50 protein-coding genes, 1 tRNA gene and 1 rRNA gene (1 of these 52 running past the window's edge) are annotated in these 57671 nt (G+C 42.1%); 36 read left to right on the forward strand and 16 right to left on the reverse strand.

The genetic code is table 11. The features are described 5' to 3' along the window. Nucleotides 1–182 precede the first annotated feature (182 nt). From rrf to AACS90_RS11445, 3 genes are all read left to right on the forward strand, one after another. Nucleotides 183–298: ribosomal RNA gene (rrf, locus tag AACS90_RS11435) — 5S ribosomal RNA — on the forward strand. Between the two features lie 52 nt (nt 299–350). After that, nucleotides 351–427: transfer RNA gene (locus AACS90_RS11440), tRNA-Asp, on the forward strand. A gap of 348 nt (nt 428–775) precedes the next feature. Next, nucleotides 776–1564, forward strand: coding sequence for an endonuclease/exonuclease/phosphatase family protein (locus AACS90_RS11445; RefSeq protein WP_099122836.1), 789 nt, complete (start codon nt 776–778; stop codon nt 1562–1564). 89 nt (nt 1565–1653) lie between these two features. Here the strand turns inward: AACS90_RS11445 and AACS90_RS11450 are convergent, their stop codons facing one another. After that, nucleotides 1654–3039 carry an amino acid permease gene (locus AACS90_RS11450; protein WP_099122796.1) on the reverse strand — a complete coding sequence of 462 codons (1386 nt, stop codon included), beginning with the start codon at nt 3037–3039 and terminating at the stop codon, nt 1654–1656. A 204-nt stretch (nt 3040–3243) separates the two neighbouring features. Here AACS90_RS11450 and queE point away from each other — a divergent pair, with 204 nt between their 5' ends. After that, nucleotides 3244–3915 (forward strand): 7-carboxy-7-deazaguanine synthase QueE, encoded by a 672-nt coding sequence (queE, locus tag AACS90_RS11455; RefSeq protein WP_099122797.1) that lies wholly within the window; start codon nt 3244–3246, stop codon nt 3913–3915. Nucleotides 3916–3971: 56 nt separating this feature from the next. Here the strand turns inward: queE and queD are convergent, their stop codons facing one another. After that, on the reverse strand, nt 3972–4334 hold the full coding sequence (queD, locus tag AACS90_RS11460; protein WP_099122798.1) for a 6-carboxytetrahydropterin synthase QueD: 363 nt from the start codon (nt 4332–4334) through the stop codon (nt 3972–3974). A 257-nt stretch (nt 4335–4591) separates the two neighbouring features. Here queD and cysJ point away from each other — a divergent pair, with 257 nt between their 5' ends. The 3 genes from cysJ to cysH all read left to right on the forward strand — a co-directional run bounded on the left by cysJ (nt 4592) and on the right by cysH (nt 8934). Beyond that, nucleotides 4592–6409 carry an NADPH-dependent assimilatory sulfite reductase flavoprotein subunit gene (cysJ, locus tag AACS90_RS11465; RefSeq protein ID WP_099122799.1) on the forward strand — a complete coding sequence of 606 codons (1818 nt, stop codon included), beginning with the start codon at nt 4592–4594 and terminating at the stop codon, nt 6407–6409. Between the two features lie 63 nt (nt 6410–6472). After that, on the forward strand, nt 6473–8203 hold the full coding sequence (cysI, locus tag AACS90_RS11470) for an assimilatory sulfite reductase (NADPH) hemoprotein subunit (protein WP_099122837.1): 1731 nt from the start codon (nt 6473–6475) through the stop codon (nt 8201–8203). Further along, the gene (gene cysH, locus AACS90_RS11475) at nt 8200–8934 is read left to right on the forward strand and encodes a phosphoadenosine phosphosulfate reductase (RefSeq protein ID WP_099122800.1); all 735 of its coding nucleotides are present in this window, start codon (nt 8200–8202) and stop codon (nt 8932–8934) included. Before cysI ends, cysH begins: the two co-directional genes overlap by 4 nt. Before the next feature lie 307 nt (nt 8935–9241). Here cysH and AACS90_RS11480 read toward each other — a convergent pair whose 3' ends face one another. Then, a complete protein-coding gene (locus tag AACS90_RS11480) occupies nt 9242–9667 on the reverse strand; it encodes a hypothetical protein (RefSeq protein ID WP_099122801.1) in 426 nt (141 codons plus the stop codon). Further along, the gene (locus AACS90_RS11485; RefSeq protein WP_099123874.1) at nt 9664–10017 is read right to left on the reverse strand and encodes a hypothetical protein; all 354 of its coding nucleotides are present in this window, start codon (nt 10015–10017) and stop codon (nt 9664–9666) included. The genes AACS90_RS11480 and AACS90_RS11485 overlap by 4 nt, the downstream gene beginning before the upstream one ends. Nucleotides 10018–10534: 517 nt before the next feature. Between AACS90_RS11485 and AACS90_RS11490 the strand changes: the two genes are divergently transcribed. Next, entirely contained in the window at nt 10535–10969 is a 435-nt protein-coding gene (locus AACS90_RS11490; RefSeq protein ID WP_099122803.1) for a hypothetical protein, read from the forward strand. 124 nt (nt 10970–11093) lie between these two features. Here the strand turns inward: AACS90_RS11490 and AACS90_RS11495 are convergent, their stop codons facing one another. Then, nucleotides 11094–11267 carry a hypothetical protein gene (locus AACS90_RS11495; protein WP_169926574.1) on the reverse strand — a complete coding sequence of 58 codons (174 nt, stop codon included), beginning with the start codon at nt 11265–11267 and terminating at the stop codon, nt 11094–11096. Between the two features lie 24 nt (nt 11268–11291). Here AACS90_RS11495 and AACS90_RS11500 point away from each other — a divergent pair, with 24 nt between their 5' ends. The 9 genes from AACS90_RS11500 to truD all read left to right on the forward strand — a co-directional run bounded on the left by AACS90_RS11500 (nt 11292) and on the right by truD (nt 19758). Beyond that, nucleotides 11292–11993 (forward strand): hypothetical protein, encoded by a 702-nt coding sequence (locus tag AACS90_RS11500; RefSeq protein WP_193757248.1) that lies wholly within the window; start codon nt 11292–11294, stop codon nt 11991–11993. Between the two features lie 349 nt (nt 11994–12342). Beyond that, nucleotides 12343–13806, forward strand: a complete 1464-nt coding sequence (cysG, locus tag AACS90_RS11505; RefSeq protein ID WP_099122805.1) for a siroheme synthase CysG — start codon at nt 12343–12345, stop codon at nt 13804–13806. A 21-nt stretch (nt 13807–13827) separates the two neighbouring features. After that, on the forward strand, nt 13828–14754 hold the full coding sequence (gene cysD, locus AACS90_RS11510) for a sulfate adenylyltransferase subunit CysD (RefSeq protein ID WP_256376544.1): 927 nt from the start codon (nt 13828–13830) through the stop codon (nt 14752–14754). A 34-nt stretch (nt 14755–14788) separates the two neighbouring features. Further along, nucleotides 14789–16231 carry a sulfate adenylyltransferase subunit CysN gene (gene cysN / locus AACS90_RS11515; RefSeq protein WP_099122807.1) on the forward strand — a complete coding sequence of 481 codons (1443 nt, stop codon included), beginning with the start codon at nt 14789–14791 and terminating at the stop codon, nt 16229–16231. Continuing rightward, a complete protein-coding gene (gene cysC / locus AACS90_RS11520; protein WP_099122808.1) occupies nt 16232–16876 on the forward strand; it encodes an adenylyl-sulfate kinase in 645 nt (214 codons plus the stop codon). A 181-nt stretch (nt 16877–17057) separates the two neighbouring features. Further along, on the forward strand, nt 17058–17378 hold the full coding sequence (gene ftsB / locus AACS90_RS11525) for a cell division protein FtsB (protein WP_099111070.1): 321 nt from the start codon (nt 17058–17060) through the stop codon (nt 17376–17378). Between the two features lie 72 nt (nt 17379–17450). Continuing rightward, complete coding sequence (ispD, locus tag AACS90_RS11530) at nt 17451–18236, forward strand: 2-C-methyl-D-erythritol 4-phosphate cytidylyltransferase (RefSeq protein ID WP_099122809.1); 786 nt, start codon at nt 17451–17453, stop codon at nt 18234–18236. Beyond that, complete coding sequence (gene ispF, locus AACS90_RS11535) at nt 18233–18706, forward strand: 2-C-methyl-D-erythritol 2,4-cyclodiphosphate synthase (RefSeq protein WP_086955344.1); 474 nt, start codon at nt 18233–18235, stop codon at nt 18704–18706. The genes ispD and ispF overlap by 4 nt, the downstream gene beginning before the upstream one ends. Nucleotides 18707–18708: 2 nt before the next feature. Further along, nucleotides 18709–19758, forward strand: a complete 1050-nt coding sequence (gene truD, locus AACS90_RS11540) for a tRNA pseudouridine(13) synthase TruD (protein ID WP_099122810.1) — start codon at nt 18709–18711, stop codon at nt 19756–19758. Between the two features lie 83 nt (nt 19759–19841). On the opposite strand, the gene AACS90_RS11545 is transcribed toward truD, so the two are convergent. Next, complete coding sequence (locus AACS90_RS11545) at nt 19842–20585, reverse strand: SDR family NAD(P)-dependent oxidoreductase (RefSeq protein WP_099122811.1); 744 nt, start codon at nt 20583–20585, stop codon at nt 19842–19844. A 341-nt stretch (nt 20586–20926) separates the two neighbouring features. Between AACS90_RS11545 and AACS90_RS11550 the strand changes: the two genes are divergently transcribed. From AACS90_RS11550 to rpoS, 5 genes are all read left to right on the forward strand, one after another. Then, a complete protein-coding gene (locus AACS90_RS11550) occupies nt 20927–21520 on the forward strand; it encodes an AAA family ATPase (RefSeq protein WP_241538284.1) in 594 nt (197 codons plus the stop codon). A gap of 276 nt (nt 21521–21796) precedes the next feature. Beyond that, nucleotides 21797–22561: a 5'/3'-nucleotidase SurE gene (gene surE, locus AACS90_RS11555; RefSeq protein ID WP_099122813.1), complete on the forward strand. Its 765-nt coding sequence runs from the start codon at nt 21797–21799 to the stop codon at nt 22559–22561. Continuing rightward, nucleotides 22555–23181, forward strand: a complete 627-nt coding sequence (locus AACS90_RS11560; protein WP_099122814.1) for a protein-L-isoaspartate(D-aspartate) O-methyltransferase — start codon at nt 22555–22557, stop codon at nt 23179–23181. Before surE ends, AACS90_RS11560 begins: the two co-directional genes overlap by 7 nt. A 155-nt stretch (nt 23182–23336) precedes the next feature. Continuing rightward, on the forward strand, nt 23337–24404 hold the full coding sequence (gene nlpD, locus AACS90_RS11565; protein WP_099122815.1) for a murein hydrolase activator NlpD: 1068 nt from the start codon (nt 23337–23339) through the stop codon (nt 24402–24404). Between the two features lie 53 nt (nt 24405–24457). Then, entirely contained in the window at nt 24458–25453 is a 996-nt protein-coding gene (rpoS, locus tag AACS90_RS11570; protein WP_099122816.1) for an RNA polymerase sigma factor RpoS, read from the forward strand. Between the two features lie 82 nt (nt 25454–25535). On the opposite strand, the gene miaE is transcribed toward rpoS, so the two are convergent. Together miaE and mutS are read right to left on the reverse strand one after the other, a co-directional pair. Next, a complete protein-coding gene (gene miaE, locus AACS90_RS11575) occupies nt 25536–26330 on the reverse strand; it encodes a tRNA isopentenyl-2-thiomethyl-A-37 hydroxylase MiaE (protein WP_099122838.1) in 795 nt (264 codons plus the stop codon). 18 nt (nt 26331–26348) lie between these two features. After that, entirely contained in the window at nt 26349–28910 is a 2562-nt protein-coding gene (mutS, locus tag AACS90_RS11580) for a DNA mismatch repair protein MutS (protein WP_099122817.1), read from the reverse strand. Nucleotides 28911–29360: 450 nt separating this feature from the next. Here mutS and AACS90_RS11585 point away from each other — a divergent pair, with 450 nt between their 5' ends. Beyond that, nucleotides 29361–29861, forward strand: coding sequence for an energy transducer TonB family protein (locus AACS90_RS11585; protein ID WP_099122818.1), 501 nt, complete (start codon nt 29361–29363; stop codon nt 29859–29861). A gap of 42 nt (nt 29862–29903) precedes the next feature. Beyond that, nucleotides 29904–32366 carry a TonB-dependent receptor domain-containing protein gene (locus AACS90_RS11590; RefSeq protein ID WP_193757249.1) on the forward strand — a complete coding sequence of 821 codons (2463 nt, stop codon included), beginning with the start codon at nt 29904–29906 and terminating at the stop codon, nt 32364–32366. Between the two features lie 74 nt (nt 32367–32440). Here AACS90_RS11590 and AACS90_RS11595 read toward each other — a convergent pair whose 3' ends face one another. Both AACS90_RS11595 and AACS90_RS11600 read right to left on the reverse strand, forming a co-directional pair. Beyond that, nucleotides 32441–32803, reverse strand: coding sequence for a GFA family protein (locus AACS90_RS11595; RefSeq protein ID WP_099122820.1), 363 nt, complete (start codon nt 32801–32803; stop codon nt 32441–32443). 111 nt (nt 32804–32914) lie between these two features. Further along, nucleotides 32915–33520 (reverse strand): plasmid pRiA4b ORF-3 family protein, encoded by a 606-nt coding sequence (locus AACS90_RS11600; RefSeq protein ID WP_099122821.1) that lies wholly within the window; start codon nt 33518–33520, stop codon nt 32915–32917. Nucleotides 33521–33704: 184 nt separating this feature from the next. Here AACS90_RS11600 and map point away from each other — a divergent pair, with 184 nt between their 5' ends. The 4 genes from map (at nt 33705) to AACS90_RS11620 (ending at nt 39015) form a co-directional block, all read left to right on the forward strand. Beyond that, nucleotides 33705–34499, forward strand: a complete 795-nt coding sequence (gene map, locus AACS90_RS11605) for a type I methionyl aminopeptidase (RefSeq protein WP_099122822.1) — start codon at nt 33705–33707, stop codon at nt 34497–34499. A 205-nt stretch (nt 34500–34704) separates the two neighbouring features. Next, nucleotides 34705–36264, forward strand: coding sequence for a phosphoethanolamine transferase (locus AACS90_RS11610; protein ID WP_193757250.1), 1560 nt, complete (start codon nt 34705–34707; stop codon nt 36262–36264). 247 nt (nt 36265–36511) lie between these two features. Continuing rightward, nucleotides 36512–38665 carry a carbon starvation CstA family protein gene (locus tag AACS90_RS11615; RefSeq protein WP_099111085.1) on the forward strand — a complete coding sequence of 718 codons (2154 nt, stop codon included), beginning with the start codon at nt 36512–36514 and terminating at the stop codon, nt 38663–38665. A 146-nt stretch (nt 38666–38811) separates the two neighbouring features. After that, entirely contained in the window at nt 38812–39015 is a 204-nt protein-coding gene (locus AACS90_RS11620; RefSeq protein ID WP_047678653.1) for a YbdD/YjiX family protein, read from the forward strand. A gap of 95 nt (nt 39016–39110) precedes the next feature. Here AACS90_RS11620 and AACS90_RS11625 read toward each other — a convergent pair whose 3' ends face one another. Together AACS90_RS11625 and AACS90_RS11630 are read right to left on the reverse strand one after the other, a co-directional pair. Beyond that, entirely contained in the window at nt 39111–40364 is a 1254-nt protein-coding gene (locus AACS90_RS11625) for an NAD(P)/FAD-dependent oxidoreductase (RefSeq protein ID WP_099122824.1), read from the reverse strand. A gap of 128 nt (nt 40365–40492) precedes the next feature. Further along, nucleotides 40493–42250, reverse strand: coding sequence for a flavin monoamine oxidase family protein (locus AACS90_RS11630; protein WP_206601852.1), 1758 nt, complete (start codon nt 42248–42250; stop codon nt 40493–40495). Nucleotides 42251–42456: 206 nt separating this feature from the next. Here AACS90_RS11630 and yjiA point away from each other — a divergent pair, with 206 nt between their 5' ends. Continuing rightward, the gene (yjiA, locus tag AACS90_RS11635) at nt 42457–43410 is read left to right on the forward strand and encodes a GTPase (protein ID WP_099122825.1); all 954 of its coding nucleotides are present in this window, start codon (nt 42457–42459) and stop codon (nt 43408–43410) included. A gap of 480 nt (nt 43411–43890) precedes the next feature. Here yjiA and AACS90_RS11640 read toward each other — a convergent pair whose 3' ends face one another. Both AACS90_RS11640 and AACS90_RS11645 read right to left on the reverse strand, forming a co-directional pair. Then, nucleotides 43891–44454, reverse strand: coding sequence for a tyrosine-type DNA invertase (locus AACS90_RS11640; RefSeq protein WP_086955361.1), 564 nt, complete (start codon nt 44452–44454; stop codon nt 43891–43893). 1006 nt (nt 44455–45460) lie between these two features. Then, nucleotides 45461–46786 carry an amino acid permease gene (locus AACS90_RS11645; RefSeq protein WP_099122826.1) on the reverse strand — a complete coding sequence of 442 codons (1326 nt, stop codon included), beginning with the start codon at nt 46784–46786 and terminating at the stop codon, nt 45461–45463. 1113 nt (nt 46787–47899) lie between these two features. Between AACS90_RS11645 and AACS90_RS11650 the strand changes: the two genes are divergently transcribed. From AACS90_RS11650 to AACS90_RS11660, 3 genes are read left to right on the forward strand one after another with little or no spacing between them, the layout of a single operon-like run. Continuing rightward, the gene (locus AACS90_RS11650) at nt 47900–48571 is read left to right on the forward strand and encodes a CsgG/HfaB family protein (protein WP_099111090.1); all 672 of its coding nucleotides are present in this window, start codon (nt 47900–47902) and stop codon (nt 48569–48571) included. A gap of 30 nt (nt 48572–48601) precedes the next feature. Next, nucleotides 48602–48958, forward strand: coding sequence for a DUF4810 domain-containing protein (locus tag AACS90_RS11655; RefSeq protein ID WP_099122827.1), 357 nt, complete (start codon nt 48602–48604; stop codon nt 48956–48958). Beyond that, nucleotides 48958–49626 (forward strand): DUF799 domain-containing protein, encoded by a 669-nt coding sequence (locus AACS90_RS11660; RefSeq protein WP_099122828.1) that lies wholly within the window; start codon nt 48958–48960, stop codon nt 49624–49626. The genes AACS90_RS11655 and AACS90_RS11660 overlap by 1 nt, the downstream gene beginning before the upstream one ends. An 86-nt stretch (nt 49627–49712) precedes the next feature. On the opposite strand, the gene AACS90_RS11665 is transcribed toward AACS90_RS11660, so the two are convergent. Next, the gene (locus AACS90_RS11665; RefSeq protein ID WP_099111093.1) at nt 49713–51053 is read right to left on the reverse strand and encodes an MATE family efflux transporter; all 1341 of its coding nucleotides are present in this window, start codon (nt 51051–51053) and stop codon (nt 49713–49715) included. A gap of 502 nt (nt 51054–51555) precedes the next feature. Between AACS90_RS11665 and AACS90_RS11670 the strand changes: the two genes are divergently transcribed. From AACS90_RS11670 to AACS90_RS11680, 3 genes are all read left to right on the forward strand, one after another. Then, entirely contained in the window at nt 51556–52902 is a 1347-nt protein-coding gene (locus AACS90_RS11670) for an NCS2 family permease (protein WP_099122829.1), read from the forward strand. Between the two features lie 271 nt (nt 52903–53173). Further along, nucleotides 53174–54823, forward strand: a complete 1650-nt coding sequence (locus AACS90_RS11675; protein ID WP_099122830.1) for a Na+/H+ antiporter — start codon at nt 53174–53176, stop codon at nt 54821–54823. Nucleotides 54824–54825: 2 nt separating this feature from the next. Continuing rightward, nucleotides 54826–55725, forward strand: coding sequence for a carboxylate/amino acid/amine transporter (locus tag AACS90_RS11680; protein WP_099111096.1), 900 nt, complete (start codon nt 54826–54828; stop codon nt 55723–55725). On the opposite strand, the gene metR is transcribed toward AACS90_RS11680, so the two are convergent. Then, nucleotides 55610–56566, reverse strand: coding sequence for an HTH-type transcriptional regulator MetR (metR, locus tag AACS90_RS11685; protein ID WP_153043681.1), 957 nt, complete (start codon nt 56564–56566; stop codon nt 55610–55612). The two genes, AACS90_RS11680 and metR, sit on opposite strands and share 116 nt — an antisense overlap. Nucleotides 56567–56673: 107 nt before the next feature. Between metR and metE the strand changes: the two genes are divergently transcribed. After that, nucleotides 56674–57671, forward strand: the 5' portion of a protein-coding gene (gene metE / locus AACS90_RS11690) for a 5-methyltetrahydropteroyltriglutamate--homocysteine S-methyltransferase (RefSeq protein ID WP_099122831.1). The gene runs 1282 nt beyond the window's last position; 998 of the gene's 2280 nt are visible here — the first part of the coding sequence; it begins with the start codon at nt 56674–56676; the stop codon falls past the right edge of the window.

Below are 57671 nucleotides of genomic sequence, written 5' to 3' on the forward strand. Positions count from 1 at the left end.
CGTAGATAGGCTGGGTGTGTAAGCGTTGCGAGACGTTGAGCTAACCAGTACTAATGAACCGTGCGGCTTAACCTGACAACACCGAAGGTGTTTTGCGGGGATTGAGAGTAAAGACGCAGTTTCAGAGAAAAAGGACCCAGTAAAGACGGTCACAGCTTGTTCGAGATAACAAACCGAATTTGTCTGGCGGCAATAGCGCGGTGGTCCCACCTGACCCCATGCCGAACTCAGCAGTGAAACGCCGTAGCGCCGATGGTAGTGTGGGGTCTCCCCATGTGAGAGTAGGACACTGCCAGACATCAATTTAGACGTGTTGCCAGCCCAAAAGGCAGCATGAAGCAGCATTCGGTGGTGCGGTAGTTCAGTTGGTTAGAATACCGGCCTGTCACGCCGGGGGTCGCGGGTTCGAGTCCCGTCCGCACCGCCACCGATTTAGAGAAACCTCTGAGAGAAATCTCAGGGGTTTTTTCTATTTCAGCTATTTTTATCAGTATCTGATTCGATTCTCAATCAGCACTTCTATATACTTGAGTACTGCAATATCGCCTCACCAATAACTTGCTACCAGATCTGTTACTTTTTTAATAAATGGAAAAGATTTTCTGTATAAAATCTATTCTGACATTTACTCTTACAATTCATACTTTGTTTTTAGTACTAAGGATTGCAATCAATTGTAGAGGTGTCATATTAATGAAGGCCGATGCATTAAGGTGGGTTGGGGTGCAATTTGATAAGAAATAGGTATGTGAGAAGAGCCCGTGAGAGAAAAAATCTGGCTCATAAAAATTATGCAGTAAGATATATCGCAGGGCAGCCTGTAGAGAGGGTTTTTCCTACTTCCACGCGATTACTTGAAGAAGCACTTTTGCCATGTGGAGAGCCATTTTTTGCTGATAATAATGTGTTTTCTGTTGCTATTTGGAATATCCATAAACAGCAACGCCCACGATGGCAAAGTGTTTTATCTTCCTTAATTGAAAAAAGCGATCTTATTTTACTGCAAGAAGCACAAACAACTCCTGACTTACTGAAATTCATCACAGCCAGTGGCTTGGTTGCAGATCAAGTACCTGCATTTGCTATTCCTCAACATCCATCGGGTGTGATGACATTAGCCTCTTCTTCACCCATCTATTGTTGTCCGTTAAGGGAAAAAGAGCCGATATTAAGGCTTTCTAAATCATCTCTTATTACTATGTACCCTTTAGCCGATGAACAGCAGCTGATGGTAGTGAATGTACATGCTATTAACTTCAGCCTTGGCGTTGACGTTTATAGTCGTCAGTTGGATAACATTGGTATCTATATTAAGTTACATGATGGGCCAGTGATATTTGCCGGTGATTTTAATGCGTGGAGTCGTCGGAGATTCAGAGTACTGGAGCGTTTTGCACAGCGCATGGGGCTAAAAGAAGTCTATTTTAACGACGATCATAGAACAATTGTATTTGGTAAACCCTTAGACTTTGTTTTTTATCGTGAATTAACAGTCCAGAGTGCAACCGTTTTAACAACCATTGCTTCTGATCATAATCCGCTTCTTGTCCGATTTTCGTTATAAGTTACGAAAATCTTCAATTAAGTAAGAGTGGTGAAAGGTAAAAAAGAGCAAAACGCCGGAAATTGCTCCGGCGTTTTTAGAGACCAATTTTATTGGCTAGCACGATGAGATGTGGCAAGTTTTTTCTTTATGCTGAAAAAATAGGCAATGGTTAGGATAATCACCCAGCCAGCGCCAATGTATAAAGCATCTCTCGTTTGCTCAAAATACCCGAGTAGCAGGATAATTGCACTCATAAAAACAATCGTAATTATGGGAGCAATGGGCCACATTGGTACCGGAAATTTCAAGGTTCTGATCTCTTCTGCACTCATTTTACGACGCATAGCCACATGAGAAAGCAGAATCATCAACCACACCCAGACAGTGGCAAATGTGGCGACAGATGCAATAAGAATAAAAATATTGCCGGGAAGCAGCCAATTGAGCATGACACCGAGCAGAAGAACCACAATCATGACCAGAACAGTCATCCATGGAACTCCATTTCGGGTCAGCTTTTTAAACGCCTCAGGTGCTTGTCCTTCCTGAGCCATGCCATACATCATTCGTCCGGCACCAAAAATATCGCTATTGATGGCTGAAATGGCAGCAGTAATAACAACAACATTCAGAACATGCGCAGCTGCACTGATTTTCAGATCAGAAAAAATCTGTACAAATGGGCTTCCATTCTGACCAATTTGATCCCACGGATAGATACACATTAGGATACATAAAGTCAGGACATAGAAGATTAAAATACGGAAGGGAACAGCATTAATCGCTTTAGGGATTGTTTTTGCCGGATCTTTCGCTTCACTGGCAGTAATCCCAATGACTTCTATTCCGCCGAAAGCAAACATCACAATCGCCATTGAAGCAACCACTCCGCTGATGCCATTCGGCATAAAGCCGCCATGTTCCCATAAATTAGCGATCCCGGTGGCATGCTCTGTTGTCTGACCAAAACCAAAGATCATAATTGCAAGACCGCCAATGATCATGGCAATAATGGCAGTGACCTTAACGATAGAAAGCCAGAACTCCATTTCACCGAAAATCTTCACATGGCATAAATTCAGCGCACCAATAAAACAGACGATACTCAGAACCCAAATCCATTGATCAACATCGGGAAACCAAAATTTCATGTACAAGCCGAATGCAGTGATATCAGCGAGGCAAACAAACAGCATTTCAAGAACATAGAGCCAACCCGTCAGGAAACCGGCTAATGGGCCCAGATAATGGCTGGCATACTGCGAAAAAGAACCGGAAACAGGATGGTGAACGGCCATTTCGCCGAGTGCTCTCATCACCATAAATACGGCAGCACCGCCAATTAAATATGCCAGCAATACAGCCGGTCCTGCTTGTTGTATTGCAGCTGCTGAGCCATAAAACAGCCCTGTGCCTATCGCAGAGCCTAAAGCCATGAAGCGGATATGCCTCACACTCAGACCCTGTTTAAGCTGATTTTCATTGTCTTGCATTCGTTAATCCCATCTATCTTTCATGCCAGAGAGTATTTTCAGGCATACAATGCTATTTCAGGCATATGCTATTTCAGGTATACAATGCCCTGTCTGGTGTCAGATACCAGCAAAAGCAACCTCGTACGATACCATAAAGATGGATGTCCGCGGGATAGATATCTGTAATAATAACGGGCAGTTTATTAAAACCAGAGTTTTTTTATGATTTACCCAATAAATGAGATGTTTCAGACTTTGCAGGGAGAAGGTGTGTTTACCGGAGTTCCTGCTGTTTTCATACGGTTACAGGGATGTCCGGTAGGGTGCAGCTGGTGTGATACCAAGCATACTTGGGAAAAAGAAGCTGATAAGCAGCAGGCGATGGAGAACATCCTGGTCAAATCGCAGGATAGCGATACCTGGGGCGCTGCCACACCAGAGCAAATCATTAATTTGTTCACGCGTCAGGGATATACCGCTCGTCATATCGTAATTACGGGTGGAGAGCCGTGTTTGTATGATTTACGTCCCCTGACGGAAGCACTGGAAAATGCAGGCTATCAGTGCCAGATAGAAACGAGTGGTACACACGCGATCCACTGTACGGACAAAACTTGGGTAACCGTCTCACCAAAAGTGAAAATGCGGGGCGGATACAAAGTATTGCCTGAAGCGATGAACCGCGCGAATGAAATTAAGCACCCTGTCGGGCGTGAGCGCGATATTGAATCATTGGATGATCTATTGACTATGCTTGATGAAAATAACAGACCGGTTATTGCCTTACAGCCTATCAGTCAGAAAGAAGAAGCAACCCGCTTATGTATTGAAACCTGCATTGCCCGTAACTGGCGTTTCTCGATGCAGACACACAAATACTTAAATATCGCCTGATGTGCGTTCGCGCTTGTTTATTGTGCATTCAGCACCAAAATTTGGTGCTGAATGTCTTACTTTCCACGATAGATACAACCGGCGCTACAGGTTTCTTTAACCATAACGGCGCTGAGCTGTGGCAAAGCAGGTTGTAACTCTCTCCAAATCCATTGAGCCAGTACTTCGCTGGTTGGGTTTTCCAGACCGGGGATCTCATTGAGATAATTGTGGTCCAGCCGCTCCCAAATTGGCTTGAAGATGGCTTTCACATCGGCAAAGTCCATGAGCCATCCGCTATGAGGATCAATCTCACCGGTGATTTCCAGACGAACCATAAATGAATGCCCATGCAAGCGACCACATTTATGTCCTTCAGGAACATGTGGCAGGCGATGCGCCGCTTCAAATTGAAAATCTTTAAAGATGGTAGTGCTCATAATACTTTTTCCTGAATTCAAAAGGCCGGCTATTCTACCTGAACTTTCGCGCCTAACGTGATTTTTCTGTAGAAATAAAATCCAGCGTTTAACAACTTTATCGATATATTAAATCTGTAAATAAAGTTAGGTAATTTAGTTATTAGATATTGCTAACCTTTCTTTAAGTCCGACGCCTGTTCTGGGATAACCTTATGATTACTCCATGTTTGTGACTGTTAATCATGGGTATTGGCTATAGCAAAGGGCACTGGATAATGACTGCAAAACCACCTTCAACTGCATTACTACCTGTATCTCAGGAACAATTGTCACGCCTGCAATCAGAGGTTAGTGATTTTTCTGGGCACCAACTGGCTTGGTTATCAGGCTATTTTTGGGGAATGTTGAATTCTCAACCGCAAACCAACACGGTAGCATCAGTGTCAGGCATGCCTGAACCTGAACAGGAAATTGTGACACTGATTTCGGCCTCTCAGACGGGTAATGCAAGGCGTCTGGCAGAACAGCTCAGAGACGCTTTACTGGCGCAGAATTTGAGTGTGAATTTAGTTAATGCTGGTGATTATAAATTCAAACAGATCGCAAAAGAGCGCGTCTTGATTATTATTGCTTCAACGCAGGGTGAAGGTGAACCTGCCGAAGAAGCTGTAGCACTACATAAATATCTGCATTCCAAAAAAGCAGCTTCGATGAAAGAGACTGCTTATGCTGTATTTAGTTTAGGAGATACCTCCTATGAACACTTTTGCCAGTCCGGTAAAGATTTTGACCGCCGCCTGAGTGAGTTAGGTGCGCAGCGATTACTGGATCGCGTTGATGCTGATGTGGAATATCGGGATATTGCTACGCAATGGTGTCAACAACTGACCGATATTCTGAAACAACGCTTACCAACTCCGGCAAATACTGCAATAGCCACAACAAAGGCAGCAGTGGCCGCTGGTACAGCTCTCTCCAGTCCTTATACCAAAGAAGCGCCGTTGACTGCTTCTCTACTGGTTAACCAGAAAATTACCGGACGCACATCTGATAAAGATGTCCGCCACATTGAAATTGATCTGGGGGATTCGGGTTTGCGTTATCAGCCCGGTGATTCATTGGGGGTTTGGTTTGAAAACGATCCGGTATTGGTTGATGAGTTGATAGGTTTGCTTCATCTGGAAGGAACTGAAACTGTCACAGTACATGGAAAGTCACTTGCTTTGCGTGAGGCTTTGACCAGCCATCTTGAACTGACACAAAACACGGGTGTTATTGTTGAAAAGTATGCGGCTCTGACGAAAGATGAAAGTTTGCTTGCTTTGTGTTCTGAGAAATCAACGCTGCAACAATATGCCCAAAAAACGCCTATTGTGGATATGGTCAGGCAGGCAGCTCAGCAACCTGAAGCTCAGCAATTTATCGATATGTTACGTCCATTAACTCCACGCCTATACTCCATTGCCTCTTCTCAGGATGAAGTCGAAAATGAAGTACACATTACCGTTGGTGTTGTTCGTTATGACATAGATGGTCGTGCCCGTACCGGTGGAGCATCAGGTTATCTGGCTGATAGGTTACAGGAAGATGACAACATCCGTGTCTTTATTGAGCATAACGATAACTTCCGCTTACCCGTCGATCCACAAACCCCGATGATCATGATTGGCCCCGGTACCGGAGTGGCTCCATTCCGGGCATTCCTGCAACAACGGGATAATCAGGGCGCTGAAGGTAAAAACTGGCTGTTCTTTGGCAACCCTCATTTTGTAGAAGATTTTCTGTATCAGGTGGAATTTCAGCGTTATGTCAAAGAGGGGTTACTTACCCGTATTGATTTGGCATGGTCGCGGGATCAACAGCATAAAGTGTATGTGCAGGATAGGCTGCGTGAGCAGGGCGAGGAAATCTGGCGCTGGATTAGTGAGGGAGCACATTTATACATCTGTGGAGATGCCAATCGTATGGCAAAAGATGTAGAGCAGGCATTGCTGGATATCATTTCACAACAGGGTGGGATGGATGCAGAGCAGGCCGATGAATTCCTAAGTGAACTGCGCCTCGAACATCGTTATCAGAGAGATGTTTACTAGCAAAAATAACGAAAAAACTATAAGTATAAAAACCAACGGGCAATGAAAACGATCATGAAAACAATGAGCAATGAAAAACAAGGTCCTTTGATTGTTGAAGGTAAACTCGCTGACAGTGAACGTATGAAGTCAGAAAGCAACTATTTACGCGGGACGATCAGCGAAGATTTAAAAAACGGGCTGACAGGCGGGTTTGAAGGCGATAATTTTCTCCTCATCCGTTTCCACGGTATGTATCAACAGGATGATCGTGATATCAGAGCTGAGCGTGCGGAACAGAAACTTGAACCTCGCCATGCCATGATGTTGCGCTGCCGCCTGCCGGGAGGAATTATTACTCCCCGCCAATGGCTGGGCATTGATCGGTTTGCGACAGAGAGCACGCTGTATGGCAGTATTCGGTTGACTAACCGGCAGACATTCCAGTTTCACGGCATCCTGAAAAACAACGTCAAACCGGCGCATCAATTACTGGCTCAAATGGGATTGGATTCACTGGCAACCGCCAATGATGTTAACCGTAATGTACTGTGTACCTCTAATCCAGTGCAGTCGGCTTTGCATCAGCAGGCTTATGAATGGGCGAAGAAAATATCCGAACACCTCCTGCCACGTACCAACGCGTACGCTGAGATCTGGCTGGATAAAGAAAAAATCGCTACAACCGACGAAGAGCCGATCCTCGGTAAAACGTATCTACCACGTAAATTTAAAACATCAGTTGTGATCCCACCACAAAATGATGTTGATCTGCATGCCAATGATATGAACTTCGTTGCTATTGCAGAGAATGATCAGTTGATCGGTTTTAACGTGCTGGTGGGTGGCGGATTAGCCATGACTCACGGCGATAAGAACACTTTCCCACGCCTGGCAAGTGAATTTGGCTATATCCCACTAGAGCATACACTGGCAATTGCTGAGTCCATTGTGACAACACAGCGTGACTGGGGTAACCGAACTGAACGCAAAAATGCTAAAACCAAATATACCCTTGAGCGTGTCGGCGTTGAAACTTTCAGGCAGGAAGTTGAAAAACGTGCAGGTGTGAAATTTGAGCCAGTCCGCCCTTATGAATTTACCGGACGGGGCGATCAGATTGGTTGGTTAAAAGGTATTGATGATCAATGGCATTTGACCCTGTTTATTGAAAATGGGCGCTTGCTGGATTATCCGGACAAACCACTAAAAACCGGTGTGGCAGAAATTGCCCGAATTCACAAAGGCGATTTTCGTCTTACCGCAAATCAGAACCTGATAGTAGCGGGAGTGGCGGAAAGTGAAAAAGCGCGTATTGAATCCATTGCCCGCGCGCATGGTCTTATTGATGATGGCGTGACCTCACTGCGTCACCATTCCATGGCGTGTGTTTCATTTCCGACTTGCCCATTAGCGATGGCAGAAGCGGAACGTTTCCTGCCAACCTTTGTTGATCATGTCGATGCGTTAATGGCAAAATACGGCGTTAGCCACGAACATATCGTTCTGCGTGTTACAGGTTGCCCCAATGGATGTGGCCGGGCGATGCTGGCAGAAATCGGGCTTGTGGGCAAAGCGCCTGATCGCTATAACTTGCATCTTGGTGGAAATCGCAATGGTAGCCGAATTCCTCGTATGTATCAGGAAAATATCACCTCCGCTGAGATCCTGACTATTCTGGATGAACTTATTGGTCGCTGGGCTACAGAGCGTAATGAAAATGAAGACTTTGGCGATTTCCTGATCCGAACTGACATTGTCAAACCTGTATTGAACTCCGCTATCGACTTTTACGACTGGCAGGAAGCAGTATGAGCCAGCCACATTTAGCTGAGTTACTAGCTTTGTCCCCTGAGCAGCGCACGGAAGCGCTCACTGAGACAAACCAACAACTGGAGTTACTGGATTCCCGTCAACGCGTCATATGGGCACTGGAACATCTGCCCGGTGAGTTTGTCCTTTCATCCAGTTTTGGTATTCAGGCGGCAGTCTGCCTGCATCTGGTCACGCAGGAATACCCTGATATTCCTGTTATCCTGACGGATACTGGCTACCTATTCCCAGAAACTTATCAGTTCATCGATAAACTGGCTGATAAACTAAACCTGAACCTGAAAATATTTCGTGCAGAACAAAGCTCGACTTGGCAGGAAGCGCGTTATGGCAAACTATGGGAACAGGGAGTAGACGGGATTGAACGTTATAACCAGATTAATAAAGTTGAGCCGATGAACCGTGCGCTGAAAACATTGGATGCGCAGACATGGTTCGCAGGATTACGTCGTCAGCAATCGGAAAGCCGAGCTAATTTACCAGTGTTGGCAGTGCAGCGTGGTGTTTACAAGATACTGCCGATTATCGACTGGGACAATCGCAAGGTACATCAATACCTGACAGAGCATGGTCTTGAATATCATCCTTTATGGGATCAAGGCTACCTTTCTGTAGGGGATACTCATACTACACAAAAATGGGAACCGGGTATGAGTGAAGAACAAACCCGCTTTTTTGGCCTGAAGCGGGAATGTGGCTTGCATGAAGGCTGAGTTCCTTTTGAACTTTTGGAATGGCCGAATTATTCGGCCATTCTTAAACCCAAAGATTCAGTTATAGCTAAAATCAGTTATCACAATGCCCTTCTTTAGCAAGGTGCATGTCCATCTCCATCTTAGATTCTTCTTGCTCCTTTGTTCAATATACTCAAACTGGCGTCTTAAAGTTAAATTAGTACACTCCAAATTTAGCTGGTGTGAGTATAGATGCCACTATTCCCTTGGAATAATAGAAAGCTATAATAACAATGATGGAAGGCCTGATTAATTAAATCATCATCTGAAAAAGGTATAGAAGAAACTACAAAGGTACCCCGAATTTGTGTGTGTACCATAATATTCCGAAGTATTTCTTTGTATAATCTACCCAGTCATTATCTTCAGCGTTTGTGGACTTCTCTTTGATAGACATACCACCAACCGGATCACCATGAAAAATAAACAACGGATACATGTCCTGTGTTACACACCACCCTATCCATGGTATAGGGTTCTCAAATATAGCTTTTTTATCTTGGCAATATTTTTCCAAATATTGAAAAACATCAGTGTCAGTATGAAGTGTTACAATAGCTCCTGCACTTACCATTGAGCTTGGTCTCTCTGAGTATTTACTTTCAACAGCACTTACAATCCCATTTACAGGAGGTGTTCCTACTCTCAATCTACCATTAACACAACCAACCAATAAACAAGAAACTAAAAAAGTGATTAATAGTGACTTCATCTTTCTCTCTTATTATATTCAGACCATAGATAAGGATAAAATTCTTTTGAAAATGTTGTCCATTCATTATCAGAAACAAAATTTTGTTTTTCAAATATTCCCATCGTTCCCAATTTTGCATCTATATCTGTTCTACTTATAATAAATAAAGGAATTTTATCCTTTGTTATACACCATCCTGAGTATATAGTGTATTGTTCAAAATTTGCATTTTTATTTTTACAATACTCTTTAATTCTATTAAATAATATTGGCTTAACATGGAGGTCTACACTTTTAATGAATTTAAATCGATGTGTAGAATATTGTGGGTACTCTGATTCTAAAAAACTTATAACTCCATTATCCAATGGTTCTCCTTGTTTGAAAGTTACGCATCCAGATAACAAAAACATTACAAAAATTGAGGTTATTATTGGGCGCATTGCATATTTCTCTTAAAATAATTAATTTTTTCCATTGAAGATTCCTTTTGTGATAACTATTTTTTAATAAATTCAGTTTGAATTTACCAAGTTGATTTGGATTTTATTTTATCTTGCCTATGATTTTTTTCAAGTTATAGTTGCTGTTAATAAACGGATTCTTAGCATATTATTGTTAAAAATAACTTTTGTTTACCTATATTAGGTGGTAAGGGAATGGAATTATATGTGTCATATATAGCCACCTCCGTTAATAGATTGAATGGTAAGTAATAAAACTTAGCAATCCATACATTTAATAAATGAGAATATGATCAAGAAAAAATTTAGTGAAATAGATTATTCTATTATTTTCCATAAATAATGGATAATGCATACAGACTCACTAAATTTTAATCGACAACATGAAAAGTGTAGCCTTAAGATAAATATTCGGAATAATATGAATAAAAATATTGATATTGGATGTGTTAAATTATTATGGTTATATATACTATGCCAATTTCTAATTGGATGTGATAACTCCAATGCGAATTTTGATAATAGTGAACCATCTGAAATTCAGATAATTAAGGGCATACAAAACCACTTTGATTTGAATGCAATTGACAACAGAGTTCAAGAAATGCAACTTTTTTTGAATTCAGTAAAAAAATTAGATGATTGTGAATGGCTTGAAACAGAAGCTACTAAAATACGTTGTCCTGTAGACATAATTGTTAGTATGCAACTCAGCTCCAGAACCATCTCAAGACAATTTAAAATTAGACATAAAGTGCATCTTAGAGAAGATAATGGAAAATTAATTGTGGATGAAAAATTAAAAACAAAAATACGTCAAATGATAATCACTAATGGAGTTAATGCTAAGATGTAAACATATGGAAGATAATTGGTCTAATATATAATTTGCTTTTATGACAATTGATAAAAATAATGTTAAGGAAATGATGATTATGGAATCGATTAATTTATTTGGTCTATTTTTACTATGTATAGTTTTAATTGGTTGTGATAATACCAATACCAATACCAATACCAATACCAATACCAATACCAATACCAATACCAATACCAATACCAATACCAATACCAATACCAATACCAATACCAATACCAATACCAATACCAATACCAATATTCATTTTGCCGATGATGGTCCATCGGAAAGCCAAATATATGATGCTATTCAGGCTAGATTGAGTGAGTCTGAACCAAATAAGCCTATTCAAGAAGGGCCATTCTCTGTGGAGAGTGTAAAAAAAGTGGGAAATTGTAAACTATCTAAGGATGAACCCACCAAGATGCGTTGCCCTGTTGAGATGACCTTCAATAATGATCATGGGCTAAATTCAGGGTCCAAACAAGGCTCATTTAAACGATTTAATTCTACTTTTAATTTTAAGGAGCAGATTGTTAGCCTAAAAATGTATATTTGGCAGGAAAATGGGAATTGGGTTGCGGATGATCAATTAAGATCACGAATACAAGCAGATACTTTGCTTAGCAAGGCTGGTGTTCGGGTTAGATACGCGGAAGATGTGGAACCTAATATCAGTACTCATTTTGATGATGGTGGTCCATCGGAAAGTCAGATATATAATGCTATCCAAGATCTTTATGATAAAACTGAATCAGATGGTGAAACTGAGAAAGAAGCATTTTTTTTGGGATCAGTAAAGAAAATAGGAAATTGTACACCCGTTGCGACTGAGCCGACTAAGATGAATTGTCCAGTGGATGTCACCGCAGGATGGCAAGGCGGAGCAAATTCTATTCCTCAAAAGTATACGTTTAATCAATATATATCTATCTGGCAGGAAAATGGTAATTGGGTTGCAGATAGCCGAGTAAAATCAAGAATACAGTTGGTGATGCTTTTCAGTATCAGGAAAGGTTAGTATGGGATTATTGTTGCTCCTAGTGCCCTAGTTTCGTAAGGATCCTTGATGAAAAAATGGTGTGTTAAGAGTGGATTGTTCTTTTTAATAGATAGTTAATTCTTTTAGTGTAAATCCTCGCCCAATGTGGCGGGGTATAAAAGAAAGAAGTGGGAGCCTGAAAATAAAAAAAGTAGTCATTTCCCCCTGAATATTTATCATGTCACCATTTTATAACCCATTAAAAAACCTACCTTATACGATTCAGGAACTAATAATTACTTTTTGACATTTCATAACCCCATCACAGCCTCATATATTCATCTCTTAGATAATTATTAATAAATTAAACTCTGGATGGCTTGTCATTGTGGATTACTTACCCTTATTCGTTGAGCTGAAATCGCGTGCTGTTTTGCTGGTGGGAGGTGGCGAAGTGGCTTCCCGCAAGGTCGGCCTGTTATTGCGGGCCGGTGCGGCATTAACAGTCGTGGCTCCTGAATTACACCCTGAATTGCAACAACGCCATCAAAAAGGGGAGTTTGAGTGGCGACAGGGTACATTCTGTACGGATTATCTTGATGGTGTATTTCTGGTGCTTGCAGCGACTGACGATCATGATTTAAACCAGTCTATTTTTAGCGAAGCTAATCGTCGCGCTATTTTGGTTAATGTGGTGGATGATCAGTCACTGTGTTCAGCTATTTTCCCCTCAATTATTGATCGTTCTCCGGTTATGGTGGCGATCTCATCTGCCGGAAAATCCCCTGTATTAACACGATTGCTGCGGGAAAAGCTGGAATCGTTGTTGCCTTTTCATCTTGGTGCGATGGCAGAAATTGCCGGTCGTTGGCGTGGAAAAGTAAAACAGAGCCTGAACTCCCTGCGCCAGCGTCGTTATTTCTGGGAGAAAGCCTTTAACGGGCGTTTTGCCACGCTAGTTGCTAATGGGCAGTTACAACAGGCTGAGGAGCAATTGGCTCAACAGATTGCTGATGAACAACAAAAGAAAATCAGTAAGCAAGGTGAGTTGGTATTAGTCGGAGCAGGTCCCGGTGATCCGGGTTTGTTGACGTTAAAAGGGTTGCAGGTGATCCAGCAGGCTGATGTGGTGCTTTATGATCATCTGGTCAGCGATGAAATACTCGAATTGGTGCGCCGTGATGCTGACAAAATCTGTGTAGGAAAAAGAGCCGGCAGCCATTCTGTTGCGCAGGAAGAAACAAACGCTCTGATCGTCAAACTGGCACATCAGGGGAAAAAAGTGGTTCGCCTGAAAGGTGGGGATCCCTTTATTTTTGGTCGCGGCGGAGAGGAATTACAGATTGCCGAATCCGCGGGTATTCCTTTTCAGGTTGTACCCGGCATAACTGCCGCTGTTGGTGCTTCGGCTTATGCGGGTATTCCTCTGACACACAGGGAACACTCCCAAAGTGTCACGTTTATTACCGGGCATTGTCGCGAAAATGGCAATGAACTGGACTGGCCCGCACTGGCGCGAGGTAATCAGACACTGGCAATTTATATGGGGATCATCAAGTCAGCCCTGATAAGCCAGAAACTCATTTCACATGGGCGGGATGCCAGTACACCGGTTGCTGTTATTGGCTGTGGAACCCGCGCTGAACAGCAGGTATTGACCGGTACGCTGTCTGAACTGGAACTGCTGGCACAGGAAGCGCCATCGCCAGCGTTGCTGGTGGTGGGAGAGGTTGCTCAGCTTCACCATCAATTAGCCTGGTTTGGGCTGAAATCGGTTGATCATCAAAATCCGGCAGAACACACAGAATCTACTGAGCCGGCAAATCGCCCTGCTGTTGCTGATTTAGCCTAAAGAACTATTTATGGAAGAACTATTAATGGGGGAGCATTAATGGACAACAAAAGACTGACTCATTTGCAGCAACTTGAAGCAGAAAGTATTCATATTATTCGTGAGGTTGCTGCCGAATTTGCTAATCCGGTAATGCTTTACTCCATTGGTAAAGATTCTTCTGTGATGCTGCATCTTGCACGTAAAGCATTTTATCCGGGAAAGCTGCCTTTCCCGCTGCTGCATGTCGATACCGGCTGGAAATTCCGGGAAATGTATGAATTTCGCGATAAAACCGCAGAAAAATATGGTTTTGAATTGCTGGTCTATCGTAATCCGCAGGGTGAAGAATTGGGTATTAACCCCTTTATTCACGGTAGTGCCAAACATACTGATGTTATGAAAACAGAAGGCCTGAAGCAGGCGCTGGATAAATACGGATTCGATGCCGCATTTGGCGGTGCCCGACGTGACGAGGAAAAATCCCGCGCTAAAGAGCGTATTTATTCTTTCCGTGATCGCTCTCATCGCTGGGATCCGAAAAATCAGCGCCCGGAACTCTGGCGTAACTATAACGGCCAGATTAATAAAGGTGAAAGTATCCGAGTATTCCCTTTATCTAACTGGACTGAGCTGGATATCTGGCAGTACATCTATTTAGAGCAGATAGATATTGTTCCTCTCTACTTTGCGAAGCCCCGCCCGATTGTTCAGCGCGATGGTACGCTGATTATGGTTGATGACAATCGTATCGATTTGAAAGCGGGTGAAGTTATCAGCCAGCGTAAAGTTCGTTTCCGGACACTCGGTTGCTGGCCTTTGACTGGTGCCGTGGAATCGGAAGCGGAAACCCTGCCGGAAATTATCGAGGAAATGCTGATATCGACAACCAGCGAGCGGCAGGGAAGGCTGATTGATAGTGATCAGTCCGGATCAATGGAGCTGAAAAAACGTCAGGGTTATTTTTGAGGCACAGCGTTATTTTTTTGAGGGGAGCATAAAAATGCCGGCACTCGCACATAATGAGATCATCGCCAACCAAATCAGAGAGCAGGGCGGTGTTGAATCCTATCTGAGAGCACAGCAGGAAAAGGGGCTACTGCGTTTTCTGACCTGTGGCAGCGTTGACGATGGTAAAAGCACATTGATCGGTCGCTTGTTACACGATACCCGTCAGATCTACGAAGATCAGCTGGCGACTTTACAAAATGACAGTAAGCGGCTGGGAACTCAGGGAGAAAAGCTGGATCTGGCGCTTTTGGTTGATGGACTTGCGGCTGAGCGGGAGCAGGGTATTACTATAGATGTTGCCTATCGTTACTTCTCCACGGAAAAACGCAAATTTATCATCGCGGATACGCCGGGGCATGAACAATATACCCGTAATATGGCAACAGGGGCATCAACCAGTGATCTCTCTATACTTCTGATCGATGCGCGCAAAGGTGTACAGGAACAGACTCGCCGGCATAGTTTTATCAGTACGTTGCTGGGGATCCGCTATTTGGTGGTGGCAGTAAACAAAATGGATCTGGTGGAGTACCGACAGGATATTTTCGATCAGATCAAACAGGATTATCTGGATTTTGCCAGCCAGCTGCCCACTGATCTGCAAATTTATTTTGTCCCTATCTCGGCGCTGGAAGGAGACAATATCGTCAGTCACAGTGAGAAAATGCCGTGGCACAGCGGAGCAACTTTGCTGGAGCTCCTTGAAACAGTAGATGTACAGAAAAATGCTTCAGAGCAGCCTCTACGTTTTCCGGTGCAATACGTTAATCGCCCTGATCTTGATTTTCGTGGTTATGGCGGCACATTATCATCGGGAATTTTACGTCAGGGGCAAAAAATTAAAGTGATGCCATCAGGCCGGGTTTCCACAGTAGAGAGGATCGTGACTTTTGATGGTGATTTGACTTTTGCTGTACCGGGGCAGGCTATCACTATCGTCCTGAAAGATGAAATTGATATCAGCCGTGGTGATCTGCTGGTGGCGGTTGAAAGCCAAATGACGGTAGCGCGCCATGCTCTGGTAGATGTTGTCTGGATGTCAGAAAAGCCGCTGATTCAGGGGCAAAGTCTGGATATCAAGGTAGCAGGTAAGAAGAGCCGGGCAAAAATAGATAATGTTCAGTATCAGGTCGATATCAATAATCTGACCCAGAAAGTCGCGGTTGAGCTGCCGTTAAATGCTATTGGGCTGGTGGAGTTTTCATTTGATGAACCGCTGTTGATTGATAGTTATCAGCAAAGTGCGGATACCGGTGGCATCATTTTGATCGATCGCCTGACTAACGTTACCGTTGGTGCGGGGCTGGTGCGGGAAATTCAGACTGATGTCTATCAGGAGCCGCATGAATACAGTGAGTTTGAACTGGAGTTCAACCGGTTAGTACGCCGCCATTTCCCACACTGGGGAGCACGTGATTTATTGGGAGGGAAGTAAGTGGTTCAGGTCAGGGAGGATTCTCCTAATATTATTTCCCATAATGCGGTCTCGCCTAATGTAGTCTGGCATTCACATTCTGTGGGCAGACAACAGCGGGAAGCTGTGAACGGGCACCCGGCTTTAGTTATCTGGTTTACCGGTTTATCCGGTTCAGGCAAATCAACACTTGCTGGGGTATTAGAACAGGCGCTGTTTTCACAGGGGATCAAAACCTACTTATTGGATGGGGATAATCTGCGCCATGGGCTGTGCAATGATTTAGGTTTTTCTGAAGCTGATAGGCAGGAGAATATCCGTCGTGTGGGAGAAGTTGCAAAACTGATGCTTGATGCCGGGCTGGTGGTATTGACGGCCTTTATTTCTCCTAATCGTGCTGAGCGACAAAAAATACGGCAATCCATGGAGCCAGAGCAATTCATTGAGGTCTTTGTCGATACGCCTCTGGAAATTTGTGAGTCCCGTGATCCGAAAGGCTTATATAAGAAAGCACGAGCCGGAGAAATCCTGAATTTTACCGGTATTGATTCAGATTATGAGGCACCAGAACATCCCGATATTCATTTAGATGGTTCACAACCCATTGAGTTACTGATGGAAGAATTACTTATTTTGCTCAACGAAAGAAATATTCTGGCTACCTGATATCCCATTTTTGTTTTCCATTCTCTGAACACATTCCCCGGACAAAGTAAAAACACATTATTGCGAGTCAGGTAATGTGTTCCTACACTCATGTCACTGCGTATTCTTTTGTGATCCATTTGTGATAGTGGCGTCATCCCCTGAGTTATGGGATGATTAGCGGGTTTTTCAGGGGGCGGAAATGGGTAAACTAACGCTACTATTACTGGTTTTACTTGGCTGGTTACAGTATTCGCTGTGGATCGGCAAAAATGGTATTCACGATTATATGCGGGTTAAGGATGAGGTTGCAAAACAAGAGAAAGACAACCTTTTTCTGAAGTCGCGTAATGACCAGCTATTTGCGGAAATTAAGGATTTGAAAGGCGGTCAGCAAGCAATTGAAGAACGTGCCCGTAATGAATTAGGTATGATTAAACCCGGTGAATCTTTTTATCGCATGGTACCGGATACAACGAAACAAAATGCACAACAGGCTTCGGGACAAAATAACGAGAAATAAAACAGTGAACAATAACTCAAATGAACTGCTCAACGCTTCACTCTCCTGCTGATATTTTTATAACTGAATTTTATGACTGAAATAGTTGCTTTAATCCCTGCTGCTGGTATCGGTAGCCGGATGAAATCGGAGTGTCCGAAACAATATCTCAGTATTGCCGAAAAAACGATTATTGAACATACACTCTCTGCACTGCTTGAACATCCCCGCATACAGCAGGCTATCATTGTGTTACACCCTGCTGACAGACAATTTAACCAATTGCCTATCGCTTCTGATCCGCGTATTACAACAGTTATCGGTGGTGATGAACGCGCTGATTCAGTATTAGCCGGGCTGAATTATCTGGCCGGGTTGTCGCCGGAATGCCCTGATTGGGTTTTGGTTCATGATGCAGCGCGCCCTTGTTTGCATCGGAATGACCTTGATAACTTACTGCAATTGCTGGATGAAAAATCGGTTTCTTCTGTGTTGAGTGCTGGGCCGTTTGATGACGAACGGTTTTGTGGGGGATTACTGGCCGCACCGGTCAGGGACACAATGAAACGTATGATGGCCGCTGCTTCGGGAAGAATAACTGACACAGCACTACAGGTGGTTGATCACACCGTTGATCGCAGTGGTCTCTGGCATGCGTTGACGCCACAGCTATTTCCGTTGCAGTTATTACGCGATTGTCTGATGAAAGCCCTTGCTGAACAGGCCTGCATTACAGATGAATCTTCTGCGCTGGAATATTGTGGCTATCATCCAGCTCTGGTCAGCGGTCGGGCGGACAATATAAAAGTAACTCAGCCTGAAGATCTGGCTCTGGCTGAGTTTTACCTATCCCGAAAATCAAAGGAACGTATCTTATGAGAATTGGTCACGGTTTTGATGTACATAAATTTGGCGGAGAAGGGCCACTGATCATTGGTGGTGTCCGCATTCCTTATGAACAGGGGCTGATTGCACACTCAGATGGTGATGTTGCCTTGCATGCTGCAACAGATGCTTTGTTGGGAGCAGCAGCATTGGGTGATATCGGGAAATTATTCCCGGATACTGACCCGGCTTTTAAGGGCGCAGATAGTCGTGAGTTGCTGAAAGAGGCTTATCGCCGCATTCGTGAAAAAGGTTATCGGATAGGTAATCTTGATATCACCATTATTGCTCAGGCACCTAAAATGTTACCTCATATTCCCCAGATGCGCGTCAATCTGGCAGAAGATCTTGAGTGCCATATGGATGATATTAACGTTAAAGCGACAACGACTGAAAAATTGGGATTTGTGGGCCGTAAAGAAGGTATTGCCTGTGAAGCGGTCGCTTTGCTGGTGAAGGAATAAGCATGATATTGAGTGAATTACACTGGCTTTATGGGCGTCCGGAAGCCACTGGCGTTGTTAAATCGATCCCGGAAGATTTTATTGTGCGGGAAGACTTAGGCTTTTCTCCTGATGGAGAAGGTGAGCACTTAATGGTGCATATCCGCAAGACAGGATGTAACACGCAGTTTGTTGCTGATAACCTTGCCCGTTTTGCCAAAATACCGGCGCGTTCTGTCAGTTATGCGGGCTTAAAAGATCGTAATGCGGTGACAGAACAGTGGTTCTGTTTGCATCTGCTGGGAAAACAGGATCCTGATCTGGCTGCATTTCAGCTTGAAGGATGTGAAATACTGGCTACTGCTCGTCAGAAACGCAAACTGCGCATTGGTACGCTAAAAGGCAATGATTTTACACTGGTATTGAGAGAAGTTTCTGATCGTCAGGTAGTAGAAAAACGTTTAGAGCAGATAGCTCAGACAGGCGTCCCTAATTATTTTGGTGAACAGCGTTTTGGGCGTGATGGGCAGAATCTGGTTCAGGCGCAACGCTGGGCAACAAATGAAATACAGGTTAAAGAGCGTAATCGCCGTAGCTTTTACCTTTCTGCCAGCCGTAGCGCTATGTTTAACGCAATTACCAGTATACGTATCGGACGAGGCGAACATCAGCAAGTACAAAATGGCGACGCATTGCAGTTGACGGGGCGTGGCAGCTGGTTTGTGGCGGATGAATCTGAACTGTCTGTATTACAGCAGCGGGTTATGGACGGTGAATTGCAGATTACGGCGTCATTACCGGGTGATAAAGCACTGGGAACGCTACATCAGGCTCTGGATTTTGAACAGCAATGTTTACAGGATTACGAATCTCTTTGGGGATTAGTGAAACGTGAACGTGTCGACAGTGCGCGCAGAGCGATGTTAGTAAAACCACTTAATCTGCACTGGGAATGGCTGGATGACCAAACGGTTACTCTTCATTTTTCTTTGCCATCGGGCAGCTTCGCTACCAGTGTTATCAGAGAGCTGATTAATCAGAAGCAAAACAATACGGCTGATATTTCCGAGTAATGGTTTTCGCCTGAGTATTACTTTAGATATTTCAAGTTGCAGCTTTGTCAGTAAGCTGCAACTTGAAAGTCGATGGGAGAGTACTACTGTGCGGTATATCCACCATCGACAAGTAATGTCGTTCCGGTAATAAATGATGCATCATCACTTGCTAAGAATAATACGGCTTTCGCCACCTCTTCTGGTTTTCCTAAACGTCCCAGTGGATGAAGAGAAATAAGCTGCTCTTTTAGTTCTTCGGGGATCTGGCTTAATAGCGGAGTGTTGATATAGCCGGGGCAGACTGTATTCACCCTGATATTATTTTTGGCATAGTCAATCGCTAAAGTCTGGCTTAATAACTTAACGCCGCCTTTAGAGGCTGTATAAGCTGTAATGGCTTCGCGGCTGACAAAGCTGTGGATCGAACCACAGTTGACGATCACCCCACCTGATTTTTGTTTAATCATTTCATGGATAACAAATTTATCACATAGAAAAACCCCGGTCAGATTCACATCGATAGTTTTCTGCCAGCTGGCAACCGTCAGTTTATCTGCACTGTTATCGGCGGCTATCCCTGCATTGGCAAATAAAACATCGATACGTTTAAATTTTTCAACTGTTTTCGAGACCATATACTTAATGCTCTCTTCGCTTGTGACGTCAGTTTTAATAAAAATACTTTCATTGCCTTTTGTATTAAGTTCCTCGGCAACTTTTTTCCCATGATCTGAGAAATCGGCAATCACAACATGAGCACCTTCGGCAGAAAATGCTTTTGCTGTTGCTTCACCAATTCCACTTGCTCCGCCTGTAATAATCACCACGCTATTTTGGAATCTCATATAAGCCTCTGTTATTTCTATTTAATGTAGATAATAACTCTAAAGTGGTATTAACTATTCTAGGATAATATAATTACGTCAGTGAAAATTATTTTCAGAGATAATATAGATATTATTTTTACGAGAGGATTGTTTAAATTATCTGAAAGTTGATCTGGTTATTGCAATTGAAGTTTTCTATATTAATTTTTGGAGTGTATTTCACATAATTAATTGAAATTTGTGGGATGTATTATTATTTCATACTCAACGGAATAAAGTGGATTTTGTCTAATCTAGTTAGTGTTGGTTTCAAATGAAAATGCTTTTTTGAATTAATAACCTTTATATTGCTCTGATTAATGGAAGATAATTTAATGTATTCATCAAAAATATCCTCATCGGAAAATACTCTTTGCCAAGATAAATCTATTTCTCAGGAAAAAACGACTCATCCGCAAAAAGCGGTTTTTCACATATTATGTGGAAAAATTGCTTCGGGAAAATCGACCCTATCTGCACAGTTATCTCAGCAACCAATGACAATTGTTATGAATGAAGATTATTGGCTCTCAACACTTTATGGTAGTGAAATAAAAACTGTGGCCGATTATGTGTGCTATTCGGAAAAGCTCAGAAATGCGATGGAGCCTCATTTAATCTCTTTATTGAATGCCGGGATTTCTGTCATTCTTGATTTTCCTGCTAATACGATTGAAAACCGGAAATGGATGAAGAAAATCATTGAGGCAACAGAGGTCGAGAACTACCTTCATTTTCTTGATGTGCCTGATAGTGTTTGTCTGGCTCGCCTACATCTGCGCAATCAGTCTGGAGAGCACCAATTTTCGGTGACAGACGAGCAATTTGCGGCCATCACCCGTGCTTTTGTCGCTCCTCAGGAAGAGGAAGGGTTTAATATCGTGCTACATGGTAATAAAGAGATAAATCTCTGAACAAAAAGTGAGTGCAACCAACAAAGGTACAACTTAAAAGATGCAGACTATAAGTATGCTCTTATTTAAGTAAACGGGATGCAAAGCGCTCTACAAAACTGCTTGCGTCATGCTAAGATCAAACGATTTTCTGACAAACCCTGATGTTGTTTAAGCAGAGATCTTTAAGACGCGAGCAGAATAGCACATAGGGAAAGTTACTGTATTAATCTATGTTTTAACAAATACCATGTTTCAACATTTGCCATTTTTTAAGTAAATTTAAGAGATATTTTAATGCTTCGGATATTGCTGAGTAATGATGATGGTGTTACCGCCCCGGGTATTCAAACGTTAGCGGCCAAATTGCGGGAACAGTATCACGTGCAGGTTGTAGCACCTGATCGTAATCGTAGTGGTGCATCGAATGCTTTAACTCTGGATCGTCCTTTGCGTATCAGCAGACTGAATAATGGTGATGTTGCAGTTCAGGAAGGTACTCCGACCGATTGTGTTTATCTGGGCGTCAATAAATTAGTCCGTCCACGGCCTGATATCGTTGTTTCAGGCATCAATTGTGGCCCTAATCTGGGGGATGATGTGATTTACTCCGGAACTGTGGCTGCTGCGATGGAAGGGCGTCATCTGGGGTTACCCGCTCTGGCTGTGTCACTGGATGGTGACAAACATTACGAAACAGCGGCGGAAGTCACTGTTCGCTTATTGAATATGTTACAGAAATTGCCATTGAGAGCCGGTAATATTCTGAATATTAATGTCCCTGATGTGCCTATTGAACAAATCAAAGGGTTCAAGGTAACACGGTGTGGCTGTCGAAGTGCAGCGGAAGAAGTTTATTCTCTGGAAGACCCTAAAGGCAATATGCTCTACTGGATAGGGCCACCGGGAGCAAAACACGATGCTGGCCCGGAAACCGATTTTGCTGCGGTAGAAGAAGGGTTTGTTTCCATTACTCCTTTGCAGGTAGATTTGACAGCCTATAAAGCACAGGAACTGGTAACTGATTGGCTGTTGAAAGCCGGGGATGTCGGAGAATGTTAAGTCGGTTAATGAAAAATTTGCTGACACAGCTACACCAGCAGGGTATTCATAATGAACACCTGCTGGAAGTGATATCCAAAGTACCCAGAGAATGTTTTGTTGATGAAGCTCTGGCACATAAGGCATATGAGAATACGGCATTGCCCATCGGACACGGGCAGACTATATCTCAGCCATATATCGTTGCCCGCATGACTGAATTACTGGATTTAACGCCTGAATCTAAAGTACTGGAGATTGGGACGGGGTCTGGTTATCAGACTGCGATACTTGCTCATTTAGCCGGGCATGTCTTTTCTGTAGAACGAATTAAGGGATTGCAGTGGCAGGCTAAACGCAGGTTAAAGCAACTCGATTTACATAATATCTCAACCCGCCATGGGGATGGCTGGAATGGGTGGCCGTCAAAGGGGCCATTTCATGCCATCATCGTCACAGCAGCACCTCCGGAAATACCACAGGCATTGTTACATCAGCTGGCAGATGGCGGCGTCATGGTATTGCCTGTTGGTGAAAGCTCTCAGTCGCTGAAAGTGGTACATCGCTATGGGAACGATTTTCATAGTGAAGTGATCGAATCTGTTCGTTTCGTACCTCTTATCCAAGGCGAACTGGCATAATCTGCTGATTTATTTTTTTACCGCTATTTTTAAATTAGCAGCTATTTTTTTGAGATAAAAAAAAAGTATTTTGCCTTAAATATTTTTATGAATCTTAATTTCTTTATAAATCATAATGCTTGTCGCTTATATTTGCCTTTATGGGGGAATAAGGTATGAAAGTAGGAAACTTAATGAAAAAAATACAGTGGATAATAATCTATACAATTGCAGGCACAATACTGGCTGGTTGTAGTAATACACCAAATCGTCCTGCCCCAATAGTGAGTGTGGATAATCAGGAAAAAAATAGAATAATATCCTCCCGCCCCTCATCGATTTCGACTCCAATGCCATCGTCCCCTCCGGTAATCTCCAAAAACAACGAAATAGGCAAATATTCCACAAATAGTAAATATCCGGTAAATAATGCTGGAAATAATAATTTACAGAATGGAAAAATCGCCTATAACCGAAATTATGGGAGCATTCCGAAAGGGAGCTATAACGGTAAAACTTACACAGTTAAACATGGAGATACTTTATTTTACATTGCCTGGATTACAGGTAAGGATTTTCGTGAACTATCTCACATAAATGGCATTTCAGAACCTTATGGCTTAAATGTTGGCCAAGTCCTGAGAATTGGCAATGTAAACTCCAGGAACGGTGTATTAATAGCATCAAATAGCACACAATCTAAAATTGAGCAGGTTGATTTTCAAAAAGGTAATGCGTATCCTGCAAATAATGACAGGAATAATTCGCAAAAAATGTTGCCAAGAGAAACGATTTCTGATAGTGACGGTACCCCTTCAAAAGTATCGCCTGCAACAGATTTAAATGCGAGTAAGGCTATTACTAGTAAGACTATCAATAGTTGGAGATGGCCTGCTGAAGGAAAAGTTCTTGAAGGTTTTTCAGATTCTCAGGGTGGGAATAAGGGCATTGACATTGCGGGTAATCGTGGCCAACCCGTCTTTGCAACCGCCAGTGGGAAAGTTGTTTACGCCGGAAATGCATTACGTGGATATGGAAATCTAATAATAATAAAACATGATGATGACTACCTGAGTGCTTATGCTCATAACGATACTATGCTGGTGCGAGAGCAGCAGGATGTACAGGCAGGGCAGAAAATAGCAACTATGGGTAGCACCGGAACCAGTTCAGTAAGATTGCATTTTGAGATTCGTTACAAGGGAAAATCCGTAAACCCGCTGCGTTATCTTCCGCAGCGATAAACCAGGGCAGGAATCTGAACTCCTGTCCGCATTATCATGGGTAGGAGCAGCTGATGAGCCAAAGTACGCTTAAAGTTAATGAGTTGTATGAAGAGGCGGATTTAGACGAAAATGGCAAGGAAGCCGATGACTTTGATGAAGCGTTGCTGAAAGACGAGGATGATTTAACCAGTTTTGATGAAGACTTGGAATTGTTGCAAGGAGTTAACCAACGGGTTCTTGATGCAACTCAGCTTTATCTTGGAGAAATTGGTTTTTCTCCTTTGCTGACAGCAGAGGAAGAAGTTCTTTTCGCTAGACGGGCATTGCGGGGAGATATTGCTGCGCGCCAACGCATGATTGAAAGCAACTTGCGGCTGGTAGTCAAAATATCCCGAAGATATAGCAACCGAGGATTGGCGCTTTTGGATTTAATTGAAGAAGGCAACCTTGGTCTTATTCGAGCAGTAGAAAAATTCGATCCTGAAAGAGGTTTTAGATTTTCTACTTATGCCACCTGGTGGATCCGTCAGACAATTGAACGGGCGATTATGAATCAAACTCGTACGATCCGTTTGCCCATTCATATCGTTAAAGAACTGAATGTTTATTTACGTACTGCAAGAGAGTTAGCTCATAAATTAGATCATGAGCCAAGTGTCGAAGAAATTGCTGAAAAACTGGATAAACCAGTTGATGATGTAAGCCGTATGATGCGGCTTAATGAACGCATTACTTCAGTCGACACTCCGATTAGCGGGGATTCAGATAAAGCGCTGTTAGATATTTTATCTGATGAAAACGATTCTGGGCCAGAAACAACCATCCAGGATGATGATATGAAACAAAGTATTGTCAAATGGTTGTTTGAACTCAACGCAAAACAACGTGAAGTTCTGGCTCGTCGTTTTGGCTTGCTTGGTTACGAAGCGGAAACTTTAGAGGATGTAGGACGAGAAATTGGATTAACCAGGGAAAGAGTTCGTCAGATTCAAGTTGAAGGGTTGCGCCGTCTCAGAGACATTCTGCATACCCAAGGATTGAATATCGAATCCTTATTCCGTACTTAGAATTTTATACCTGAGATAAAGGGATAATTAAATTAAAAGGTGGGATAATAAAGCCCACCTTTCTTAATTTATCGGCATACTTTTAATTTATAGGTATACCACTATGGAATTTAAAATCAGAATCGGGTGACCGAATAAGTTCAGCTTCTATTTGGCCAAAATATTTCACTCTTTCTGTAATATCATTTTTAGATATAGATTGAGCCAGTGTTAAATAATCCTGATAATGGCGTGCTTCTGAACGCAGCAGGGAAATATAAAATTTACCCAATTCCTCGTCCAGATAAGGCGCTAATTTAGCAAAACGTTCGCAAGAACGTGCCTCAATATATGCCCCAATAATTAATTTATCCACCAGAGTATAAGGCTCATGATTAGTGATATGCTGAAACAACGAGCGAGCATAACGGCTGGCGCTGATGCTGTCATAGCTTATTCCTCTGGATTCCATAATCTCCAGCACCTGATAAAAATGATGTAGTTCTTCTTTTATCAGCAGCACCATTTTATCAATTAACGACTGACTGTAAGGGGACTTTTCCCGTGCAGTAATTTGTTTCGTAATTTGGCTTTTGCCCTTTAACGAGTGGATGCTGCCGATTTTTTTATAGGCAAAATCTTCATAGGGCTGAAACCATGCCAGCAGCGCATCCGCGCTCGCCGGATCAACAGCATATTTGCGGATCAGGAACATTGCGCTCTGCGCTGCTTTTAGTTCACATAAAAGATGATCACGCAGCAAAACCGGAAGGTTCTCCGGCTGCCGTGCTTTTTCCACCCATTGATCCGGGGTTTCACACTGTAAAAATTGATAAATGGGTTCTAACAGGCTGGTATCACCTTTTATGGACAAACCTGTTGTTCTGCTCCCTGTCATCTGTAAATCCGTCATGCTTTACACCATGTCTTTTAAACGGTAAATCCATTCCAGTGCCTGACGTGGCGTCAGGGAGTCCGGATTCAGGTTTTCCAGTGCTTCTACTGCCGGGGAGGTTTCTTCCGCCAGTAGTGTCAGCTGTGGTGTATCGACATGACCTGCTGTTGCATTGTTGGAGAGTGACTCTAGCTCTTTTAGTTTCTGACGTGCCCGTTTGATAACATCACGGGGAACACCGGCCAGTGAGGCAACGGCCAGCCCGTAGCTCTTGCTGGCTGCACCATCCTGCACATTATGCATAAAAGCGATGGTGTCGCCGTGTTCAACCGCATCCAGATGGATATTGACCACGCCTTCTAATTTTTCAGGCAATGTCGTCAATTCAAAATAGTGAGTGGCGAATAACGTCATCGCCTTAATGCGGTTAGCCAGATTTTCAGCACAGGCCCACGCGAGAGAAAGACCATCGTAAGTTGATGTACCACGACCGATTTCGTCCATCAACACCAGACTGTGTTCTGTCGCATTATGCAGAATATTAGCCGTTTCAGTCATTTCTACCATGAAGGTCGAACGCCCGGATGCCAAATCATCGGATGCACCTACACGGGTAAAAATACGGTCTACTGGCCCAATCAGCGCTTTTTCTGCCGGGACAAAACTACCAATATATGCCAGCAAAGTAATCAAAGCGGCCTGACGCATATAAGTACTTTTCCCGCCCATATTCGGCCCAGTAATGATTAACAGGCGACGCTGTGAAGAGAGGGTTAACGGGTTAGAGATAAAAGGTTCGCTGAGAACCTGTTCAACAACCGGATGACGGCCTCCCGTGATTTGGATGCCGGTTCTGTCTGTTAATGTCGGACAGGTATAATTCAGTGTTTCAGCTCGTTCGGCGAGGTTTGCCAGTACATCCAGTTCTGAAAGTGCTTCAGCGCTGGTTTGCAGGGCCGCCAGATGAGGAAGTAATAAGTCGAACAGCTCTTCATACAGGGCTTTTTCAATAGCGAGAGCCTTGCCTTTGGAAGTCAGAACCTTATCTTCATACTCTTTTAATTCAGGAATAATATAGCGTTCTGCATTTTTCAGGGTCTGGCGGCGTACATAATGAATCGGCACAAGGTGACTTTGCCCGCGACTGACCTGAATATAGTAACCATGCACTGCATTGAAGCCGACTTTCAGGGTATCAATACCGAGTTTTTCACGTTCACGGATTTCCAGTTTGTCGAGATAATCACTGGCACCATCAGCCAATGCTCGCCATTCATCCAGCTCAGCATTATAATCGGGCGCTATGACACCGCCATCACGCACCAGAACAGGCGGGGTTTCGACTACCGCGTTTTCCAGCAGTTGCTGTAACTCGTCAAAACGACCAATACGTTGTTGTAATGCCTGAATATACAGGGAATCAGAAGAATCCATGATCTGGTGGATATCTGGCAATTGCTGGAAAGCGTGGCGCATTCTTGCCAAATCACGAGGACGGGCAGAGCGGAGAGCTAGACGGGCCAGCACACGCTCTAAATCGCCAACCTGACGCAAGAACGGTTGTAGCTCAAAGCCTATCTCCTGAAGCGCAGAAATAGCCTGCTGGCGATTTTCCAGTATATCCCGGTTGCGGATTGGGGTATGGAGCCAGCGTTTCAACATACGGCTGCCCATAGGCGTCACACACTGATCGAGTACAGAGGCAAGGGTGTTTTCAGTGCTTCCCGACAGGTTCTGAGTCAATTCAAGATTGCGGCGGGTAGCGGCATCCATGATGACCGTCTCTTGCTGGCTTTCCATTGTGATATTGCGGATATGAGGCAGAGCAGTGCGCTGAGTGTCTTTGACATATTGCAGCAGACAGCCTGCCGCCCGCAGTGCCTGTGGAGCCTTTTCGACCCCAAAGCCGATCAGATCACGGGTACCAAATTGCAGATTTAGCTGCTGCTTTGCCGTATCCAGTTCAAATTCCCACATAGGGCGACGACGCAGGCCGTGATAGCGTTCGATCAACCCCATGTGCTCAAAGGCTTCAGGATAGAGTAATTCAGCCGGACGGGTTCGCTGGAGTTCAGCAGCAATTGTATCTTCATCAGCCATTTCAGAAACACGGAAACGACCGGAAGTGATATCCAGAGTAGCGTAGCCAAACCCCTGACTGTCATGCCAGATAGCCGCCAGAAGGTTATCCTGACGTTCTTGCAGCAATGCTTCATCAGTGACAGTTCCCGGAGTCACAATACGTACAACTTTACGCTCAACAGGGCCTTTGCTGGTGGCAGGATCGCCAACCTGTTCACAGATTGCCGCAGATTCACCAAGTTGAACCAGTTTTGCCAGATAGTTTTCAATTGCATGATAAGGAACTCCAGCCATTGGGATTGGCTGGCCTGCGGACTGCCCACGTTTGGTCAGAGAAATATCCAGTAACTTTGCTGCCTTTTTCGCATCGTCATAGAACAACTCATAAAAATCTCCCATGCGATAAAGCAGCAAAATATCAGGATGTTGCGCTTTCAGGCGCAGATACTGCTGCATCATGGGAGTGTGGGTGCTTACATCCTTTGCTGGAGATTCTTTCATGTTGATTTGATTCAATTTTATTGTTCCTGTTGACTCGGCTGGGCTATCGACACTCAGTCAACCCATCTAAATGACAAAACCTAAATATAATCAGCTAAGGATAGAACGCTAGTGAACCTCTGCTGGGCGAAAACACTATCTTATCACTGATAATCTGTGCGATTCATCTGTGGATTCGATGGCTGATATTAAGAGGAAGAGTCATACGGTAGGTTATCAGGATTGCGATCGGGAATGTATCGGATTTTTTGACTATTAAATGGGATTGCGAAGCGGCTCGATTTAAATCTTTTTCCCTAATGTATCGATGTTGGTCATTTTTGATTCAGTGGTAATGGAGATATAAATCACCCAATAATGATAATTGTTATTGTTTGCATTTGTTTTTGGCATTAATTATCATTACCGCCCTTATAAGAACGATACAAATATACCAGCAGCGCACAACAAATGAGTATACCTATTATTTTTCGACCTAATCCTCCGCGTTTGGGCGGCTTTTCATTATTATTTTTAATTGGATCGCTTTTACTCATCGGTTGTCTATATGTCGCTGATTCTGGTGCTCATCAGTTACTGACTACCACCCAATTAATTGATGCTGAAAAGACAATACAGCCAATACAACCAGCAGCCAGCAGTGAATCATCGGAAATAACAGAACTAAAACGATGGAAGCTTGAAGTACAGAAGCAACTTAGGCAATACATCCATTATCCTGCCTCTGCCCATAGAAACGGGGAAGCTGGGGTATCAGTTGTTCGGGCTGTCATTGATAGAAATGGTCATTTGGTTACCAGAGAAATACAGCAGAGTTCCGGTATTGCATCACTGGACAGAGAAGCTATGCAGGTTTTTAAAAGAGCAGAACCACTACCAATACCTCCGGAAAACGTATTGAAGAATAATAAAGTTACTATCATTTTGCCCATCACATTCAAATTGAATTAATTATCACACTGAACTAATAGCCATAACATGGAAGCATTAAAAGTGGAATCATCAACAAACTCGTTCAGCTCCCCACTGAACCTGAGAACAGGGATTTTATTAGCACTACTGGGAAACACAGTTTTTCCATCTTACGCAGCAGACACTGATAAAACATCGAAAACCGCGCCAGAAAATCCTCATAAGCCAGAAACCGTGGTACTTAAAGAGCTTAAAGTTTCTGGATTCAGTGAAGCACAGCTAAACGCTGATTTACCTTATATGACCCCCGGTTCCAGTACTCATATTTCAGCGGAGCAGGTAGAACAGCGCCGTGGTACATCCGTGGGTGATTTTCTGAAGGGAACGCCGGGCGTGCTGAATAGTGAGAACCGTAACTCTGGTGCGCTGGATGTCAATATCCGTGGGATGCAGGGGCAGGGAAGAACACCGGTTATTGTTGATGGAGCCATGCAGGAGACAACGATTTACCGTGGTTATTCAGGGGTGGCCGGGCGCACTTATATTGATCCGGACTTGATCAGTTCCGTGGATATTGAGAAAGGCCCGAGTACAGGGGCTGACGCTAATGGGGCTATTGGTGGGGTAGTCAGGGTAAGTACACTTAATGTGAATGATGTTGTTTTACATGGTCAGACATTCGGTGTGAGAATGACCGGCGGGTTTAATAACAACAGTACAAGGCCTCCGGAAGTGGGTACGGTTGGTGGTTATCCGAGAACCCCTAATTATTTTACTAGAAAGCTTTATGAAACCTATGATGAATCTGACGGGATGGATCGGCATGGCGGATTCCGGCCAACGGGGGGAAATGGCAGTATTGCGTTAGGGTTTAAAAGTGAATATCTGGATGTGGTTGCTGCTTTTGCTCGCCGACAAAATGGTAACTATTATGCGGGTAAAAGAGGTAAAAATGCGCCTCAACCATATTTTTCCTCATCCGAAAGACTTACTCCTTACAGAATAAATGAGGAAGTACTGAATACCTCAATGGATAATATTTCTCATCTGTTGAAAGGGAAGCTGAAGTTTGGTGAAGGGCAAGCCCTTGAACTGGCTAGAAACGAATATATCAGCCGCTATGGTGAAATAATGCCATCATCAATAGTACGTTTCGGTGCGCCTTATGAAGGTTTTATGAATAAAATTAATGTTACTTCATATACGGCACAATATCGTTTTAAGCCAGAAGGTAATTATCTGGTCGATTTAAAAGCTAATGCATTTTATAACCAGGCTGTGAGCCATATTAATAGCTCAAGCCCTTTATCAGGAATAACAGTAGACCGTACTTATAGTCAGACAGATAAATGGGGAGTAGGTATTAATAATACATCAGAGATCCTGTTTCCTTATGGGGATCTTGCGTTTACCTATGGCGCATCTTACACATATGAAACTACTGGTTATCCGAAGAATGAGACCTATGACGTGCTTAAGAGCGGTTCTTTTAGGGAAGGATGGCGCAATGATTACAATATTTTTGCTAATGCCGAATGGAAGCCTCTGGATTGGCTGACCTTTGATGGTGGTTTGCGTTATTCATATTTTAAGTCTCATGATAATAATCCTATATTTCCAGATACTTTTGATGAAAACAATAAACTGAAGGAAGTGATTGGTCCGGTGACCTACGGAGAGGGATTAGAACGTACTGCCGGCGGTTGGTCTCCAATTATCAATATGACCCTTGAGCCTTTAGAAGGTCTTCAATTCTATGGCAAGTATGGCTCTGCTATCCGGTTACCAAGCCTGTTTGAAACAACTAAAGGCTGGTCTCAGACTCCGAATACAAACCTCCTGTTATCACCTGAGCGTTCCCTGTCATGGGAAGTCGGGGTCAATGTATTGAAGAACGATCTGTTGATGGATGGCGATAAATTTCGTACTAAACTGAGCTATTTTGATACACAGGTTAAAGATTATCTGACCAGAATAAACAACGCAAAACGTGGTCAGTATGAGACTCAGCTTACAATGATCAATGTTGATAAAGCGGAGTGGCGTGGTTTAGAGCTTTCATCAAGTTATGATGTGGGTTTTGCTTACGCTGAATTAGGCTGGTCATATTACACACACACGCTATTTTGTTTAACACCAGAACAGGCAAGCATTAATCCTAAAATGCGCTGTAATCCGGGGGGTATTCCGGACAGCTACGTTGTAAACCATATCCAGCCGAAGAATAGTTATACAGTGACATTGGGTGGACGTGCTTTTGATCAGGACTTGGACATGGGAGCAACGCTAAGCTATATGGGGAGCCGGCCTAGCGTGGGTTTGAGTGATGTTAAAGGACAGCGTTCCGGAAGTGTTCTGGTTCACGTTGAATGGGAACCTTACACAACCGTTGACCTGTTTGTGAAATATAAAGTTAATAAAAACATCCGGATTCAGGCAGGTATTGATAACGTGACTGATGTCTATTACCTCGATCCGTTAGCAATGGGATTAATGCCGGGACCGGGACGTACTTTCAGAACGAATGTGACTGTTAAGTTTTAATTGCCATCGTTGTGAACGCCTGACTGAAATGCCTATTCCTGAACGGAGTAGGCATTTTCTTTTCTGTATTATTTTCATTTCGGTTGTGAAGGCGGGTAAGAATGCGACAACGGGGTTAATTCTTCTGATTCATGATTATCAAAATTTCCCAGAATTAATCCAATCGTCGGGCTATCATCAATCGCCCCTAATGAACTACCACAATGATTACAAAATGCCCGGCTGGAGTAATCAGAAGATCGATATAAAGAAGGAAAGCCACCCTTTCCAATCCATCGCACTGAATCTTTGGGAAATTCAACCCAGCAGAGTGTCAATGCTCCGGAATGTTTCTGACACATCGTGCATGAACAGGTATGGGGGTTATTAGGTGTTCCTGTTGCAATGAACTGGATATTGCCGCATAAACATCCACCACGATATTCAGATATACCCATAATCCTTCCTCATGAAAAATAAATCGCTTCATACACAATTAATAAAAGACCCTTGCTATTTTATTCACCGGGATAAATAGCAAAGGCCCTTTAATATTGTGAATGAGTCATTCACCCGAACAAAGACAGATAACGGTCTCTCGACCAGCGATAATATAAGGCCAGCATATTATTGACTTCCTCGGGATAAAATTTTTCAGGTAAAAATGCGTCACCGGAGGAAATTTCAGTTTCACCATGTATCCATTCAAACATTTCCTGATATTCTTCATGGGCTGGATCGTTAAGAATATTAAGTAGATCTCTATAACCATAGACGCCGCCACAATCTTCCGGAGGGCAGGCTTGTTCTCCTTCGAGGCAGAATATCGGCATGGGTAATTCTTCCGGTGAATAGTTACTGTTTTCCAACAAAATTTCATGTTCCCAAGAGTCACCAAAATCATAAAGATAGATGAATTTACTTCCTTTGCGTTTGATGAGTGAATCCAGTTTGAATTTCCCTTCCTCATGGCCTTCTTCTGGTGCTTCAGGCCTTTCGGTAAACCGTTTAGAATCCAGAATAAATTCATGTAAATGACTATCTTCCCAGCCCATTACAACTTGAATGACATCATGTAATCTATCCAATGAAATATTGGATGGAACAATGAAGCGACGCCATATAGCAGGTTTTGTTTCTGTAAGTGTAATTTTTAACTGATAGAATTTTTTCATTTATCACCCTTAATGACTTGAATAATTGACAAAGAAATATGTTGAGTTCAATAAGGCTTCATTACAGTATGAATTTTCTATAGTGATAATGCGGACAAATTTTAATAAATAGCTTGAGTTATTCACTTATGCAAGGGCATGATTAATAGACGACCCTACTTACTGAAAAAATAAGAGAAAATTAATGGTAGATAGCACTGGCGTATTGATTAAAAGTTCAGAAGAAATAAAACGAATGGAAATTGCGGGGCGTATGACGGGGCAGGTTCTTGAAGCTGTTCGTCAGATTATTGTCCCCGGAGTGACGACATTAGAAATAGATACGTTTTGTCATAATTATATCGTTAATACATTGGGAGCTATTCCCGGTAGTCTGGGGCAGTATAGTTTTCCCTATACAGTCAATACATCAGTTAATTATGTCGTTTGTCATGGCTGGCCATCCGATAAAAAGCTGAAAGATGGTGATATTGTTAATGTGGATGTGACAGTAAAAAAAGACGGATACTATGGCGATAGCAGCGTCACATTTTGCGTCGGAGAAGTTCCCTCACATGCCAGACGGCTGGTGGATATCACACAAGAGTGTCTGTACAAGGCGATCAGGATTGTAAGGCCGGGTATCACATTAGGGGATATCGGGCAGACGATACAGCAGCATGCTGAGGCGAATAATTATAGTGTTGTCCGCGAATACTGTGGTCATGGTATCGGAAGTAGTATGCATGAAGAACCTCAGGTTCTGCATTATGGGAGAGCGGGTGAAGGAATTGTACTGGAAGAAGGCATGACATTCACGATTGAGCCAATGATCAATCAGGGGAAAAAAGAGGTTAAGCTGCATAAAGATGGCTGGACTGTTACAACGAAAGATCGCCGTTTATCAGCTCAGTTTGAGCATACTATTCTGGTTACGCATGATGGTTTCAGGGTTCTGACCTTACGGGATGAAGAGCGGGAAATGTTTGAGCGCAGCTAGCTTCCCGGTTTTGTACGCTACTGATAGTGATCTTTCTTTGTGTTTTAAGCAGGCTGTTTTTTGTTTTCTAATAGTCTGCTATGACGTAGTATTATCGGAAATTAAAGTCTATTGTTTAGTATGGCCATCATTTTTTTGGGTTTATAAACAATAAAGGAACTGACTTACAACAATATTTATGGTTATAAGGAATACCGATAATATTATGTCCTCACTTTATAAAAATAAAAATATTTTTTATTTAATCTCTCTTTTTCTACTGATATTACTGATCCATAATTGTCTGGGATATCAGCTAAAATTAATATATGTTTTTAGTGCTTTTGCATTCTTTTTATTTCTTGCCTCCAGTAATAAACGTTTATATGTCGTACTGATCTGTTTGTTTTCCATTGTCGGAATATTATACGCACCGCTTGGTCTCAACTACGGTTTTCCGGATATCAACGCTGTCGGTTCAGTGCTTTATACCAACCGTAATGAAACACTGGAATATATCAGTGGGTTTCCTGTATCAACTTATTTGACTGTGTTTGCTATTTTTATTCTGATGTTGTGCTCGGTAAAATTAAATGCCGTTTTTTCAGCAAAAGGTAAGAAGTGGTTATTGGCGCTGTTTTTTATTTCTGCGTTTTGGTCACCTGTTAAGGGATATGTGAAGTCGGGTTTTGTGGATAGCTATGAACTTCTGAATACCAGCTTACCTGAAATCCGCTTTTTCAAAGACGCCTACCAAAGCTATGTGAAGGTTATGTCTGAAAACAACCGGTTTGCCAGCGTTATCAAATATCATGATGACTGGCAGCCCACCGTTAAAGAAGATAAATATGATACCTACATTATGGTTATTGGCGAAAGCGTCCGTCGGGATTTTTTAGGGGAATATGGATTCCCTGATAACAACACGCCCTGGCTGGATAAAACGAATGCAACAATATTCACTAACTATATTTCTGCTGCGCCATCCACTCAGCTTTCATTGACGAACTCACTGGCAATTCGTCAGGAAAATCAGATTAAGCTGAATAACAGTATCATGACACTGGCAAATAAGGCTGGTTTTGAAACTCACTGGATTTCCAATCAAGGTATGAAAGGCGGGTTTGATTCCCCTTCTGCAATGATAGGCCAGCAGGCCACGCACTCTATTTTTCTGAAAGAGGGAAGTTCAGATGATAGAAGCTACATGCCGGATGAAAATTTATTACCCCATATCCGTAATGCCCTGAAACAGGGTCATAAGAAGAGATTGATTGCCATTCATTTGATGGGGTCACACCCACAGCCCTGTGCCAGAACTAATAATAAATACAGCCACTATTTTCACTCCAAAGATATCTCCTGTTATGTACAGAGCATCCATAATACGGACAGTTTATTGGCTGAAATTGAGAATATCGCCAGACACAATAAGCTGAACTGGACGATGCTCTATTTTGCCGATCATGGTTTGTCTTTTGTGCGCAAAGGAACGGATAAAGAGAATCTGAACCATAGTGATGCCAATAAACAGAATTATCAGGTGCCTTTCGTCATTACTGGCTATGACTATAACGTTAAGACCAGAATCAATGCTCATCGCAGCGGATTTCATCTTTTGCCTATGTTATCCACGTGGCTGGGGATTGAAGAACCTCGGTTATCTTCTGAATGTGACTGGTTTTCTGAGCAGAAATGTGGCGATCAACACACTGTCATTTCATTTGATGGTAAGTATGCTGACTTTAACAGCCTGAAAGATGATGCCATTGATTCTGGTTTGTAGACGATAAGCATATTCACGAAGCATTTACTCTAAAGTCACTGTAAAACCACTGATAGAAGGATTCTGACCGCTTAATGTGTTATTTCACCGTTAGCGCAGATCCTTCCCATCCCGGCGGAAGAAGTTTCGTATCATAGTACAGTGTGGCGAGTAGTATCGCTTTCTGCGGTAGTCGGATAACTGGCGTACAGAAGCGGAGAAATGAAAGGGTAACTTGCTGTTCGTCTTACCTTAAAAAGGGTGTTTTATGAACAATAATAAATTTTTAAAACATATCCCCTGGATGATACTGGGGATAATTGGGGCATTTTGCCTCGGAGTTGTTGCACTACGTCGGGGAGAACATGTTAGTGCTTTATGGATAGTTGTTGCTTCGGTGGCAGTTTATCTGGTTGCTTATCGCTATTACAGCCTTTATATCGCCACTAAGGTGATGAAGCTGGATGCAACACGGGCAACACCGGCGGTTGTTAATAATGATGGCCTCAATTATGTGCCAACCAACAAAAATGTCCTGTTTGGTCACCACTTTGCTGCCATTGCGGGGGCCGGGCCGTTAGTCGGGCCAGTGCTGGCAGCACAGGTTGGTTATCTGCCGGGAACATTGTGGCTGCTGGCGGGGGGCGTTCTTGCCGGTGCCGTACAGGACTTTATGGTTCTGTTCATGTCTTCCCGCCGCAATGGAACATCACTGGGAGAGATCGTTAAAGAAGAGCTGGGGCGGGTTCCGGGAACAATCGCCCTGTTCGGTTGCTTCCTGATTATGATCATTATTCTGGCAGTATTGGCACTGATAGTTGTGAAAGCGCTGGCAGAAAGTCCGTGGGGAGTATTTACCGTTTGTTCCACCGTTCCCATTGCTCTGTTCATGGGGATTTATATGCGGTATATCCGCCCGGGACGAGTAGGGGAAGTTTCCGTTATTGGTATTCTGCTGCTGATTGCTGCGATATGGTTTGGTGGTGTTGTTGCCGCTGACCCTTATTGGGGGCCGGCTTTAACTTTCAAAGATACCACCATTACTTATGCATTGATTGGCTATGCCTTTATCTCTGCCTTGCTGCCTGTTTGGCTGATTCTGGCACCACGCGATTATCTGGCAACTTTCCTGAAAATCGGTGTGATTGTTGGTCTGGCGGTGGGTATTGTGATCCTCAACCCTGACCTGAAAATGCCGGCTGTAACACAATTTGTCGATGGTACAGGTCCTGTCTGGAAAGGAACGTTATTCCCATTCTTATTTATTACGATCGCCTGTGGTGCTGTATCTGGTTTTCATGCCCTGATTTCTTCCGGTACGACGCCTAAGTTACTGGCAAACGAAAAAGATGCCCGATTCATTGGCTATGGTGCAATGCTGATGGAATCATTCGTTGCGATCATGGCTTTGGTTGCAGCATCCATCATCGAGCCGGGGCTTTATTTCGCCATGAATACACCGCCGTCGGCACTGGGTATTACCATGCCGGATTTGCATAATCTGGGAACATCTGAAGCGCCTGTGATTATGGCGGCTTTGCAGGATGTCACCACTCAGGCAGCGGCCACGGTAAGTTCATGGGGGTTTGTGATTTCACCTGACCAAATCCTACAAACGGCAAAAGACATTGGTGAACCTTCGGTTCTGAACCGAGCTGGTGGTGCACCGACTCTGGCGGTGGGTATTGCTCATGTATTCCATCAGATCATTCCGGCCGCAGATATGGGCTTCTGGTATCACTTTGGTATTTTGTTTGAAGCGTTGTTCATCCTGACTGCTCTGGACGCAGGGACACGTTCCGGCCGTTTTATGTTGCAGGATTTATTGGGCAATTTCGTTCCATCGTTGAAAAAAACGGATTCCCTGATTGCCAGTATAATTGGTACAGCCGGCTGTGTGGGAATGTGGGGCTACCTGTTGTATCAAGGCGTTGTCGATCCGCTGGGCGGTGTTAAGAGCCTGTGGCCACTCTTTGGTATTTCTAACCAGATGCTGGCAGCTGTTGCGCTCGTGTTGGGTACTGTTGTGTTGATCAAAATGAAACGTACTAAGTACATTTGGGTAACGGTTGTACCGGCTATTTGGTTGTTGATTTGTACTACATGGGCGTTGGGGCTGAAATTATTCAGTGATAATCCTAAGCTGGAAGGCTTCTTATTCCTGGCGAAGGAATATAAGCAACGTATTGCGGAAGGCGGAGCAGATCTGACCGCTCAGCAGATCAATGATATGAGTCATATTGTTGTGAACAACTATACGAATGCTGGCCTAAGCATTTTGTTCCTTATTGTGGTCTATAGCATCATTATTTATGGTATCAAAACTGCGATAAACGCGAATAAAAACCCAGAACGTACAGATAAAGAAACACCTTATGTTCCTGTTCCGGAAGGTGGAGTAAAAGTTTCTTCTACGCACTGATGCTAATACTTAAGCCATAGAGTGGCTTTGGCAATCACAATACCCCACATGATAGATTTTGTATTATGTGGGGTATTTCTTTAAGGTGTAGTTTTAAGGTATCGCATTAAGAAAATTACTTTTGAGAACAGTTATGGGAGAGTGTTATGTTTGGTAATCTTGGCCGTGCCGGAAAATATTTAGGGCAGGCAGCCCGGATGCTGGTGGGAGTGCCTGACTATGATACTTATGTACAGCATATGAAGGATAATCACCCTGACCAACCTTATATGACTTATGAAGAATTCTTCCGTGAACGCCAGAACGCACGTTATGGTGGTGATGGGAAAGGGGGAATGCGTTGTTGTTAGTGAGTGCAGTCGGTACAAACCTGGGGCGCGTCGTCACCTTATTTTTATCAAAAAGTGTTGATTGCGCCTCAGGCTAAGTCAGATAAATCTGGTTGCTAAGCTGGCTTAATAATATTTTTCCTGTCTATCCTGAATGGATAGATATTAAAAGAAGTACTTCCTTTTAATGCAAGATCGGCGCAGGCTTTGCCAAATAATGGAGCAAATTTAAATGACCAGCCACCTAATGATAAGATAATATTTTTATATTGGTCATATTGTTGAGGTATAAAATCCAGGACGGCTGTATTATCAGGTAAATCAGCATGCAATGCTCTCGCCATATCAATGGGGGTTGTATCGACTCCTCTCATATATTTGTTGGCAAAATCTCGGGTTATATCAATATCTAATTCCTTTGGTGCAAAACATCTATCTTCTACATTATCATAAGTATACGAAGCCCAATCTACCGCCAGACGGATAAAGCCCTTTCTTGCAAAGTCATAACTAGGAAAGCCATAGAACAGGTTGCTGTAACCGTTTTTAGGATTCTCAAATTGAAAAAACATTGGATAGTTTTTTTCTGGAATTTCTCCTGTGAGTTTATAATATGAAAAACACATATCCCAAATAATATAGTTTATTCTTATTCCGACTGATTTAGGTAATATTTGATTGGTGAAAGCATTAGAAGTAATCACTATTTTATCAGACTTATAACTACCATTATTTGTTATAATAGAAACACCATCTTGGCGGCTGGTTATTTTACAGACTTTTGTTTCTTCAGTGACAGTAACATTATTTGACTCTTTCAGGTATTGACCAAGTTTTTTGATAATATTTTTGACGTCAATGGTTGCATTATCAGGGCTATATAAACCCATATAATTATCTGGCAGGTTTTTGAACGGATACTTACTTTCCAGTTCATCTTTGGTAATTATTTCATATTTTTTATTGAGCTCTTTTAATACTCTTACTGGCCCGAATAGAGTGCCTTGTGGTGTATCACCTGTTGCGATACCAAAATTGAGTAACCCATTCATATACATGAATTTAGAATCCAGCTCTTTTTCTAAATCATGATACATATCTCCAGCTTTGAAAGATAATTTAGCATGTTCAAGATCATCATACACGGTTCTCCACATTCTGACATGTCCTGCTGAGCTTGAGTCTTGTGTTCCGATAGTATTCCTTTCTATCAGCAGTATATTCTTACCAGACTTAGCGGCATAATAAGCCGTGCACAATCCAATAATTCCTCCACCAACTACACAGATATCATATTTTTTATTATGAATGTATTTATTTTCATGATCTGTTAATGGTGATTCCATTTTAATAACGTCATGTCGATTCATCTATATTCTCCAATTTTATTTATTGTTAAAATTTAATTTTATTAACTATAAAACCAGACACAGATTGCACGCCAAACACGATTGAGACTAAATAGTGTTCTATCTTGAAATTCATTGTGTATAGATAATTATCGCCCTAAATAATATTCTTTATCTAACCATTCAGGCCAATTAAGACGAAATATTTCTTGTAATAATTTTTCCGTGACACAAAATGCTCCCTCAGTCCAGCCCTGATCCCCTGAGTAAGCTTCTCCGATAATATGCACTGATTCATTTTTTATCGGATGCCTCATAAAAGGCATGACTTCGTCAACTGATACTCCGACTTTCCATGCATGATATCCACCGCCATATGGATCCTTAGACCAGTCTTGAATTCGGGCAATATAAGGAGGAGGAATATCAATACCATGTAGTTCTTTAACCTGATTCATTGCTTCTTCTACCAGGTGTTTAGAGACAGGCTCTCCGGGTAAAGGAGATTCTTTCAATTTTTCTTTTGATACTATACTTGTTTCACAAGGTTCATAGATAGAATCTTTATCTTTTATTTGTATCAGTGCTTTCCAAAATGTTACAGCCCGCATGTCGTTATAGCTTGATAGGAATAATGAATGTGAATTTTTATCGTCTGTACCGAAATAGTAGCATTGGCGAATAGCTAAATCAGTAATTGATGCGCCGGATTTGGTGTTAAATTGTTTATTCCACCACGGGTACTCAAATCCCATTAATAATTTTAATGATGGCTCAGGAATAACCGTATTAATATTTTTATTTAATTTTGGGTGTGAATGTTTATCAAAGAAAAAATTGTACTGATCCAGAAGATTAAGGGATTGCTTTGGCATTGCCAGAATAATGGTATCAGTATGTACTGTCCAGTCAGTCTGGCTATTTTCATTTCTGAATTTTAATGAATAACGACGATTTCCACCATTATTATGTTGAAAAGTGATTAAAGTGTTTTTTAACCATAGCTTAGCACCATTTTGGTCTGTATAGGCTTTTGCTAAAGCATAGGCTAATTGATCATATCCATTTTTAATAGTTCGATATTCTATATCAGTTTGTGTAAAATCACCTACCATATAAGACATTGATTCAGCAGCATTCCAGTTTATGGTGTTTGAATAATATCCTCCTGCATCAGATAAGAAATTATATCCTTCCTGACCGACTTGATCTTTAATTAAATTCCAGAATCCGATGTCCTTAACTTTCATTTTATCATAGGGACTTCCTTTTTTAATATAAGTAATATTCTTTTTGATGATATCCCACTGCCGTAGACTGATTTTAAATTTGTAATCATATTTACTTGTTTTTTCAACAAGATTACCGTAGTTCTCCTTAAACCAAGGGTCTGCAACTAAAACATCATATATAATCTTATTAAATAGCTGTGAGGCACTATATCCTTGAATATCATCATTAATAAAGTATCGTATTTTAAATTTTTTATCATTTTTCTGCATTTCAGACCAGATATCCGCCCTAAATCGCTGACCTCGTAAATAGAAAAAATTATTTGGTGAATCACTTCCTGGAAAGGGAGCGTGATCTAATTTAAAAATATTTTCAATCAATGAAGTGGTGATTTTTTGTGATGTTAAATAACGCATTCCTCCTAACTCACCAATAATATCCATTCCGGGTAAGTTAACAGAGAGTAATCTTCCTCCTATCGTATGATTTAAATCAAAAATATGTACACTTTTAGGAGAATAGGTGTTGTCAGAATAATCTCCGCTTAACAAACGATATCCCGTATATAAACCAGATACACCCGCACCAACAATAGCAATGTCAATTGATAGTTCTTCCTGAGTCCCGGTACTATGAGGAATTTGATCCATCTCAATTCTTTTGTTTTTTTTCATGGTCCATCTCCATTAATATAAATAGTATTCTGCTGGAGTTGTTTTTTAATACAAAGCTGAGAAGAGAAGTGATTTTTATCGGCATGATATTATTTTTATAGAATTGGAGTAACTGGATTAATCTGATTGTGCAAATCGTGTATTATTATTTATCTCAGATTTGAATTTTTTTAAAACAAACAATTTTTATAGTGATGCAGGAAAAAATGAAACCTATATCAGTGACCATCCTTACAGGATTTTTAGGATCAGGGAAAACGACATTATTACAGCATATTCTCAATGCTGAACATGGTTATAAAATTGCTGTCATAGAAAATGAATTTGGTGAAGTACCTATTGATAATGAACTCATCGGAGATAGAGCAACACAAATTAAAACACTAAGCAATGGCTGTATTTGTTGTAGTCGCTCGAATGAGCTGGAAGATACTTTACTTGATTTATTAGATGGTATTGATAACGAACAGTTTGTTTTTGACCGCCTGATTATTGAGTGTACAGGGATGGCAGATCCCGGCCCAATCACTCAGACTTTCTTTTCTCATGAGGTTTTGTGTCAGCGTTTTTTACTGGATGGGATTATTACACTGGTGGATGCGGTTCATGCAGAGCAGCAGCTTGATAATTTTTCCATTGCACAATCACAAGTAGGATATGCTGATAGGCTTTTGTTGACGAAAACGGATGTTGCTCCTGAGAATGACGCATTAATCGGGCGATTGCAGAAGATCAATGCCAGAGCACCGATCCATAAGATCGTACACGGTAAGGCTGATTTAGATCTGCTTTTTGATCTGGAAGGTTTCATTCTGAATGATCAACTTACTGTTGCACAGCCTGTTTTTCGTTTTATCCCTCAGCACCAAAATAGTGTTCAGTCAATAGTTGTTACCCTGAACCATTCAGTGGAATTAACTAAAGTTTCAAATTTGATGGAAGAGTTGTTACTGAGTTTTGCTGATAATTTACTGCGTTATAAAGGTATTCTTGCCATTCAGGGAGAATCGCGCAGGTTGTTGTTTCAGGGAGTCCAGCGTTTGTACAGTGCAGACTGGGATCGTGAATGGCGTGATGATGAACAGCGTCAAAGTGTGCTGGTTTTTATTGGAGTAAATCTGCCAGAGCAGAAAATCAGGGAAAAATTTGCACAACTATAGTTAGTTATTTTTTAATAACAACATATCTGTTGCACTGAACTTGAAAAATGAAGGGAATACTCCCTTCATTTTTTAAGCTACCTCTTTACTAATGAAATCGATTCATTGCAGTAAGATGCTGGGTAATGCATTTTTCTATATCTACCTTTCAGGTGCTGTATTACTGGCTGCAACCTGAAATTCATAATGTATATTATTAAGAATAGGTAGAAATTTTTTGCCACATATTTAAATAGAAATTTATATTATAAATTCTAACCTGGAGTTTAAGTTTTATAAAAACAGCAAGCACTGATTTAACAAATACAAAACAATAAAGACAAATATTATACATAAATCAGATTTATCATACGTCAAGGTTCATATTTGCATTATGATGAATTCACCTGTTTTGTTTACCTGCAATCTCCACAGAAGAAGCAGTGGAGATCGTCGCAATAACAGATCATGTTAGTGAAAACAGGGAAAATAGATGGAAATTCACTTAGAGTGTGTCTCCCAAATGTTAGAAAAGCGTTTTACATTACTGGCTGTGTAAATCACTGTATGTGAAATATTACGGTGCCCCAGATAATCCTGAATTAAACGTGTATCACGGCCGAGATCGGCAAGTGCGTAACCACAGGCATGTCTTAGCATATGAGGGTGTGGAGAAACACTGACCGCAGCCTGCTTACCATAACGCTTCAGTAATCCATAAACTTGTTGCCGTGAAACCGCTCCCGATTTTTGGGAGAGGAAAACCCATGGAGAATCCGCTTCTCGCCATTTTTGGCGTACATCCAGCCATTTTTTTAGTGCTTCAATTTCTTCCGGGATGAGTGGATGTGTTGTTGACAGACCACCTTTTAATCGTCTGATATGAATAATAGCTGAATTTAAATCGAGATCGGATAAACATAAATTACACAGCTCACTGACCCTGAAGCCATGAATAAAACACATTAATAGCATGCAATAATCTCGTTCTGCATGACGTCCTTGTTTTGTTTCTGCCAAAATTGCATCTATTTCGTATCGGGTTAAAAATTTACGTTGCTTCATGAAATTATCATTCCTATTACATCAGTTCGATCAGCTATAAATAACGGGGATATTTAAACTAATCGAATACAACAAGCTATTGGAGCTTTTCCACATGATTGGATAAATACCAGGTTAATATAATTAGAAAACAGACAATGAAGAAATTTGCTGCTTCTATTTATCTTTTTTTAATGAAAATATTTATTGAGAAAGTGTAAATATTTGTTATGTAACCCTCGTGAATAGAATGGGCTAATTATAAAGATAATTCTACTAAGAATGTTGTTTGGCTAAATTTTGCAACTAAACATTTTACTGAGTTTTATTTTTAGTTTTTTATTCTTATATTGTTCCTTTAGGGTGTAATGGTTTCGTCTTTTTACTGCATTTAGTGGAAAAAGTAAATGATTTATCTAATTAGATCAAAATATACACTTATTTTGTGTGCTAATTATCTACAAAAAGACTCCATATGATATTTTATGGATTAATATTTTATGTTTTTTAAATATACGATATTTTGTTTTGATGTTTAATATTTAATGATGATAGTGGGCACTTTAATGCCAATAATGGAAGGATTGTAGAGTGTTAAATGATCAATGAATATGTATTGGAGAACTATTATTTATTGTTACTATTTTTGTAAGTGATTATTTCATTAATAACTAAATGGTTTTATTATTCCTATTAAGGTAGGACGAATTATTAAATAAATATAAATTATAATTAATTAAAAATGACTATTATCATTGCAATAATAGTTTATTAGAGGTATTTGATAACACAAATGCCTTATGGATTTCAAGATACATTGTGGTAGTTAAGGAATGAATTTATCCGGCATAAAATATGCATTCCGGATGAAAGGTTGTAATTTTTATAAAAATGGTAATAGAGGTAAATTCGTAAAGATAACAGAAAAGCTGATTGAGATATGTCTGATAAAGACCTTCCGTAGAGGAAGGCCATTATTTGTAAATAAACCTTAATCATAAAACAGCCAGTGACTGTTTTTATCACATCAGGAAAAGGCCAGGAAAGGAGAGATACACAGTAAGATCCCTGTAAAGATAATTAAAACCAGTGAGATTCCTTTGTAGTGATGAAGGCTAGGGACTTTATAAACCAGATAGGCTGGAATCAGGCAGCCGACAATCCCAAATATCGGGCTACAGATAGAAGTGAAACTTAAAACTGGAGCATTCAGAATGATAGCTCCCCACGCCAATAAAATAGCAAATACCATAATGCCTTTTTGGACCCACTTTTCATTGATTTTTGCAGCAGGCATTAACCGTCCTAGCAGGTTCATGGCTATTCCCTGACTGGCTTCGCGGAATCCGAGGTAAACACCAAAAAAAGCGGTCATGACGGCGAAGACATTGAGCATGACACTGACAAAAATGACCCAGCCACCCGGGAAAAATTGGGCTGCAATCGCAAGTGCAGAAATATTTTGCTCATAAGCTTTGATTGCTTCATCGTGTCCTAATGCCAGCGTGAAAGAGACGGCATAGAAAAATACCGTACAAAACAGGATAGCAAAGGCAATATTCATCGCCCGCAGTGCCTTATAGCGGGCAACTTCGCGGTTGCTTTCATGACTTCGATAAGAGATAACCATTGGGCTGAGTGTCTGAATAAACAAAATGGAAGTCAGTGTGAAAGGTAGCGTGATAATGGCTTTTTTGATCAACATGGAAAAAGGAGGAAGCGCACCGATATTGTATAGGTGCCACATGCCAATCATGGACAGCCCCAGTGCTGCAACAACAACTAATTTTACCGTTACCATCAGGCTGGATACTTTAAATAGTAATTGCTCACTACGGGAAGAAATCATCACCAAAATACAAATTAAGGTCAGACCATAAAAAGGATTTTCGGAGAGTAAGTTATCGGTCACTCCGAAGGTTTGTAGGTATGAGGCACTATCGTTGGTAATTGCAGTGGAATAAACAAACATCCAAATTACCAGCATAATAAAGTAGAGCACACCTAATAAAACTCCCCAGTTTTTACCAAGATAACCCCCGATTATGCTGGGGTAGTCTTTACATTCGGGAGATTCGGCAAGTGTATTAATGAACAACCGCTGAAAAAGATACATAGCCGGATAGCCGATAACTGAAGAGAGCAGGAAAACCCATAGCCCCATCAGACCAACCTGGACAGGAAGGAAAACAATACCTGCTCCTATGGCCATGCCAATACTCATAATCACCCAACCCATGTCAGTACCATTGAACTTTATGGCCTGTTTCCATTCAGCTTCTGTCATATTGGCTCGTTTTGCTGCCGAAGAAACATGAGACATAGGCTGATTACCTTTTATTGCTGTTTTCATAATAGTTCTCGCTTACATTTTTGGTGTTGGAGTCGGGTTTAGCTAAGAACAGGGAGACATACCATATAAACACCAAAGAATTGTTTGCTCAGAAAATGAATTGTTGTGTGTTGATATTAAAGAATTTTATGAAGAAAATGTTTTCCGGATGACTCTGGCTTAATACGTTTTTGGGAAGAGTCATTTTTATGCCTAAATGGGAACGGTTTATCATTTTCTTTTTATATCAGGAAGTTGTAATTGCTTATAATATTGAAAATTTAAACAACCAGAGAGAAAACGATGTGTTTTATCACATCCGAACTTGCTCAAAACATCCTGTTAGTATTAAATCCTTTTTATTATTTTCATTATGATATAATTTAGAATATTAATCTACTTTTTTCTTATTAGCGATAAAAAATGGATGAAAATCCATCTGTTCTGATGAGGATAATTTTATTTGTATATTTTTATGCTTTATTTAATCTGTATCAATTTATCGTCAGAATCTTGCATTAATTTATCGCTTTAAATAAAAATAACGGAACGGAATAGATGCTTATCAAATATTATTTAATCATTAATTAAATCATCTGATATTTATATGATTTTAAAATGGCATTGTGTGTTTTTGTTTTATTTATTTTTTAAATTTCTATTTGTTTTGTTTTTCCGTTTTTTTAGCGAGTTATTTCCATTTTTAGATAGGAGTTAGTGATTTTATCGTAGTTGTGATATTCAAAACTCATCAGGTATAGTGGCACAGGGCAGGCCTGATGTGAGAAGCTCTGGAAGAGGGGGTAAGTATCATTTAAGTCAGTGTTTATATAATTATTCCTATTTTTAGTGGGTTGTTTGGAAATAATATTCCGCAATATATGATATTTCTATAATGATATTTTAAGGCTTAATATCTTCAGTTTTGTTTAACTATAGTGACCGGGCATTGTTGATAATATCATGTTTTATTTCATGGACTTTTCCTATGATAAAACCTATTATTTGGCCGTTTTATCTTGGTCATATCTGCCGTTATATACTTAATTTCGCTTAAATATAAACCAGCAAGATAATATAAAGGTATCACTGACCTGACAGGCTGTTAATCAAAAAATTCGCAGGAAGAAAATAATGAAAAGTAAACTGACTTTAGCTTCTGTTTGTCTGGCTTCACTCATGCTAGCCGGCTGTGCAACAGAATCCTCATCAACTCTTCAGGTTCAAAAAGTTTCCTCTTATAACACAACCTACAAAGGTATTCGCAGCCCTATTGCAGTGGGTAAGTTTGAAAATCGCTCAAGCTACCAGAATGGTATTTTCTCTGATGGTATTGATCGTTTGGGTAACCAGTCAAAAACTATTCTGGTGACAGACTTACAGCAAACCGGTCGTTTTAATGTGCTGGAACGCACGAATATGGCTGAGTTGCAAACAGAAGCCGGATTACAAGGTAAAGCCCAGAAGTTAAAAGGGGCAAGTTATGTCATTACTGGTGCAGTGACTGAATTTGGCCGTAAAGAAGTAGGTGATCACCAGTTATGGGGCATTTTAGGTCGTGGTAAATCACAGATTGCTTATGCAAAAGTGATGCTGAATGTGGTGAATGTGGAAACGTCTGAAGTTGTTTTCTCTTCAGCGGGAGCCGGGGAGTACAAGCTATCTAACCGTGAAATTATTGGATTTGGCGGCACTTCAGGTTATGACTCCACTCTGAATGGCAAGGTTTTAGATTTGGCAATTCGTGAAGCCGTGAATGATTTAGTGTCAGGTATTGAAAGTGGTGCCTGGAAGCCAACGAATTAATAATAAATATTATATAGGAAAGATCATTTAATGTTTTTGATGAAAAAGACGGGGATGTTACTGGGCACGCTAGTGTTAGTCGGATGTGTACAGGCACCTAAAACTATTTATGAATGGGGTGATTACCAGTCAACGCTTTACCAGTATTACCAACAAGATAAAACTGGGCCTCTGGAGCAGATACAGGCTCTGGAAAAAGTGATTGAACAGGCAAAAGCCAAAGATAAACCTGTTCCTCCCGGCCTACATGCACAAATGGGGTTACTGTACAGCAAAACAGGCAATATTGAGGATGCCTTTCAGCAGTTTGAAATAGAGAAAAAATTATTTCCTGAATCTGCACCTTATATGGATTTTCTGCTGAATAAAAATAAGGGAGTGAAATAATGAACCGTATTTTGGGTGCGATTGGTGCTTTATTTTTGCTGCTGCTGACGGGGTGTGCCAAACAGGCACCGCATGATTATTCTGCTTTAAGGGCAAGCGATCCTAAATCGATATTGGTTCTGCCCGCAGTGAATAAGTCTGTAGATGTGAAAGCTGCTGGCAGTGTGATTTCTCAGGTTACTTATCCATTGGCTGAGTCAGGATATTATGTTTTTCCTGTTGCGGTAGTAGAAGAAACCTTCCGGCAGAATGGTGTATCTGAGGCTCAGGATATTAGCAATATCAGCTATAAGAAACTGCATGATATTTTTGGTGCAGATGCAGCGCTTTACTTGGATATCACGCAATACGGCACACAATATCAGATCATCAGTAGTGATACTCGTGTGACTGCTGAAGCTCGTTTGGTTGATTTGCGTACAGGTGAAAAAATCTGGGGCGGTATAGCAACAGCCTCCAGCGCAGAGAATCGTAACAATGGTGGTGGCGGAATTATTGGTATGTTAGTGTCTGCGGCCATTGAACAAATTGTTAACACTGTCGCTGATAGAGGCCACGAGATTGCGGGTATTACCAGCAACCGTTTGTTAAGTGCCGGGCAATATTGGAATGGCCACCTGCTGTATGGCCCACGTTCAGAGTTTTATCGGAAAGAAAAAACAGAATAATTATTCCTGTTATTTTTTAGATTACTTTATTACAAAAATGCCGCAGATAATCACTGCGGCATTTTTATTAACGTTTTTTAGTCTGATTAGACATCCAATCGTTTAGTTTGCCATTTTTTGGATTTCCAGCGCCACGCGTTTACCAGACCACGCACCCACTCATCACAGAAAAACCCAATCCAGATCCCCAGAATGCCCATTCCCATCGTAATTCCCAGAAAATAACCAACGGGAATAGAGATACCCCACATAAAAATCAGGGCAGTATAAAGCGGGAACCGGGCATCGCCAGAAGCTCGCAGTGCGTTGACCATAACGATATTAAAAGTACGTCCCGGCTCCAGAAACACAGATAACAGGAAGAGTGGCAGCAACAGCTCAATGATTTTTTGGTCTTCTGTCATCAGGCCGAGAAGTGGTTGCCGGAAAGCCCAGAAAGATAAGACTACTCCAATTGTGACGATAACACCGATTTTCAGGCTTTTTATACCGCGGATATAGGCCTCTTCAAAGCGTTTTGCCCCGACAAGGTGACCAACCATAATTTCGTTACCAATACTGGTGGCAATCCCAAAAAGCATAATGAACAGCGATAGCTGGAAATACAGCGTCTGTGCTGCCAGAGATGTTTCGCCCATCAAACCGATAAACGCCTGTGCCGTCATGTACTGCAATATCCACACGAGGTTTTCACCGGCCGCAGGCAAACCAATATGCAGGATTTTTCCAAGCATATTCTTTGACCAGCATATGAGTAATTTTGGTACCAGCTTTATTTTCAGGCCATAAAATAGCAAGCCACAGAGGAGAATAACTGCAACAGTACGACCAAATACTGTAGACCATGCCACACCTTCGAGGCCATATTTAGGTAGCCCGAAGAACCCGTACAGAACAATCATATTGCCGACAATTGTCAATAAATTGGCAATCAGGGTGACATACATGGCTGATTTTGATTTGCCATATACTCGCAAGCAGGCTGCCAGAATAATTGAAATGGCTTCTGGTATCAGACAGATACCCAAAATATGCAGATAAGCAAATCCATCATCCATCAGGTTTTCTGGCAGATTCATGATATGCAGGATTTTGTAGCCGAAGAAAATAGTTACCAATGCACAGCCAAAACCCAACACAAAATTAAAGGCGATGGAAATGTGGATCGCCTGACTGGCTTTATCCCGCCTTCCTGAACCGAGGTATTGAGCGATGACAACGCTGCAACCAACACTGATAAAATTGAAGATAGTGATAAATAGATCAAAAACATGATTCCCAACGCCCATCGCAGCCAGATAAGCCGAAGAAATATGGCTAACCATATAGGTATTGATTAACAGCGTCGCCATATGAAGAAAAATATCAATGAAGATCGGCCAGCTCAGGGAAAAAAGCGAACGATCAACAACATCAGATTGATGCATTATAAAAAACCTATTGTTTGAATTGAAATGAGTGGTCTTTTTGTGGTGTGACATATACTCAGAATACAGTCGTAATTTTACTTGGTTTATTGGTTGATTGATAGGCAAATAACACGATTTACTGATATACACTTCGTCTTTCAAGTCGCCTTTTTGTTGGCTGCGCTCGCTCACCCCGGTCACATAGTTATCTATGCTCCCGGGGGTTTACTCTCTTGCTGCCGCGACGCATCTTGAAATCCATTATGTATAGCTAATAGACAATAAAATTTATGGCCATGACTTGATTCTTATCCCCGATTCACTGGATAATCTTCTGCCTCAAATTATCTCACCATTTTTTTATCTCAAAAGCCAAACGATTGCGTATGAGAAATGGCTGAATTGATAGCTTCAGCATTTTTAGCGTTATTAAGTGACGTAATCGTTTTCGTCGGGAGGGGAGTAAAGAAATGATGAGAAAAATAATGATCGATATTTAACACACTGGCAGGGGATAAATATGTCTGGCATGCAGGCACCAACTCAATGCAAACTCGATAGGTATTTTAAGATAACTGAACGTGGAAGCTCGGTACGTCAGGAGATTCTCGCTGGGTTAACAATATTTCTGGCTATGGTGTATTCCGTGATTGTTGTACCGGGTATGCTCGGACAAGCCGGATTTCCTCATACCGCGGTATTTATTTCTGTCTGTCTGGTGACCGGCATTGGCTCATTGCTGATGGGATTATGGGTTAATTTGCCGATGGCGATTGGCTGTGCCATCTCACTGACTGCCTTTACGGCTTTTAGTCTGGTATTAGGGCAGCAAGTTAGCATCCCTGTTGCTCTGGGCGCTGTTTTTCTGATGGGATGTATATTTACCTTTATTTCTGTTACCGGTATTCGAGCCTGGTTATTGCGTAATATTCCAATGGGAATTGCACATGGGGCAGGAATTGGTATCGGATTATTTCTGTTGCTTATTGCGGCAAATGGCGTCGGTCTGGTGATTAAAAATCCGAAGGAAGGATTACCGGTTGCCTTTGGTACACTGACTGCCTTTCCTGTCTTTATGACTCTGTTTGGTCTGGCTGCGATTATCGGTCTGGAAAAGAAAAAAGTCCCCGGTAGCATTTTGCTGGTTATCATCGTTATTTCAATCATTGGCCTGATTTTCGATCCTGCGGTGAAATATCAGGGTTTTTTTAAAGTCCCCACATTAGGAGAAGACGGCCTTTCCCTGATGTTCAGTATGGATATTATGGGGGCGTTGCAGCCAGCTGTCCTGCCAAGCCTTCTTGCACTGGTGATGACCGCAGTATTTGATGCCACAGGGACTATCAGAGCTGTGGCCGGGCAGGCCAACCTGTTGGATAAGCGTGGGCAGATTATTAGTGGTAGTAAGGCGTTAACCGCTGATTCTGTCAGTAGTATTTTTGCCGGAGCGATAGGCTCTTCTCCTGCTGGCGTTTATATCGAATCTGCCGCAGGGAGTGCTGTAGGCGGAAAAACAGGGTTAACTGCGACCATTGTCGGTATTTTGTTTCTGCTAATCTTATTCCTTTCCCCATTGTCATATCTGGTTCCTGCGTATGCCACTGCACCGGCTTTAATGTATGTCGGTCTGCTGATGCTGAGCAATGTGAGAAAACTGAATTTCGATGATTCTGTTGATGCTGTGTCGGGGCTGTTGTGTGCCGTATTTATCGTTCTGACCTGTAATATCGTGACAGGAATTATGTTAGGTTTCAGCACGTTGGTTGTCGGGCGTATTTTTGCCGGTGAGTGGCGTAAGCTGAATATCAGTACGGTAGTCATCGCCACTGCACTGGTGGTATTCTATGCCAGCAGTTGGGCTATTTAGCCAGAACTAGCCTGAAAGTTATGCGTAAGCGGTTAACGCTTGCGCATATATCTCCCTGCCTGATAATTTTTAAAACCTGTCAAATTTTCGACAAAATCCCTCAGATAAGTATAAAATAAGAAAATGGCTTGCGGGTCATTGATTCACAATGTGATTGTTTTTTGATTTTCCAGAATAACTTCAATTTTTGTGGTTATTAGCGCTGTTATTAGAAAGAAAAAACAGTCACAATCTCCTCACCGACGGATTTTTGGCAATTTGTAAGGGTAACATGGAAATATTCTTTACTATCTTGATCTTGATTTTGGTGGTGTCAGTTTCTGGTGTTCTTACTAAGGTGATCCCGTTCCGTGTCCCTTTGCCGATAGTGCAAATAGCAATGGGGGCGTTGCTGGCTTGGCCTCATTTTGGTTTACACGTTACTTTCGACCCTGAATTATTCCTCGTTTTACTTATCCCTCCTTTGTTATTTGTTGATGGCTGGAAAACACCGACCAGAGAATTTTTTCACCATGGGCGTGAAATCGTTATTCTGGTTTTAGTGCTGGTTTTAGTAACAGTTGTCGGTATTGGTTATTTGATTTACTGGTTATTGCCGAGTATTCCGCTTATTGCGGCTTTTGCTCTGGCCGCCGTGTTGTCACCAACCGATGCCGTTGCCTTATCCTCAATCGTCGGGAAAGGGCGCATTCCTAAAAATATGATGAGTGTGCTGGAAGGTGAAGCGTTGATGAACGATGCTTCGGGTCTGGTCGCTCTGAAATTTGCTGTGGCAATTGCCATGGGAACAATGGCATTTACGGTAACCGGAGCAACATTCGAATTCTTTAAAGTTGCAATTGGTGGTCTGGCATCGGGCGTCGCTGTTACCTGGTTGTACAGTAAATCACTGCGATTGATGAGCCGCTGGAGTGGTGATGATCCCGCGACTCAAATCATGTTCATGATGCTGTTGCCATTTGCTTCTTACATGATCGCTGAACATATCGGTGTTTCTGGCATTCTGGCTGCTGTTGCTGCGGGTATGACTATCAGTACGGCTGGCGTGATCCGCAATGCACCGCTGGATATGCGTCTGCGAGCGGATAATGTCTGGGGAATGCTGGCATTCGTATTCAACGGGCTGGTATTCATCATGCTGGGGCTACAGTTGCCGGGGATTTGGGAGACTTCTGTTGCTCAGGCTGATCTCGACCCGCATGTAGAAACCTGGATGCTGTTTGCTGCTGTAGGCATCATTTATGGTGCACTGGTATTACTGCGGTTTTGTTGGTTATGGCTGATGAAAAATACCAGCAAAATTCTGATGAAGAAGAAACCACTGGAATTCTCAACCTACACTACGCGTGAATTGCTGCTGGCGTCGTTTGCGGGAGTCCGTGGTGCCATTACTCTGGCTGGTGCTCTGTCAGTACCACTTTTCCTGCCGGATGGTGATCCGTTCCCTGCCCGTTATCAGTTGATCTTTATTTCCGCAGGTGTGATTCTTGTTTCACTTTTTGTTGGCGTCATTGCCCTGCCACTCTTGCTGAGAGGTATGACAGTGGGAGACAAACAGGCTGATCTTGATGAAATCAGAATGGCGAAAGCAGCGATGGCTGAAGTTGCGATTGTCAGTATGAATAAGATGGAAGAACGCCTGTCTGCCAGCACAGAAGAAAAATTAGACGCTGAAGTGATTAGCGAAGTTGCTTCCCGGGTTACCGGTTACTTACGGCGCCGTACTGCGGGCACGGACGAGGGTGAACACAACCTGGAGGTTGAAGAGCTGGAGCGCCGTTTCCGCCTGACTGCATTACGGGCTGAAAGAGGGGAACTGTATCACTTGCGTGCAACCCGTAAAGTTAGCAATGAAACATTACAGACGCTTCTGCATGACCTTGATTTGCTGGAAGCACTGTTAGTGGATAAATCTCAATAAATATGTGGCTATTAACAATCACAACATTTTTGTGGGCCGCCTCATTCAGCCTGATCGGTGCTTATCTTGCCGGTCAGGTTGATAGCTGGTTTTCTGTACTAATCAGAGTAGCACTCGCTGCGCTGGTATTTCTGCCATTCTTGCGCTGGCGTGGGCTATCGCTGAAAGTGATTTCGCTGTATATGGCAGTGGGCGCTTGCCAACTGGGTGTGATGTACTTGTTTGTATTTCATGCGTACCATTATCTGACAGTGGCAGAGTTTTTGCTTTTTACTGTCATGACGCCACTGTATGTCACACTGATCTACGATTTACTGAAACGTCAGAGGCTACGTTGGGGGTATGCACTCAGTTCGCTGCTGGCTGTTGCCGGAGCTGCGATTATCCGTTATGACCGGCTAAGTGAATCTTTTTGGATTGGCTTGATTCTGGTACAACTGGCGAATATTTTCTTTGCCATTGGTCAGGTTGGTTATAAGCGTTTGATGGAGAAACACCCGATCCCACAACGAGTGGCTATTTCATGGTTCTATTTAGGTGCCTGTGTTGTTGCAATTATCGGATGGTTAATCTTTGGTAACCCACAGAAGCTGCCGACAACGCAATTACAGTGGTGGGTTCTGATCTGGTTAGGCGCAGGAGCCTCCGGTATTGGCTATTTTATGTGGAACTATGGCGCAACTCAGGTTGATGCCGGAACACTCGCAATTATGAATAATATGCTGGTTCCGGCTGGGTTACTGGTTAACTTTGTCATTTGGCAGCAGCATCCGGATTGGCTGAGCTTTAGCATTGGAGGCAGCCTGATTGTTGCATCGCTTTGGGTGCATCACCGCTGGATATTGAAACCCGTTTTACAAAAGGCAGACTATCCACCGCGTGCTGGCGCGCAGAACGAATAAATGTATCAATAGCCGGTTGGTGTTGCTCTCCTTTACGGCAGGCAGCGTACAACCGGCTCCATAATCCCTCTCCTAGCGTCTGCGTGACAACTAAACCCTGTCTTTCAAATGTTTCTACGGCCCAGTGAGGCAATGCTGCAATACCTAAGCGGGCTGCCACCATTTGGATCAGTAATAGAGTGTTATCAACGGTTTTCAGGGTGGGAGTTACTTCGGCTGGCTGGAGAAAACGTCTCCAAATATCAAAACGTTGTCGTTGAACAGGATAAATCAGTAACGTCTCAGGTGCGAGATCTTGTGGCTGAATATCCCGCTGATTGGCTAATGGATGATCCGGGGCCACCACCAACTTTACTTCATAATCAAACAGCGGCGTATAGTGGAGATCGCTGTCGGAAATAATATCGGATGTCAGTACAATATCCAGCTCCTTTTGTTGCAGGGCCGGTTGTGGGTCAAATGTCACCCCGGATTTGAAATCCACATTAACCAACGGCCAGCTTTCCCGGAAAAGCTTTAATGCAGGCGTGAGCCACTGAATACAGCTATGACATTCAATCGCAATGCGTAGGTTAGTTTCTTCCCGCTCATTACACTCGCTCAGAGATGCTTTGATCATCGGTAAAATCTGCTCAGCCAGCTTTAGTAGCACTTCTCCCTGATGTGTAAGTTGCAGCGGCTGACTTTTACGGATGAAAAGTTTGTATCCCAGACGATGCTCTAATTCACTGAATTGATGTGAAAGAGCTGATTGAGTTTGATGCAAGTGATTCGCAGCAGCTGCCAATGAGCCACAGAGATTTAATGCTTGCAATGTTTTTAAGTGTTTAATTTCGATCATGAAAAACCTTCAAGTTGATGATGAATAATTTGCGCTTGTGGTTTATACATTACCTGTTGATTATAGAAGTGTAAACATCTAGACGGCTAAAATTTGCGGGTGACGACATGACAGTTTTAAATCATACATTAGGTTTTCCACGTATCGGCTTGAAAAGAGAGCTAAAAAAAGCACAAGAAAGCTATTGGGCAGGTAAAATTTCTCAACAAGAATTGCTAGAAACAGGCCGTGAATTACGAGCACGTCACTGGCAACAGCAAAAAGAAGCAGGAGTAGATTTAATTCCTGTCGGAGATTTCGCTTGGTATGACCAAGTATTGACGACCACTCTGCTGTTGGGGAACGTTCCTCCCCGCCATCAAAATGAAGATGGAAGTATTGATTTAGATACACTATTCCGCATTGCCCGTGGTCGGGCGCCAACAGGTACTCCGGCTGCTGCGTCAGAAATGACCAAGTGGTTTAACACTAACTACCATTACATTGTTCCTGAGTTTCAGGAAGGTCAAGAATTTAAATTAGGATGGACTCAACTGCTGGATGAAGTCGATGAAGCGCTAGCACTGGGACATAACGTAAAACCTGTTTTACTGGGGCCGGTGACTTATTTATGGCTTGGAAAGGTAAAAGGCAAAGCCTTTGAACGCCTCTCTTTATTGGCGGATATTCTGCCCGTATATCAACAGGTGCTGGGTGAACTGGCAAAACGTGGCATCGAGTGGGTACAGATAGATGAGCCTGCATTGGTGCTGGAACTGCCAGAAGAGTGGTTGGCAGCATTTCAGCCTGCTTATCAGGCAATTCAGGGTCAGGTTAAGTTATTGCTGACAACCTACTTTGATAGTATCAGTCATAATCTAGCGACCATTAAATCACTGCCGGTACAGGGGTTACATGTTGATTTAGTTGCAGGGCAGGATTCACTGGATGAACTGCATAAATCTTTACCTGAGACATTATTGTTATCGTTAGGGGTTGTTAACGGACGTAACGTCTGGCGGGCAGATTTGAGCGCAAAATATGAACTTGTCGCGCCGTTACTGGGTAAAAGAGATATTTGGGTCGGTAGTTCTTGCTCATTATTACATAGCCCGATTGATCTGAA

Source organism: Xenorhabdus sp. KK7.4, assembly GCF_963876465.1.
Taxonomy (GTDB): domain Bacteria; phylum Pseudomonadota; class Gammaproteobacteria; order Enterobacterales; family Enterobacteriaceae; genus Xenorhabdus; species Xenorhabdus stockiae.

Excerpts from the sequence above, each read along its gene's own strand:
- AACS90_RS11550 (WP_241538284.1), top strand. The coding sequence starts at position 20,927 with ATGGAAGATAATTTAATGTATTCATCAAAAATATCCTCATCGGAAAAT.
- cysI (WP_099122837.1), top strand. The coding sequence starts at position 6,473 with ATGAGCAATGAAAAACAAGGTCCTTTGATTGTTGAAGGTAAACTCGCT.
- AACS90_RS11615 (WP_099111085.1), top strand. The coding sequence starts at position 36,512 with ATGAACAATAATAAATTTTTAAAACATATCCCCTGGATGATACTGGGG.
- rpoS (WP_099122816.1), top strand. The coding sequence starts at position 24,458 with ATGAGCCAAAGTACGCTTAAAGTTAATGAGTTGTATGAAGAGGCGGAT.
- AACS90_RS11480 (WP_099122801.1), bottom strand. The coding sequence starts at position 9,667 with ATGAAGTCACTATTAATCACTTTTTTAGTTTCTTGTTTATTGGTTGGT.
- AACS90_RS11640 (WP_086955361.1), bottom strand. The coding sequence starts at position 44,454 with ATGAAGCAACGTAAATTTTTAACCCGATACGAAATAGATGCAATTTTG.
- AACS90_RS11625 (WP_099122824.1), bottom strand. The coding sequence starts at position 40,364 with ATGAATCGACATGACGTTATTAAAATGGAATCACCATTAACAGATCAT.
- cysH (WP_099122800.1), top strand. The coding sequence starts at position 8,200 with ATGAGCCAGCCACATTTAGCTGAGTTACTAGCTTTGTCCCCTGAGCAG.
- miaE (WP_099122838.1), bottom strand. The coding sequence starts at position 26,330 with ATGACAGGGAGCAGAACAACAGGTTTGTCCATAAAAGGTGATACCAGC.
- AACS90_RS11560 (WP_099122814.1), top strand. The coding sequence starts at position 22,555 with ATGTTAAGTCGGTTAATGAAAAATTTGCTGACACAGCTACACCAGCAG.
- ispD (WP_099122809.1), top strand. The coding sequence starts at position 17,451 with ATGACTGAAATAGTTGCTTTAATCCCTGCTGCTGGTATCGGTAGCCGG.
- ftsB (WP_099111070.1), top strand. The coding sequence starts at position 17,058 with ATGGGTAAACTAACGCTACTATTACTGGTTTTACTTGGCTGGTTACAG.
- ispF (WP_086955344.1), top strand. The coding sequence starts at position 18,233 with ATGAGAATTGGTCACGGTTTTGATGTACATAAATTTGGCGGAGAAGGG.
- cysN (WP_099122807.1), top strand. The coding sequence starts at position 14,789 with ATGCCGGCACTCGCACATAATGAGATCATCGCCAACCAAATCAGAGAG.
- AACS90_RS11620 (WP_047678653.1), top strand. The coding sequence starts at position 38,812 with ATGTTTGGTAATCTTGGCCGTGCCGGAAAATATTTAGGGCAGGCAGCC.
- surE (WP_099122813.1), top strand. The coding sequence starts at position 21,797 with ATGCTTCGGATATTGCTGAGTAATGATGATGGTGTTACCGCCCCGGGT.
- AACS90_RS11655 (WP_099122827.1), top strand. The coding sequence starts at position 48,602 with ATGTTTTTGATGAAAAAGACGGGGATGTTACTGGGCACGCTAGTGTTA.
- map (WP_099122822.1), top strand. The coding sequence starts at position 33,705 with ATGGTAGATAGCACTGGCGTATTGATTAAAAGTTCAGAAGAAATAAAA.
- AACS90_RS11610 (WP_193757250.1), top strand. The coding sequence starts at position 34,705 with ATGTCCTCACTTTATAAAAATAAAAATATTTTTTATTTAATCTCTCTT.
- AACS90_RS11490 (WP_099122803.1), top strand. The coding sequence starts at position 10,535 with ATGAATAAAAATATTGATATTGGATGTGTTAAATTATTATGGTTATAT.
- nlpD (WP_099122815.1), top strand. The coding sequence starts at position 23,337 with ATGAAAGTAGGAAACTTAATGAAAAAAATACAGTGGATAATAATCTAT.
- metR (WP_153043681.1), bottom strand. The coding sequence starts at position 56,566 with ATGATCGAAATTAAACACTTAAAAACATTGCAAGCATTAAATCTCTGT.
- queD (WP_099122798.1), bottom strand. The coding sequence starts at position 4,334 with ATGAGCACTACCATCTTTAAAGATTTTCAATTTGAAGCGGCGCATCGC.
- AACS90_RS11675 (WP_099122830.1), top strand. The coding sequence starts at position 53,174 with ATGGAAATATTCTTTACTATCTTGATCTTGATTTTGGTGGTGTCAGTT.
- AACS90_RS11600 (WP_099122821.1), bottom strand. The coding sequence starts at position 33,520 with ATGAAAAAATTCTATCAGTTAAAAATTACACTTACAGAAACAAAACCT.
- AACS90_RS11595 (WP_099122820.1), bottom strand. The coding sequence starts at position 32,803 with ATGGGTATATCTGAATATCGTGGTGGATGTTTATGCGGCAATATCCAG.
- AACS90_RS11670 (WP_099122829.1), top strand. The coding sequence starts at position 51,556 with ATGTCTGGCATGCAGGCACCAACTCAATGCAAACTCGATAGGTATTTT.
- truD (WP_099122810.1), top strand. The coding sequence starts at position 18,709 with ATGATATTGAGTGAATTACACTGGCTTTATGGGCGTCCGGAAGCCACT.
- AACS90_RS11660 (WP_099122828.1), top strand. The coding sequence starts at position 48,958 with ATGAACCGTATTTTGGGTGCGATTGGTGCTTTATTTTTGCTGCTGCTG.
- AACS90_RS11630 (WP_206601852.1), bottom strand. The coding sequence starts at position 42,250 with ATGAAAAAAAACAAAAGAATTGAGATGGATCAAATTCCTCATAGTACC.
- cysJ (WP_099122799.1), top strand. The coding sequence starts at position 4,592 with ATGACTGCAAAACCACCTTCAACTGCATTACTACCTGTATCTCAGGAA.
- yjiA (WP_099122825.1), top strand. The coding sequence starts at position 42,457 with ATGAAACCTATATCAGTGACCATCCTTACAGGATTTTTAGGATCAGGG.
- AACS90_RS11650 (WP_099111090.1), top strand. The coding sequence starts at position 47,900 with ATGAAAAGTAAACTGACTTTAGCTTCTGTTTGTCTGGCTTCACTCATG.
- AACS90_RS11545 (WP_099122811.1), bottom strand. The coding sequence starts at position 20,585 with ATGAGATTCCAAAATAGCGTGGTGATTATTACAGGCGGAGCAAGTGGA.
- AACS90_RS11645 (WP_099122826.1), bottom strand. The coding sequence starts at position 46,786 with ATGAAAACAGCAATAAAAGGTAATCAGCCTATGTCTCATGTTTCTTCG.
- AACS90_RS11585 (WP_099122818.1), top strand. The coding sequence starts at position 29,361 with ATGAGTATACCTATTATTTTTCGACCTAATCCTCCGCGTTTGGGCGGC.
- AACS90_RS11665 (WP_099111093.1), bottom strand. The coding sequence starts at position 51,053 with ATGCATCAATCTGATGTTGTTGATCGTTCGCTTTTTTCCCTGAGCTGG.
- mutS (WP_099122817.1), bottom strand. The coding sequence starts at position 28,910 with ATGAAAGAATCTCCAGCAAAGGATGTAAGCACCCACACTCCCATGATG.
- AACS90_RS11450 (WP_099122796.1), bottom strand. The coding sequence starts at position 3,039 with ATGCAAGACAATGAAAATCAGCTTAAACAGGGTCTGAGTGTGAGGCAT.
- AACS90_RS11680 (WP_099111096.1), top strand. The coding sequence starts at position 54,826 with ATGTGGCTATTAACAATCACAACATTTTTGTGGGCCGCCTCATTCAGC.
- queE (WP_099122797.1), top strand. The coding sequence starts at position 3,244 with ATGATTTACCCAATAAATGAGATGTTTCAGACTTTGCAGGGAGAAGGT.